Source organism: Nocardia sp. NPDC004604 (assembly GCF_040609795.1).
In the GTDB taxonomy this organism is placed as follows: Bacteria; Actinomycetota; Actinomycetes; order Mycobacteriales; family Mycobacteriaceae; genus Nocardia.
In genome coordinates this window covers 1-57,671 of sequence record NZ_JBEXLC010000023.1, presented here as the reverse complement: position 1 = coordinate 57,671, position 57,671 = coordinate 1, and the positions used below count along the sequence as shown (strand labels likewise).

The 57,671-nt window shown below is 66.4% G+C and carries 48 protein-coding genes, 3 tRNA genes and 3 pseudogenes (1 of these 54 running past the window's edge); 22 read left to right on the top strand and 32 right to left on the bottom strand.

From position 1 onward, the window contains the following. On the top strand, nucleotides 1-714 hold the 3' portion of the coding sequence (locus tag ABZW16_RS11420) for a cytochrome P450 (protein ID WP_354954728.1). Its footprint begins 489 nt before the window's first position; only the last 714 of its 1,203 coding nucleotides appear in the window; the start codon falls outside the window, past its left edge; it ends in the stop codon at nucleotides 712-714. Nucleotides 715-831: 117 nt separating this feature from the next. Here ABZW16_RS11420 and ABZW16_RS11415 read toward each other — a convergent pair whose 3' ends face one another. From ABZW16_RS11415 to ABZW16_RS11395, 5 genes are all read right to left on the bottom strand, one after another. Beyond that, complete coding sequence (locus ABZW16_RS11415) at nucleotides 832-2,196, bottom strand: WS/DGAT domain-containing protein (protein WP_354954726.1); 1,365 nt, start codon at nucleotides 2,194-2,196, stop codon at nucleotides 832-834. 126 nt (nucleotides 2,197-2,322) lie between these two features. Next, nucleotides 2,323-3,252 carry an aldo/keto reductase gene (locus tag ABZW16_RS11410; protein ID WP_354954724.1) on the bottom strand — a complete coding sequence of 310 codons (930 nt, stop codon included), beginning with the start codon at nucleotides 3,250-3,252 and terminating at the stop codon, nucleotides 2,323-2,325. A 47-nt stretch (nucleotides 3,253-3,299) separates the two neighbouring features. Beyond that, on the bottom strand, nucleotides 3,300-17,489 hold the full coding sequence (locus tag ABZW16_RS11405; protein ID WP_354954722.1) for an amino acid adenylation domain-containing protein: 14,190 nt from the start codon (nucleotides 17,487-17,489) through the stop codon (nucleotides 3,300-3,302). 454 nt (nucleotides 17,490-17,943) lie between these two features. Then, on the bottom strand, nucleotides 17,944-18,648 hold the full coding sequence (locus tag ABZW16_RS11400) for a PIG-L deacetylase family protein (RefSeq protein ID WP_354954720.1): 705 nt from the start codon (nucleotides 18,646-18,648) through the stop codon (nucleotides 17,944-17,946). Between the two features lie 155 nt (nucleotides 18,649-18,803). Further along, complete coding sequence (locus ABZW16_RS11395) at nucleotides 18,804-18,977, bottom strand: hypothetical protein (RefSeq protein WP_169810825.1); 174 nt, start codon at nucleotides 18,975-18,977, stop codon at nucleotides 18,804-18,806. 236 nt (nucleotides 18,978-19,213) lie between these two features. On the opposite strand from ABZW16_RS11395, the gene ABZW16_RS11390 reads away from it, so the two are divergent. Next, nucleotides 19,214-19,618, top strand: a complete 405-nt coding sequence (locus ABZW16_RS11390) for a hypothetical protein (protein ID WP_354954718.1) — start codon at nucleotides 19,214-19,216, stop codon at nucleotides 19,616-19,618. A 15-nt stretch (nucleotides 19,619-19,633) separates the two neighbouring features. Here the strand turns inward: ABZW16_RS11390 and ABZW16_RS11385 are convergent, their stop codons facing one another. Beyond that, nucleotides 19,634-19,858: a hypothetical protein gene (locus tag ABZW16_RS11385; RefSeq protein ID WP_354954716.1), complete on the bottom strand. Its 225-nt coding sequence runs from the start codon at nucleotides 19,856-19,858 to the stop codon at nucleotides 19,634-19,636. Between the two features lie 260 nt (nucleotides 19,859-20,118). Here ABZW16_RS11385 and ABZW16_RS11380 point away from each other — a divergent pair, with 260 nt between their 5' ends. The 3 genes from ABZW16_RS11380 to ABZW16_RS11370 are packed head-to-tail and all read left to right on the top strand — an operon-like array spanning nucleotide 20,119 to nucleotide 21,684. Continuing rightward, nucleotides 20,119-20,310, top strand: a complete 192-nt coding sequence (locus ABZW16_RS11380) for a hypothetical protein (RefSeq protein ID WP_354954714.1) — start codon at nucleotides 20,119-20,121, stop codon at nucleotides 20,308-20,310. Then, entirely contained in the window at nucleotides 20,307-20,558 is a 252-nt protein-coding gene (locus ABZW16_RS11375; protein WP_354954712.1) for a dihydrodipicolinate synthase family protein, read from the top strand. The genes ABZW16_RS11380 and ABZW16_RS11375 overlap by 4 nt, the downstream gene beginning before the upstream one ends. After that, complete coding sequence (locus ABZW16_RS11370) at nucleotides 20,545-21,684, top strand: mandelate racemase/muconate lactonizing enzyme family protein (RefSeq protein ID WP_354954710.1); 1,140 nt, start codon at nucleotides 20,545-20,547, stop codon at nucleotides 21,682-21,684. The genes ABZW16_RS11375 and ABZW16_RS11370 overlap by 14 nt, the downstream gene beginning before the upstream one ends. Before the next feature lie 427 nt (nucleotides 21,685-22,111). Here ABZW16_RS11370 and ABZW16_RS11365 read toward each other — a convergent pair whose 3' ends face one another. Together ABZW16_RS11365 and ABZW16_RS11360 are read right to left on the bottom strand one after the other, a co-directional pair. After that, nucleotides 22,112-22,834, bottom strand: coding sequence for an SDR family NAD(P)-dependent oxidoreductase (locus ABZW16_RS11365; RefSeq protein WP_354954708.1), 723 nt, complete (start codon nucleotides 22,832-22,834; stop codon nucleotides 22,112-22,114). 66 nt (nucleotides 22,835-22,900) lie between these two features. Then, nucleotides 22,901-23,407, bottom strand: a complete 507-nt coding sequence (locus tag ABZW16_RS11360; protein WP_354954706.1) for an SRPBCC domain-containing protein — start codon at nucleotides 23,405-23,407, stop codon at nucleotides 22,901-22,903. 22 nt (nucleotides 23,408-23,429) lie between these two features. On the opposite strand from ABZW16_RS11360, the gene ABZW16_RS11355 reads away from it, so the two are divergent. Both ABZW16_RS11355 and ABZW16_RS11350 read left to right on the top strand, forming a co-directional pair. Then, the gene (locus ABZW16_RS11355) at nucleotides 23,430-23,834 is read left to right on the top strand and encodes a metalloregulator ArsR/SmtB family transcription factor (RefSeq protein WP_354954704.1); all 405 of its coding nucleotides are present in this window, start codon (nucleotides 23,430-23,432) and stop codon (nucleotides 23,832-23,834) included. Beyond that, complete coding sequence (locus tag ABZW16_RS11350) at nucleotides 23,827-24,363, top strand: SRPBCC family protein (RefSeq protein WP_354954702.1); 537 nt, start codon at nucleotides 23,827-23,829, stop codon at nucleotides 24,361-24,363. Before ABZW16_RS11355 ends, ABZW16_RS11350 begins: the two co-directional genes overlap by 8 nt. A gap of 146 nt (nucleotides 24,364-24,509) precedes the next feature. Here the strand turns inward: ABZW16_RS11350 and ABZW16_RS11345 are convergent. The 6 genes and pseudogenes from ABZW16_RS11345 to pgsA form a co-directional block, all read right to left on the bottom strand. Further along, a pseudogene (locus ABZW16_RS11345) lies at nucleotides 24,510-24,605 on the bottom strand (transposase); the annotation flags it as partial. Nucleotides 24,606-24,891: 286 nt separating this feature from the next. Then, a complete protein-coding gene (locus ABZW16_RS11340) occupies nucleotides 24,892-25,788 on the bottom strand; it encodes a hypothetical protein (protein WP_354954700.1) in 897 nt (298 codons plus the stop codon). A gap of 156 nt (nucleotides 25,789-25,944) precedes the next feature. Beyond that, nucleotides 25,945-26,781 carry a PspA/IM30 family protein gene (locus tag ABZW16_RS11335; RefSeq protein WP_354954698.1) on the bottom strand — a complete coding sequence of 279 codons (837 nt, stop codon included), beginning with the start codon at nucleotides 26,779-26,781 and terminating at the stop codon, nucleotides 25,945-25,947. Between the two features lie 202 nt (nucleotides 26,782-26,983). Continuing rightward, nucleotides 26,984-27,424 (bottom strand): helix-turn-helix transcriptional regulator, encoded by a 441-nt coding sequence (locus ABZW16_RS11330; RefSeq protein ID WP_354954697.1) that lies wholly within the window; start codon nucleotides 27,422-27,424, stop codon nucleotides 26,984-26,986. A 141-nt stretch (nucleotides 27,425-27,565) separates the two neighbouring features. Beyond that, nucleotides 27,566-28,060 (bottom strand): CinA family protein, encoded by a 495-nt coding sequence (locus tag ABZW16_RS11325; protein ID WP_354954695.1) that lies wholly within the window; start codon nucleotides 28,058-28,060, stop codon nucleotides 27,566-27,568. After that, nucleotides 28,057-28,713, bottom strand: a complete 657-nt coding sequence (pgsA, locus tag ABZW16_RS11320) for a CDP-diacylglycerol--glycerol-3-phosphate 3-phosphatidyltransferase (RefSeq protein ID WP_354954693.1) — start codon at nucleotides 28,711-28,713, stop codon at nucleotides 28,057-28,059. The genes ABZW16_RS11325 and pgsA overlap by 4 nt, the downstream gene beginning before the upstream one ends. Before the next feature lie 290 nt (nucleotides 28,714-29,003). Here pgsA and ABZW16_RS11315 point away from each other — a divergent pair, with 290 nt between their 5' ends. The 3 genes from ABZW16_RS11315 (at nucleotide 29,004) to ABZW16_RS11305 (ending at nucleotide 30,542) form a co-directional block, all read left to right on the top strand. Beyond that, nucleotides 29,004-29,570, top strand: coding sequence for an amino-acid N-acetyltransferase (locus ABZW16_RS11315; RefSeq protein ID WP_354954691.1), 567 nt, complete (start codon nucleotides 29,004-29,006; stop codon nucleotides 29,568-29,570). 16 nt (nucleotides 29,571-29,586) lie between these two features. After that, nucleotides 29,587-29,871: a YciI family protein gene (locus ABZW16_RS11310; RefSeq protein WP_354954689.1), complete on the top strand. Its 285-nt coding sequence runs from the start codon at nucleotides 29,587-29,589 to the stop codon at nucleotides 29,869-29,871. A 116-nt stretch (nucleotides 29,872-29,987) separates the two neighbouring features. Beyond that, the gene (locus ABZW16_RS11305; RefSeq protein WP_354954687.1) at nucleotides 29,988-30,542 is read left to right on the top strand and encodes a hypothetical protein; all 555 of its coding nucleotides are present in this window, start codon (nucleotides 29,988-29,990) and stop codon (nucleotides 30,540-30,542) included. Here ABZW16_RS11305 and ABZW16_RS11300 read toward each other — a convergent pair. Further along, nucleotides 30,539-31,543, bottom strand: coding sequence for a TerC family protein (locus ABZW16_RS11300; protein ID WP_354954685.1), 1,005 nt, complete (start codon nucleotides 31,541-31,543; stop codon nucleotides 30,539-30,541). The genes ABZW16_RS11305 and ABZW16_RS11300 overlap by 4 nt on opposite strands. A gap of 133 nt (nucleotides 31,544-31,676) precedes the next feature. On the opposite strand from ABZW16_RS11300, the gene ABZW16_RS11295 reads away from it, so the two are divergent. The 7 genes and pseudogenes from ABZW16_RS11295 (at nucleotide 31,677) to ABZW16_RS11265 (ending at nucleotide 34,468) form a co-directional block, all read left to right on the top strand. Beyond that, nucleotides 31,677-32,516 (top strand): class I SAM-dependent methyltransferase, encoded by an 840-nt coding sequence (locus ABZW16_RS11295; RefSeq protein ID WP_354954683.1) that lies wholly within the window; start codon nucleotides 31,677-31,679, stop codon nucleotides 32,514-32,516. An 84-nt stretch (nucleotides 32,517-32,600) separates the two neighbouring features. Beyond that, the gene (locus ABZW16_RS11290; protein WP_354954681.1) at nucleotides 32,601-32,747 is read left to right on the top strand and encodes a hypothetical protein; all 147 of its coding nucleotides are present in this window, start codon (nucleotides 32,601-32,603) and stop codon (nucleotides 32,745-32,747) included. Between the two features lie 78 nt (nucleotides 32,748-32,825). Continuing rightward, nucleotides 32,826-32,901 (top strand) — tRNA-Trp (locus ABZW16_RS11285). 79 nt (nucleotides 32,902-32,980) lie between these two features. After that, nucleotides 32,981-33,091 (top strand): annotated as a pseudogene (locus ABZW16_RS11280). A gap of 7 nt (nucleotides 33,092-33,098) precedes the next feature. Beyond that, nucleotides 33,099-33,172: transfer RNA gene (locus tag ABZW16_RS11275), tRNA-Leu, on the top strand. Nucleotides 33,173-33,196: 24 nt separating this feature from the next. Continuing rightward, a tRNA-Arg gene (locus tag ABZW16_RS11270) sits at nucleotides 33,197-33,269 on the top strand. A gap of 272 nt (nucleotides 33,270-33,541) precedes the next feature. Beyond that, nucleotides 33,542-34,468 (top strand): LysR family transcriptional regulator, encoded by a 927-nt coding sequence (locus ABZW16_RS11265; RefSeq protein ID WP_354954679.1) that lies wholly within the window; start codon nucleotides 33,542-33,544, stop codon nucleotides 34,466-34,468. On the opposite strand, the gene ABZW16_RS11260 is transcribed toward ABZW16_RS11265, so the two are convergent. Both ABZW16_RS11260 and ABZW16_RS11255 read right to left on the bottom strand, forming a co-directional pair. Next, entirely contained in the window at nucleotides 34,417-34,830 is a 414-nt protein-coding gene (locus ABZW16_RS11260) for an SDR family oxidoreductase (protein ID WP_354954677.1), read from the bottom strand. The genes ABZW16_RS11265 and ABZW16_RS11260 overlap by 52 nt on opposite strands. Before the next feature lie 34 nt (nucleotides 34,831-34,864). Further along, the gene (locus ABZW16_RS11255; protein WP_354954676.1) at nucleotides 34,865-35,635 is read right to left on the bottom strand and encodes an oxidoreductase; all 771 of its coding nucleotides are present in this window, start codon (nucleotides 35,633-35,635) and stop codon (nucleotides 34,865-34,867) included. A gap of 436 nt (nucleotides 35,636-36,071) precedes the next feature. Here ABZW16_RS11255 and ABZW16_RS11250 point away from each other — a divergent pair, with 436 nt between their 5' ends. From ABZW16_RS11250 to ABZW16_RS11240, 3 genes are all read left to right on the top strand, one after another. Next, entirely contained in the window at nucleotides 36,072-37,028 is a 957-nt protein-coding gene (locus ABZW16_RS11250) for an NAD-dependent epimerase/dehydratase family protein (RefSeq protein ID WP_354954674.1), read from the top strand. Nucleotides 37,029-37,037: 9 nt separating this feature from the next. Next, a complete protein-coding gene (locus tag ABZW16_RS11245; RefSeq protein ID WP_354954672.1) occupies nucleotides 37,038-37,622 on the top strand; it encodes a hypothetical protein in 585 nt (194 codons plus the stop codon). A 165-nt stretch (nucleotides 37,623-37,787) separates the two neighbouring features. Further along, nucleotides 37,788-38,147, top strand: a complete 360-nt coding sequence (locus ABZW16_RS11240; RefSeq protein WP_354954670.1) for a hypothetical protein — start codon at nucleotides 37,788-37,790, stop codon at nucleotides 38,145-38,147. A 292-nt stretch (nucleotides 38,148-38,439) separates the two neighbouring features. On the opposite strand, the gene ABZW16_RS11235 is transcribed toward ABZW16_RS11240, so the two are convergent. The 6 genes from ABZW16_RS11235 to dapA form a co-directional block, all read right to left on the bottom strand. Continuing rightward, nucleotides 38,440-40,134 (bottom strand): carbamoyltransferase N-terminal domain-containing protein, encoded by a 1,695-nt coding sequence (locus ABZW16_RS11235; protein WP_354954668.1) that lies wholly within the window; start codon nucleotides 40,132-40,134, stop codon nucleotides 38,440-38,442. Between the two features lie 72 nt (nucleotides 40,135-40,206). Then, on the bottom strand, nucleotides 40,207-42,783 hold the full coding sequence (locus ABZW16_RS11230) for a DNA translocase FtsK (protein ID WP_354954666.1): 2,577 nt from the start codon (nucleotides 42,781-42,783) through the stop codon (nucleotides 40,207-40,209). Nucleotides 42,784-42,807: 24 nt separating this feature from the next. Continuing rightward, nucleotides 42,808-44,277 carry an RNA-guided endonuclease TnpB family protein gene (locus ABZW16_RS11225; protein WP_354954664.1) on the bottom strand — a complete coding sequence of 490 codons (1,470 nt, stop codon included), beginning with the start codon at nucleotides 44,275-44,277 and terminating at the stop codon, nucleotides 42,808-42,810. Between the two features lie 69 nt (nucleotides 44,278-44,346). Further along, nucleotides 44,347-44,973 carry a TIGR03085 family metal-binding protein gene (locus ABZW16_RS11220; RefSeq protein WP_354954662.1) on the bottom strand — a complete coding sequence of 209 codons (627 nt, stop codon included), beginning with the start codon at nucleotides 44,971-44,973 and terminating at the stop codon, nucleotides 44,347-44,349. A 308-nt stretch (nucleotides 44,974-45,281) separates the two neighbouring features. Next, nucleotides 45,282-47,318: a ribonuclease J gene (locus tag ABZW16_RS11215; protein ID WP_354954660.1), complete on the bottom strand. Its 2,037-nt coding sequence runs from the start codon at nucleotides 47,316-47,318 to the stop codon at nucleotides 45,282-45,284. Nucleotides 47,319-47,385: 67 nt separating this feature from the next. Then, complete coding sequence (gene dapA / locus ABZW16_RS11210) at nucleotides 47,386-48,294, bottom strand: 4-hydroxy-tetrahydrodipicolinate synthase (protein ID WP_354954658.1); 909 nt, start codon at nucleotides 48,292-48,294, stop codon at nucleotides 47,386-47,388. Nucleotides 48,295-48,441: 147 nt separating this feature from the next. Between dapA and ABZW16_RS11205 the strand changes: the two genes are divergently transcribed. After that, entirely contained in the window at nucleotides 48,442-48,888 is a 447-nt protein-coding gene (locus ABZW16_RS11205; RefSeq protein WP_354954656.1) for a toxin-antitoxin system HicB family antitoxin, read from the top strand. A 302-nt stretch (nucleotides 48,889-49,190) separates the two neighbouring features. Here ABZW16_RS11205 and ABZW16_RS11200 read toward each other — a convergent pair whose 3' ends face one another. The 8 genes from ABZW16_RS11200 to ABZW16_RS11165 form a co-directional block, all read right to left on the bottom strand. Next, the gene (locus ABZW16_RS11200) at nucleotides 49,191-50,390 is read right to left on the bottom strand and encodes a crosslink repair DNA glycosylase YcaQ family protein (protein ID WP_354954654.1); all 1,200 of its coding nucleotides are present in this window, start codon (nucleotides 50,388-50,390) and stop codon (nucleotides 49,191-49,193) included. A gap of 31 nt (nucleotides 50,391-50,421) precedes the next feature. Next, nucleotides 50,422-51,435, bottom strand: coding sequence for a hypothetical protein (locus ABZW16_RS11195; RefSeq protein ID WP_354954652.1), 1,014 nt, complete (start codon nucleotides 51,433-51,435; stop codon nucleotides 50,422-50,424). Further along, nucleotides 51,428-52,621: an ATP-binding protein gene (locus ABZW16_RS11190; RefSeq protein ID WP_354954650.1), complete on the bottom strand. Its 1,194-nt coding sequence runs from the start codon at nucleotides 52,619-52,621 to the stop codon at nucleotides 51,428-51,430. The genes ABZW16_RS11195 and ABZW16_RS11190 overlap by 8 nt, the downstream gene beginning before the upstream one ends. A gap of 95 nt (nucleotides 52,622-52,716) precedes the next feature. Next, nucleotides 52,717-53,400 carry a response regulator transcription factor gene (locus ABZW16_RS11185; RefSeq protein ID WP_354954754.1) on the bottom strand — a complete coding sequence of 228 codons (684 nt, stop codon included), beginning with the start codon at nucleotides 53,398-53,400 and terminating at the stop codon, nucleotides 52,717-52,719. A 114-nt stretch (nucleotides 53,401-53,514) separates the two neighbouring features. Beyond that, nucleotides 53,515-53,967, bottom strand: a complete 453-nt coding sequence (locus ABZW16_RS11180; RefSeq protein WP_354954648.1) for a flavodoxin family protein — start codon at nucleotides 53,965-53,967, stop codon at nucleotides 53,515-53,517. Between the two features lie 322 nt (nucleotides 53,968-54,289). Continuing rightward, nucleotides 54,290-54,796 (bottom strand): hypothetical protein, encoded by a 507-nt coding sequence (locus tag ABZW16_RS11175; protein WP_354954646.1) that lies wholly within the window; start codon nucleotides 54,794-54,796, stop codon nucleotides 54,290-54,292. 76 nt (nucleotides 54,797-54,872) lie between these two features. Beyond that, entirely contained in the window at nucleotides 54,873-55,619 is a 747-nt protein-coding gene (dapB, locus tag ABZW16_RS11170) for a 4-hydroxy-tetrahydrodipicolinate reductase (RefSeq protein WP_354954644.1), read from the bottom strand. Between the two features lie 94 nt (nucleotides 55,620-55,713). Next, a complete protein-coding gene (locus ABZW16_RS11165) occupies nucleotides 55,714-56,127 on the bottom strand; it encodes a MarR family transcriptional regulator (protein WP_354954642.1) in 414 nt (137 codons plus the stop codon). 59 nt (nucleotides 56,128-56,186) lie between these two features. On the opposite strand from ABZW16_RS11165, the gene ABZW16_RS11160 reads away from it, so the two are divergent. Further along, a complete protein-coding gene (locus ABZW16_RS11160) occupies nucleotides 56,187-56,624 on the top strand; it encodes a MarR family winged helix-turn-helix transcriptional regulator (RefSeq protein ID WP_354954640.1) in 438 nt (145 codons plus the stop codon). A 72-nt stretch (nucleotides 56,625-56,696) separates the two neighbouring features. On the opposite strand, the pseudogene ABZW16_RS11155 reads toward ABZW16_RS11160, so the two are convergent. Next, nucleotides 56,697-57,617, bottom strand: a pseudogene (locus ABZW16_RS11155) (zinc-binding dehydrogenase); the annotation flags it as partial. Nucleotides 57,618-57,671 lie beyond the last annotated feature (54 nt).

Here is a 57,671-nt window from a genome sequence, read left to right as displayed (position 1 = left end):
TTCCGTGACTTCTCCGATACGGTGCTGTCCACCACGGCGCACACCCGTGAGCAGATCGGCGCCGCACGGGCGGGCCTGGAGGCGTACCTGGCCGAATTGGTGACACAGCGCCGAGAGCAGCCCACCGACGATCTGCTCGGCGCATTGGTCGCCGCGCGCGATGATGAGGACCGGCTGAGCGAGGCGGAGCTGGTCAACCTGGGTATCGGCCTGCTCATCGCGGGCCACGAGACCACGGCCAACCAGATCGCCAACTTCACCTATATGCTGCTCACCGAGCCCGGGCACTGGGAATTGCTCTGTGGCAGACCGGAACTCGTTCCGAGCGCGGTGGAGGAGCTGCTGCGCCACGTCCCATTGGGTTCGGGCGGTTCATTTCCCAGAATCGCCACCCAGGACCTCGAACTGGGCGGCGTCACCATCCGGGCCGGGGAGGCGGTATTCGTCAATACCCAGGCCGCCAACCGGGATGCGGCCGTCTTCGACGATCCCGAGGAATTGGACCTCACCCGAGAACGCAACCCGCACATGGCCTTCGGGCACGGCGCGCACCACTGTCTCGGTGCCCAACTGGCCAGGGTCGAGCTGCAAGTTGCGCTCGACTCGCTGCTGCGACGGTTCCCTTCCCTGCGCCTAGCGGTACCGATCGACGAGGTGCGGTGGAAGTCCGGTCTACTGGTTCGCGGCCCGAAAGCCCTACCGGTGACCTGGTAGGCGTCGAACTCTGCCCCGCTACTGGCAGTTCAGTTCGTCGAGCTGAGTCATATGGTCGCCCAAAACCCCCATCCACAACGACCATTTGACTCGCCTCGACGAACTGAACTGCCTCGGTTACTCCGACTCGCCGAGAGCAGCGGCGACGTCGCGCAGCGATTCCAACAGGATGTCGCGGTAGGCGTCGAGGTCGGGGACTATCTCCGGATCGCAGGCCACGGATACGGTGAAGCTATCGCCCACGCCGACGAACGAATGCGCCAGACCGATGTCCGGGTACACCGGCGGCAGCATGCCCGCGAAGCGAAACGGCTTGCCCAGCAAGGACCATTCGGCGGTCGGCTCGCACCTGATGCTGGTCAGGATCGTATGTGCGAGCGCGGGCGCGTTCGGATCCGCGGGCGGCAGCGTACCGAACCTGGCCCGGTAGACGCGGCTCGGCAGCCGGTCGACCAGTGCGAGTCGGCCCAGTTCCCGGCGGCTCGATGGCGAACGGCGGCGCTCGCGCAAGGTGGCCTCGACGGTTCGCGCGCGATCGGCGAGGTCGGGCTCACCCGCGGCCAGGGCGACCGCGTCGGCACCCACGCGATTGACACCCATGACCTTGGCGTCGGGCACCGCGATGGTCACCAATGCGGCGAGATCGTCGGGGCATGTGCCATCGCGTTTTTCGAGATAGCGCTGCACGGCGCGCGAGATCGCGGTCAGCCCCAGTGCCGTCACGGTAATCCCCGGCACCCGCACGTCCTGCAGGTCCAAGGGGATGGTGCGCACGGCGCGTCCCGCACCGATTCGCCGGTTGAGCACGGTCGGGCCGACCGGTGGTGTACTCGGCCCGCCGTCATCGCCCTCGCGGGCGATCCGGCGCATTTCGCCCCGGAAGCGGAGGTTGAAACCCAGCACCTGCAGCGGCCAGCGCAGCGCCCCGCCAACGGCGGTGAGCGCCAGGCGCGGACGTGTCGCGGCAGGACCGAGCCCATCGATCCGCAACGGTGCCGAGGCGAACAGGGCCTCCGACAACGAGGTCATGGCCGGACCCGCCATCAGGGCATGGCTGATATGCATCAGCACCACGGTGCCCGCGCCGCTCGGCGTGGCGATACCGACCACATTCGGAAATACGTGCAGCTGCCAGGCGCTGACCCGTGCGTCCAGCGGTTGCTCGAGAACGCGTCCCATCTCGTCCAGGCACTGGGCCCAATCCAGTTGTGCCGCATCATGAGTGACGATGTGCGCAGCGATCGGACTGTCGTCTGCCACCCAGTACGGATGCCCGAACCCGCCCGGCACCTCGCGAATGCGGCGGCGCAGCGGTGCGAGCAGTTCGGCCCGCTCGCCGAAGTGGGCGACGATGTCCGCGGCGGTCGGCGGCGCGCCGGTCTCGTTCTCGAACGCCCACCACATCGGCCAGTCGGTGACCCGACCCGAGCGGGCCAGATAGTAGTAGGCGGCGTCATTGGCCACCAGCTGTGATTCATGCATGATGTTGCTCTCGTCGATCCGATTTGCTGCACTCTGCCATCACGTTGAGCGGAACTGAAATCGGCTGTCGGCCTTGGCGGTCCACTGACGGGATCCCCAGCCGTGTTCGACTGGGGACCGCGTTCGTCAGCCGCGGGACAATTTCGGCAGCAGCGAACGCCAACCACCGGTGCCGCCCGGTGCGGCAGTGCTCACCGCCGACAGTGCGGCGAATTCGTCATCGGTGAGCGTGATGGTGGCGGCGGCGGTGTTCTCCTCCAGATGCGCTACACGCGAGGTGCCCGGAATGGGCAGGATGACCGGCGAGCGCCGCAGCAGCCAGGCCAGCGCGAGCTGGGACGGGCTGGCGTCGGTGCGCGCGAGGCTGTCCAGTGGACCGCCGGGCCGTGCAAGCTCGCCGGTGGCCATGGGGAACCATGGGATGAAGGCGATGTTGTTCGCCTCGGCGTATTCGAGTACGTCCTCCGCGCTGCGGTTGACGAGGTTGTACTGATTCTGTACCGAGACGATATCGGCGATCTTGCGGGCCTGCTTCAGCCCTGCGACGGACACCTCGGAGACGCCGATATGCCGGATCTTGCCCTCTTGCTGCAGCAATGCCAGCTCGCCGATTTGGTCGGCGAGGGGCACCTTCGGGTCGATCCGGTGCAGCTGAAACAGATCGATGCGATCGACGCCGAGATGGCGCAGGCTCAGTTCGAGCTGTTGGCGTAGATATTCGGGCCGTCCAACCGAACGCCAGTCGCCGGGACCCGGCCGGGTCAGCCCGGCTTTGGTGGCGATCACCAGATCGTCGGGATACGGGTGCAGCGCCTGGCGGATGAGGGATTCGCTGACGAACGGACCATAGGAATCCGCGGTGTCGATGAAGGTGATGCCGAGTTCAACGGCGCGGCGCAGCACGCGTACGGCCTCATCCGGATCCTTCGGCTCGCCCCAGACGCCGGGGCCGGTGATCTGCATGGCGCCGTAGCCCAGGCGCTGGACCGGTAGGTCACCGCCGAGGGCGAAGGTGCCCGAGGCGGCGGCGGGACGGGACTGTGCTTCGGCGGTCATGCTTTTCCTTTCGGACTGAGATGAATGATGCTGCGTCACACACTGCCTCATCGGGATTCGACGAGGTCCTCCGGTAGGCCGTCATCGCTCGGAACCGGGAAGAAGCCCGAGTCGATGAAGGATCTGACGTAGGCGTCGAGCGCGGCAGCATCGATGGTCGGGCAGTGGATGTGCTGTTTGGCGAGTTCGGTACGGGTATGGGTGTCGTCGACCGGGGCCGAAACCCCGCCGTAGTTACCGCTGACCAATGCGGCGCGCACCAGGGAGTCATCGCCCGCCGCATCACGCGCCGCGGCTTGTTCGGCCAGCTTCGTCGCGATCTCCTCGATCGAGGCGATCGCGATCGGAATCCCATGTCTGCGAATGGCTTCGAAGATGTCGCGAACTACCACCGGCCGCGAGTTCACCAGGTGGTACGCCGCGCCGATCGCGGGTCGGTCGGCCAGCGTCACAATGGCCGACACCACGTAATTGACCGGTACCAGCGACATCGCGGCGTCGGCGGTGTCGGGGGCGAGCCCGAGGATGGCGGCCGCCCGGATCATATTCCAGAACGAGTCGTCGACGCTGTTCACACCCAGCCGCGGATCGCCGCATACGATGCCGGGACGGTAGATGCTCACCGGCACACCGCGTGAGCCCGCCTGCCGAACCAATTGCTCGGCAACCCATTTGCTGGCCACATATCCGTTCTCGGACACCTCGCCGATGCTCAGCTCCGCATTCTCCCGGCCGATGAAATCCGGTGCGGTGGCGGCCGGAATCACGGTATTGATGGTAGAGACGAAATGCACGGGCTTGATCCGGCCGGTGGTCGCCAGGCCGAGCACCTCGCGGGTACCCGAGACGTTCGCCGCGCGCAGTCGCACATAGGGCTCGATATGGTTGACGCGAGCTCCGTTGTGGTAGATCGCATCGATCCGTTCGGCCAGCCGCGCGTAACCGGCCTGGTCGAGCCCGAGGCGGGGCGCGGCCAGATCGCCTGCGACAGCGACGATTCGGGACTGATAGGAGTCATCCCAGATCCGGTACTTCTGCAAGGCGTCGCAGATCCGCTTGTATGCCCGCTCGTCATCGTCGCCGCGCACCAGGCACCAGACGCGTACCGGCGTGCTGGCCAGCAACTCCCGCAGCAGGTGTGCGCCGACGAATCCGGTCGCACCGGTGAGCAGCAGGTCCCGTGGGGCCGCCGCGAGCATGGGTGCGACACCCTCGGCACTGATCTCCGGTCCGAGCACGATATCGGTGTCGATCGTCGCGCCGTCATCGGGTGTGAGCACGGCCGCGGGCTCGTCCGGATTGTCGATGCGGGCGGCCAAGCCGCGCACCGTCGGCGTGGTGAACAGCGCCGCCATCGGCACGTCGATGCCGAGCCGGGCGGCCAGCGCGCGCTGCAGTGTGAAGGCCAGCAGCGAGGTGCCGCCGAGTTCGAAGAAATCGTCCTCGGCACCGATCCGGGCCACACCGAGCACCTCGGCGTATGCCGCGGCGACGGCCCGCTCGGTGCTGGTCTCCGGTGCGAGGTAATCGCGGGCTCGGAAGACCGGCCGCGGCAGCGCGGCACGATCGAGCTTCCCGCTGGCGTTCATCGGGAAGGATTCCAGCCCCATGATCACCGAGGGCACCATATAGGACGGCAGCACCTGTGCCAGCGCCTCGCGCAGGGCATCGGCCGCGAGTTCGGTCGCCGGTACCACGTAGGCGACCAGCTGATCCCCGATATCCGATGCCGCCACCACGACCACGGCCTGGGCGACGGACGGCTCGGCCAGCAACGCGGCCTCGATCTCCCCCAGCTCGATCCGGTGTCCGCGAATCTTCGCCTGGAAGTCGGTGCGGCCCAGGTACTCCAGTACGCCGTCGGCGCGGCGGCGCACCAGATCACCGGTCCGGTACATCCGGGCGCCCGACGGCCCGTACGGATCGGCGACGAACCGGTCCGCGGTCAAATCCGCGCGCCGCAGGTAGCCGCGCGCCAATTGGGTTCCCGCCAAATACAATTCGCCGACCACACCGGCTGGCGTCAGATGCAACCGGGAATCCAGGACGTAGGTGCGGGTATTCCACAGCGCCACGCCGATCGGCACCGTCGTCCGGTCGCTGGTGGACGCGGGCCGATATGTCACCGAGACCGCCGCCTCGGTGGGGCCGTACAGGTTGTGCAGCCCGGCATCCGACAGCGCGGCGAAATCGGCGACGGTGCCCGGTGGCAGGGCCTCACCGATGACGAATACCTCGCGCAGCGACGCCAACTGCTCGGTCCCGGCCGCGGCCAGGAATACCTGCAGCACGGACGGAACGAAATCGGTGACCGTCACCCGATGGGTGCTGATCAGGTCGGCGATATACCCCGGATCGCGCTGGCCGTCCGGCGCGGCGAGCACCAGCCGCGCGCCCACCCACAGCGGTACGAAGAAACCCCACAGCGATACATCGAACGTGGTCGCGGTCTTCTGCAGGTAGACGTCGTCGGGCCGGAACGCGTACTCCGCCACCATCCATTCGATCTGGTTGGTGATCGCGCGGTGGGACACCAGCACGCCCTTGGGTCTACCGGTCGACCCCGAGGTGAACAGCACATACGCCGGGTGGTCCGGGTGCAGCGGCGCGCGCAGTTCACCGGCGGTGACCGGGTCGGCCGAATATGCCGACAGCTCGAGGGCATCGATATCGATGACCGGCGGCCCGGAAACCGGCACCGGATGGTCGGTCATCGTCAGCACGCACACGGGCTCGGCCGTGCGCAGCACATACGCGATCCGGTCGGCCGGATGGTCACGGTCCAGCGGCAGATACGCGCCGCCCGCGCTCAGCACTGCGTACATCGCGACCACCAGTTCCGGCGAACGCGGCATCGCAAGCGCCACTACGGATTCGGGACCGATGCCCTGCCCGATCAGATACCGGGCCAGGCGGTTGACGCGCTCATCGAATTCCCGATAGGTCCACGCCGTCGCGTCGTGCACGATGGCAACCGCCTCCGGTGCCGCGGTGACGGCGTGGCGGTAGCCGCTCAGCAGGACATCGCCCGATACCGGATGCATGGTCTCGACCGCATCCGACAGCAACTGTGCGCGTTCGGCCGTATCGATCACTTCGATATCACCGAGGACGGCACGCCGATCACGCGCGATCACCGACAGCAGACGGGTGAACCGGTCCACGAAATCCTGCACGGTGGGCTGGTCGAACATATCGGTGGCGTAGGTGACCACGCCGCCGATCCCGGTCGGTGTGCCCGCGGCGTCGTAGGTGTCGCCGATCATCCAGTGCAGATCGAACTGCGATATCTCGCTGCCGATATCCAGGGTCGTGATCGCGAGTCCCGGCAACTCCAGTGCCACCAATTCCATATTCTGGAACGACAGCGCCACCTGATACAGCGGGTGCCGGGTGCTCGACCGCACCGGATTCAACACATTGACCAGCCGTTCGAACGGCACGTCCGCGTTCGTGAAGGCCTGCAGATCGGTTTCGCGCTGACGCGCGAGCAGTTCGGTGAAGGTCGCGCCCACGTCGTATCGGGTGCGGAACACCACGGTGTTGATGAACATGCCGATCAGGTCGTCGAGCACCGCATCGCCACGCCCGGCGACCGGCGAGCCGATGGCGATATCGTCGGTCGCCGACAATCGCGCCAGCAGCACCGCGAGTGCCGTGTGCACGACCATGAACAATGTCGCGCCCTCGGCCCGTGCCAATTCGGCCAGCGCACTATGGGTTTCGGCGTCGATGCGGACCGACACCTGGCCACCGGCGACGGACCGGATCAGCGGACGCGGCCGATCCGATGGCAGGTCGAGCTGATCGGGCAGACCAGCCAACTCCTGTCGCCAGTGGGCGATCTGCTGGGCCGCCACCGAATCCGGATCATCCTCGGTGCCGAGCACCTCGCGCTGCCAGATGCTGTAGTCGGCGTACTGCACCGCCAGCGGCGCCCACGCCGGTGCCACCGCGGCGGAGCGTGCCACATACGCGGTCATCAGATCCCGGACCAGCGGGCCGAGTGACGAGCCGTCGGCGGCGATGTGATGCACCACCATCGCCAGCACGTACTCGCGCCCTCGCGAGGAGTCCGGCGCATCGAGGGAATCCGGGTGCGCCGCATCGCCGAGATCGAACAGGGCGAGTCGGATGGGCACCTCGGTGGTGAGGTCGAAGACCGTCCTCGCCAGATCCGCAACCGCGTTCGCCACCTCGGCGGGGTCGACGGCCTCGATCCGCACCCGCGGTATCGCCTGCATTGCGGGCAGGATCACCTGCACCGGAACCGGGTTGGCGTCCTCCGGGCCCGCCTCGGTGTACGGGTACACCGTGCGCAGGATCTCGTGGCGGGTGACCAGATCCCCGACCGCCTCCTGCAGTGCCGCGATATCGAGGGCGCCGGTCAAACGCACCGCCATCGGCACGTTGTAGGCCACCGAGGCGGTATCGAGGCGGTTGAGGAACCACATGCCCTGCTGGGCCAGTGACAACGGGATCCGCTCCGGCCGTGGACCGGCGGTCGGCGCGGGACGGCCGCCCCCGGCCGAATTCTCGTGCAGTCGGGCCGCGAGCGCGGCCACTGTCGATGCCTCGAACAGCAGCCGCACCGGGACTCGGGTATCGATCGCGGCGCCCAACCGCGCCACCAGCCGGGTGGCGGTCAGCGAGCTGCCGCCCAGTTCGAAGAAGTCGTCATCTGCGCCGACCGGTGTTGCGGGACGGAGCAATTCGGTGAAGATGCCCGCGACCAACTCCTCCAGCGGTCCGGATGGCGCGCGATATTCCCGCGCCCGCAGTATCGGCGCGGGCAAGGCGGCGCGGTCGAGTTTGCCGACCGGGGTCAGCGGGATCTCGTCGAGCACCATGACGGTGGTGGGCACCATATGCGCGGGCAGGCTATCGGCGGCAAACGCGGTGAGTTCGTCGGCATCGGCCACCGCACCGCTGGCGGCGTGCACATAGGAGACGAGAATGGTTGCACCGCTGGCGATTTCGTGACCGATGGTGACCGCGAAATCGACGGTGTCGTGAGCCGTCAGCACGGCATCGATCTCGCCGAGTTCGATCCGGAAACCGCGGACCTTGACCTGGAAATCATTGCGGCCCAGATACTCCAGCGCACCGTCGGCCGTCCGCCGAACCAGATCGCCGGTCCGGTACAGCCTGGCTCCGCCGAGATAGAACGGATTCGCCACGAACCGGGCCGCGGTCAGCGCGGGACGCTCGTGATATCCGCGGGCCAGCTGCGCCCCGGTGATGTAGAGCTCGCCGACGGCGCGGTCCGGCACCGGAGACAAACGCTCATCCAGCACGTACTCGGTAATCGCGCGGATCGGCCCGCCGATGGTGACGGTCTGCCCCGGTACCAGCGGCGCGCTGATATTGGTCATGATCGTGGTCTCGGTCGGCCCGTACCCGTTGTAGAACTCGCGGGTGCGCCGCCCGGCGATCGCAATGGTCCAGCGCCGCACCAACTCCGGCGGACATGCCTCGCCACCGGCGATCACCACGCGAAGTTTGTCCAGGCCGGTCGGGTCGACCGACGCCAGCGCCGCGGGAGTGATGAAGGCATGCGTCACCCGCTCCCGGCGCAGCAGCGCGGCCAATTCCGCACCGCCGTAGACGCTCGGCGATACCACCACCATGGTCGCGCCCCCGCCGATCGCCAGCAGCAGCTCCAACACCGAAGCGTCGAACGATGGCGAGGCGAAATGCAGTGTGCGCGAACTGGACGTGACCCGGTAGCGCTCGCGCTGTTCGTCGCAGAAGCTCGACAGTCCGGCCTGTGTGACGACCACGCCCTTGGGCTTGCCGGTCGATCCGGAGGTGTAGATGACATAGGCCGGATGTTCGGCGCGCAACGGGCGCGCTCGATCCGCGTCGGTGATCGGTTCGGCGCAGTAGTTGTCGAGGCGCGCATCGATATCATCGGCATCGATGGCGAGCCAGGCCACCTCGGCGGGTAGCTCGGCGCCGACCGCCGCGACCGTAAGTCCGAGCACTGCACGCGAATCCGTGACCATGTGCCGGACCCGCTCGGCGGGATAGTTGGGGTCGACCGGCACGAATCCGGCTCCGGTCTTGGCGACCGCCCATACCGCGAGCACCGACTCCGGTGACCGCGGAATGCCGACCGCGACCAGATCCTCCGGGCCGATACCGCGCTCGATCAGCAGCCGGGCCAGCCGGGTCGAGCGCTCGTCGAGGTCGACATAGTCCACTTCGGCCAGCCGCTCGACGGCATCGGCGAAGACGACCGCGACACCGTCCGGATTGCTTTCCACGGCCTCGGTCAACAGCTGCGGCAGCAATGTGACAGGTGCCTGCTCGGCCGTGTCCGTCCCGACGGATCGGACCGGCGCGGTCAATGCCCGTTCGCGTTCGCCGTCGTCGAGGAGGTCGATATCACCGATGATCGCGCGCGGATCGGCGGCGACCGCGGCGAGCATCCGCTCGAACCGCCGAACGAGCCCCTGAATCGTCGCTTCGTCGAAAAGGTCTGTCGCATAGGTGAATACGACAGCCAGCTCGTCCGGCACCCCATCGGCGCGGCGGCGCGGCTCGACGATCACCTGCAGGTCGAATTTCGCGACGACCTCGCCGATCTCCAGTGCGGAGACCGTCAGTCCGGGCAGTTCGAGCGCTGGCTGCTCGGTGTTCTGGAACGACAGCATCACCTGGAACAGCGGATTGTGCGCGCCGTCGCGCGCGGGTGCCACCACCTCGACCACCCGCTCGAAGGGGATATCGGCGTTGGCGAAGGCGGACAGGTCGGTCTCGCGGACCTGTTCGACCAGGGACGCGAAGGTGGCGGCACGGTCGATATCGGTGCGCAGCGTCAGGGTATTGACGAACATGCCGACCAGATCGTCCAGGGCGGCCGCACCACGACCGGCGATCGGCGTGCCGATCGCGATATCGGCACCGCCGGAGAGCCGGGCCAGCAGCGTGGCCAATGCGGCATGGACGACCATGAACAGTGATGAATTGCGCTCGCGCGCAATTCGATCCAGCCCCGCGTGAATATCTGGGGACACGACCGTACTGCTCGACGCGCCGCGCATCGACGGCCGCGCCGGACGCGGGTGATCCGGCGGCAGCTGCGCCGCCTCCGAGACACCGGCCAGCTGCCCGCGCCAGTACGCCAATTGCTGTGCGGCGATGGAGTTCTCATCGTCGTCGGTGCCGACAACCGTGTGCTGCCAGAGCGCGAAGTCGGCGTACTGCACCGCCAGCGGCGCCCAGCCGGGCGCGGTGCCCGCGGCGCGCGCCAGATAGGCGGTCGCCAGATCCCGCGCCAGCGGCGCCAGCGATACGCCGTCCGCCGAAATGTGGTGCACGACCAGGACCAGCAGATGTTCGTCTGCGCTCGGGTCGGAGAACAGCTGGATCCGCACGGGCGGATGTTCGGTGACGTCGAATCCCGCGGACAACAGCTCGGCGACCCGCTGGTGATCGCCGGCGGTGGCCGCCTCGACCGGCAGCCCACCGGGCAGCGTTTCGGTCACCGACAGGATCTCCTGGCGCGGCAGCCCGTCCGGAGCGTGTACCGGGAACCTCGTACGCAGCGCCTCGTGGCGCTCCAGCACATCCGCGACGGCCTGCCCCAGTGCGGGTACGTCGAGGTCACCGGTCAGCCGGATCGCGAATGGCAGGTTGTAGGAAGGGGATTCGGTGTCGACCTGGTTGAGCACCCACATGCGGTACTGCGCCAGCGACAGCGGCAGCACCTCCGGTCGGGTGGTCCGAGTCAACGGCGGGCGATCCGCACCGGCACCGGAGCCCGGCGCGATGGCCGCGGCCAGTGCCGCGACCACCGGTGCGTCGAACAGCACCCGCACCGGCACCCGCGCATCCAGCGCCGCACTCAGCCGGGCCACCACCTGGGTGGCGATCAGTGAGTTGCCACCGAGGGCGAAGAAGTCGTCATCGGCACCCACCCGCTCCAAGCCGAGTACGTCGGCGAACACCCCGGCCACGACCTGCTCGATCGGGGTGGACGGTGCACGGAAGTCCCGGCTGGCAAAGCTCGGCCGCGGCAATGCCTTGCGGTCCAGCTTGCCGCTGGTATTGAGCGGGAACTCGGCCAACTCCACGACCGTGGCCGGAACCATATACCCGGGCAGCGTTTCCGCCAGCGCCGAGCGCAACCGCGCCGTATCGATCGAGGCGCCCGGCGCGGGCACCGCATAGGCCACCAGCTGATCACCGGGCTCCGACGGCAGCACCAGCACCGCGGACTGACTAACCGAAGGCTGGGCGAGCAACGCCGATTCGATATCGCCGAGTTCGATGCGCAGACCCCGGAATTTGACCTGGAAGTCGCTGCGGCCCCGGTACTCGAGTGCACCGCCCTGCTGACCGTCGAGCGCACGCCACACCACCAGGTCACCGGTCCGGTACATCCGCTCGCCGGATCCGAACGGGTTGGCCACGAACCGCTCCGCGGTCAGGTCGGGACGCGCAACATAGCCGCGGGCCAGCTGGTCACCGGCCAGATAGAGTTCGCCGGTAACACCGGCTGGCACCGGCCGCAATCGCGAATCCAGCACGTAGACACGGGTGTTCCACGCCGGTGCGCCGATCGGCACACCCGTGCGCTCGGTACCAGAGGCAGGCCAGCTGGTAACCGAGACCGCGGCCTCGGTCGGTCCGTAGAGATTGTGCACCGCGGCATCGGAGACCGCCCGCAGCGCGAGCACGGTCTCCGGCGGCAGCGCTTCACCGGCGACGAACAGCGTCTGCAGCGTCGAGATGGCGCCCGCACGCGTGTGCGCCGCGAATACCGATAGCATCGATGGGACGAAGTCGGTGACGGTAACTCGCTGTGCCGCAATGGTTTCCGCGAGGTAGACCGGGTCCCGGTGGCCGTCGTGGGTGGCTATCACGAGTTTGGCACCCACCCGCAGCGGGAGGTAATAGCCCCACAGCGAGACATCGAAGGTGGCGGCGGTCTTCTGGAAGTAGACGTCGTCGCTGCCCAATCGGTACTCGGTGCGCATCCAGGTGATCTGGTTGTGGATCGCGCCGTGCGACACCGCGACCCCCTTCGGGCGTCCGGTGGAGCCCGAGGTGAAGATCACGTACGCCGCGTTGTCCGGATGGACCGGTCGCAGCAGTTCCTCGGCACGCACCGGGGCACCGTCGAATCCGTCCAGCTCCTCGGTGTCGAGGTTCAGCACCGCGAGCCCGTCCGGCACCGGTACGGCATCCGCGGTCGTGGTGACCACGCAGGCCAGCTCGGCGCTGCTCAGGATGTGCCCGATGCGCTCGGCCGGATGATCCGGATCCAGCGGTACGTACGCGGCACCGACAGTGCCGATCGCATAGATACCGATGACCGATTCCAGCGAACGCCGGACCGCGAGCCCGACCAGCGACTCGGCACCGACACCGCGCGAAATCAGCAGGCGCGCAAGTCTATTGACGTGCTCATCGAGGTCCCGGTACGTCAGCTCGCGGCCCTCGTAGACCACGGCGACCCGATCCGGATGCGCCCGCACCGCACGGCGGTAGCCGTCCAGGAGCGGCTCCGGTTCGACCGGATGCCGGGTATCGTTCCAGTCCAGCAGGATTCGATCCCGTTCGGCGCCGGTCAGCATGATGTCGATATCGCCGGTCCGAGCAGCGGAATCGCCGAGCAGCGCCTCGAGCACCCGGATCAGTCGTGCGGCAAGGGATTCCACCTCGTCGGCGGTGAACCGATCGCCCAAATACTTCCACGTCAGTTCGAGCGTCGAGGCCGCGGTCACCAGCAGTGTCAACGGATAATGCGTATCGTCCTGCAAACCGACACCGGTCACCGACATACCGTCGACGGAATCGGCGGCGGCGATCGCGTCCCGGTCGATCGGGTACGACTCGAATACCAAGAGGGTGTCGAATTGCGCTCCGGCCCCGGCGATCCGCTGGATGTCGGTGAGACCCACATGGTGGTGGTCGAGCAGACCGGCCTGCTCGCGCTGCACGGACCGCAGGAACTCGCCGACCGCCAGCCCGCCATCGACCCGTACGCGCACCGGCAGCGTGTTGATGAACAAGCCGACCATCGACTCCACGCCGGACAGTTCGGCCGGACGGCCGGAGACCGTGGTGCCGAACACCACATCGTCGCGGCCGGTGAGCCGCCCGAGCAGAATGCCCAACGCCGCCTGCATCAGGGTGTTCACGGTGACGCCGAGTTCGGCGGCCTGCTCGGCGATCCGGCGGGTGCGCTCGGCGTCGATCTCGGTGATCACCTTGCCGATCTCGTGGCGTTCGGTCGCGCGCGGGGGTGGCGCCAGCCGAGTCGGCTCGTCCACGCCGGACAGCGCCTGCGCCCACGCCCGCAGCGACGCCTCCCGATCCCGACCGGCCAGCCAGCTCAGGAAGGTGCGGTAGGAGGGCACCCGCGGCAGCGCGGACTGGTCCCCCCGAGTCGCATAGAGCACCAGCACATCTCGCATCAGCAGCGGCATCGACCAGCCGTCGAGCAGGATGTGGTGGGTGGTGATCACCAGATGCCACTGCTCGGTGCGGTACAGGGTGAACCGCAGCAGTGGTGCCACCGACATGTCGAAGCGGGTTTCACGCTCCTGCACGACCAGCCGCCGCAGCTCCGGCAGCCGCTCGGACTCGGGCAGGTGCGTCAGATCCACCGCACGCCATGGCACCTCGACCCGGTCCAGCACCACCTGCACGGGGTGACCGTCGACGCCGGTGACGAATGCGGTCCGCAGGTTCGGATAGCGGTCCAAGATGCCCTGCGCCGCGGCCCGCAGCCGCTCGACGTCCAACGTGCCGCCCAGGTCCACGGTCGCCTGAGTGGTGTAGACATCGACACTCGACTCGGCCAGTAGCGCGTGGAAAAGCAGGCCCGACTGCAGCGGCGACAGCGGCCACACATCCGTCAGCGCCGGGTAATCTCGTTCCCACCCTTCGATATCCGACTGGCCGACGCTCACCAGCGCCAGATCCGACGGCGTCAGGCCACCGGCCTCCGGGCGCCGCACATGCTCGGCCAGTGCGTGCAGCGCGGCGACCCACAGATCGGCGAGTTCTTGTGCCCGTTCCCGCGACAACAGCCCGCTCGGGAAGGCGAACGACGCACTGAGCTGCGGACCGTCCGGCCCGTCGGTGACGATCGCATTGATATCGATCACGCCGTTCGCTGGCATGTCCGGATCCATCTCGGCATCCAGCTGCCCCAGATCTGCGACCGGCACCCAGCCCAGATCACTGAGCTGGGCCGGGATCTCCCCCGTCGACATCCGACCCAAATAGTTGAAGCTGATCTGACCGGCGTCGCCCAACTCAGCGGCGGTCTGTGGGTTCAGGTAGCGCAGCAGACCGTAGCCGATTCCCTTGTCGGGGATCGCCAGCAGCTGCTCCTTCACCGATTTCACGATGTCGCCCATGGCTTTTCCGCCCGTGAACGCCGCCGCGACATCCGCGCCCGCGAGATCCAGCCGCACCGGATAGGCGCTGGTGAACCAGCCGAGCGTGCGGGACAGATCCGCGCCCGCGACGACACCCTCTTCGCGACCGTGGCCTTCCAACTTGACCAGTACGGCGCCACTGGAGGTTTCGCCACGCCATTTGCGCACTGCCAGCGCCAGCGCGGACAGCAGGCCGTCGTTGACACCACCGCGATACCGGCTCGGAATCGCGGTCAGCACCGCATCGGTCACCCCTGCGGGCAATGTCACCTGGACGCGGTCGACAGTGGCGAAGGTGTCCACCGCCGGATCGAAGGCGCGCGCACCGAGCAGCGGCTCTGCGGTAGCCGAAACCTGTTGCCAGAATGGCAGTTCCGCGACGCGCGTCGGATCCTGCGCCGCGTCGAGCAGGGCGTGCGCCCACCGCCGCATCGAGGTTCCGTTGGCGGGCAACGCCACCGGCTGCCCGGCCGCCAGCTGCGACCACGCCACTGCCAGATCCGGAATCAGAATCCGCCAGGACACACCGTCGACCACGAAATGGTGCGCGATGACCAGCAATACATCCCGACGGCCCCCGGACTCCGGGAAGGCGAACCAGACGAACCGCACCATCACCGCATTTGCGGGATCGAGCCGACCCAGCGCCGCGTCGTATTCGATATTCGCCCGCCGCGACAGCTCCGCATCGGAGATATCGGCGGGCATCTCGATCCGGTCCACCAGCGCATCGACGTCCAGGGCGCCACGCTCGAGCGCCTCGAAGACCCACGAGGTGCCGGCCGCAGCCGAGGCGTTACCGCGCAACCGTGCGCGCAGCACGTCATGGTGATCGAACATCGCCCCGATGGTCGCGACCAAGGTTTCGCGATCGATGCCGTCGGGCAGCGCGAGCGCCATCGACTGCGAGAACCGTTGGTGCGACGCGCCATTCGACAGCGTCGCCGCCAGCAACGGGGTCAACGGGATCTCGCCGACCCCGCCGCCCGGCAGTTCGGCCAACCGCTGCTGCTGCGAATCACCCTCGAACGTGGCGATCTCGGCCAATGCCTCGACGGTGCGATGATCGAAGACATCCCGTGCGGTGAATACGACACCGCGCGCTTTGGCCCGCGACACCAGTTGAATCGACAGGATCGAATCGCCGCCCAGCGCGAAGAACGAGTCGTCCAGACCGACCCGCTCGACACCGAGCACCGCCGCGAATATCTCGGCGATGATCGTTTCGATTTCACGCACGGGAGCACGGAATTCGCTCGCCGCGAAGACCGGCTCCGGCAGCGCCTTTCGGTCCAGCTTGCCGATCGGGGTGAGCGGCAGGTGGTCGAGCACCACGATCGCCGCCGGAACCATGTACTCCGGCAACCGCTCCCCGACGAAGGTCGCGAGTTCGCCGGTGTCCACACTGCTCCCAGCGTGCGGCAGCACGTACGCCACCAGGACCTTCGCACCGGAGGGCAGCGTCTTGCCGACGGTCACGGCATAGTCGATATCGGGATGGGCGCTCAGCGCATTGTCGATCTCACCCAGCTCGATACGGAAACCACGGATCTTGACCTGGAAGTCCGTCCGGCCCAAGTACTCGAGGGTGCCGTCGGTTCCGTTGCGTCGCACCAGGTCGCCGGTGCGATACAAACGCCCCCCGGGATTACCGGTGTCCAATTCGAGCGGGCTGGCCACGAACCGTTCCGCGGTCAGTCCCGGCCGCCCGAGATATCCCTCGGCCAGCGCCGCTCCCGACAGGTACAACTCGCCGGTTACGCCGGCGGGCACCGGCCGCAACCGGGCGTCCAGCACGAATGCACCCACTCCTGCGAGCGCGGTACCGATCGTGATCGGCTCGTCCGGCAGCAGCTCCCCCAGGGTCGCCCATACCGTCACTTCCGTCGGGCCGTATACGTTGACGAACCGGCGCCCGTCGCGCGCCCAACGTCCCACCAGTTCCGGGCCGCACGCCTCGCCGCCGACCGCCACCATCTCGAGATGGTCGAGCCCGGCCGGATCCACCGACTCCAGCGCACCCGGCGTGATGATCACGTGGGTGACCCGCTCACGCCGCAGCAGCTCCGTCAACTCGGGGCCACCCGATGCGTGCGGCGGCGCCACCACCAGCGTCGCTCCCGACGAGAAGGCCAGCAGCAGTTCGAGCACCGAGGGGTCGAAATTCGGCGAGCACACGTGCAGGAGCCGCGAACCCTCACACACCCCGGAGACTTCCCGCGCCGCGGCCAACAGCCCACCGAGACCGGCATGGGTGACCACCACGCCCTTCGGCTTTCCGGTCGATCCCGAGGTGTAGATGACATATGCGGGGTGCCGGTGATCGACCGGACGCACCCGGTCGGCATAGGAGATCGGGTGGCCCGGCCGCTCACCAATTCGCCCGGCCAGCATCGGATCATCGAGTTCGAGCCAGTCCACACTCGCGCCGAGTACCGGCCGGTGTGCCGTCGTGGTCAACCCGAGCACCGCACCCGAATCCGCGAGGATGTGCGCGATCCGCTCGGACGGATATCCGGGATCCACCGGCACATACGCCGCGCCGGTCTTCGCGATCGCCCATACGGCCAGCACCGATTCGACGCTGCGGGTGATCCCGATCGCCACCACGTCGCCCGCGCCGACCCCGCGTGCGATCAGCTCGCGCGCCAACCGCGAGGACAGTTCGTCGAGTTCCCGGTACGTCAGCTGCCGATCATCGGCTGGATCGCCCGATGGATCGAACCGGATGGCGACGGCATCGGCCGCGGATTCCACAGCGGCCGCGAGTAGGTTCCCGAAGAGCAGACCTACTCGGCGACGACTACCACGTGCGGAACGACGATCCCTAGCCACTCGGTACTACACCTTTCAACTATGCCGAAACCTGCCCACGGTGATACAACACCCGAATAAGTGGAAACGCGATTCACGAACCGACGATTGATCGCCACAGGCGGAGCCCGTCATCATACGATCGAATATCTCCAACGAGGGGAGCGCACCCGAACGAATCGCGATAGCCGTCCCGGCGCGGGACGACACCACCCATAAGTCATGCAATCTAGCTATCGTGACACTGGGGTGCAAACCCCCTGTCGCACTCCAGTTTCAACGCGATCTCCGCTGACCGATCGGTACGCCCACATATCGGTATTCTCACCACCACGGCAGACAACCAGCTGACACCCAGCAACGCAATTCATCGGGCTGCCCACCCAACGACCGGGCTGGTCACCGCTGGGAAACGTGATAACCGCCACATATTAGCGCAGCGGATCCGACATTGACTTCGGTCACAGGGAGCCGATCAGCCGAAGTAGTAGAGCTCGAAGCAGACGGCACGGGCGGCGGGGAAGCCCGGCTTCGGCGCGGTTGCCATATCGATCACCGCACGGACCTGGTCGGCGACCGGCTCGGGGCTGAGCACCTCGAGGTAGCGGCGGTGTTCGGCCAGTGAGGCAGCGGCCTGTTCGAGGGTGCCGGTGACATCGACGGCATGCGTGCCATTGGAGCCGACCACGGCGGCCAAGCGGGCCGACCACGGGGTTTCGGTGAGTTCGGGAAAGATCCACTCGTTGCCCGCATCGGAGATCGCATCGAGTGCGGCGCGGCCGACGGCGCGATGGTCGGCACTATTGGCGTAGCCGGGCGCCCAGGTGTCACCGAAGTTGAACAGCACCACCAACTCCGGTTGATGGCGCCGGATCGCGGCGGCCAGATCGCGACGCAGGGCCAGGGATTCCTCGACACGGCCGTCCGGATAGCCGAGGAATTCCACCTCGCGTACGCCGACCACCTTGGCGGCGGCGATCTCCTCGGCCTCGCGCAGGGGTCCGGCCTCGGCGGGGGGCACGCCCGCGATCCCGGCCTCACCGGAGGTGACCAGAACGTAGCGAATGTCCTTGCCCTGCCCCGTCCAACGCGCGACGGCGGCCGCCGCGCCGTATTCGATATCGTCGGGGTGGGCCACGATCACGAGGCCACGCTGCCAGTCTTCGGGAAGCTGCTCCACGCGAATCATTCAAGCAGACGCCCCAACTCATACCGCGCCACCACCCGAAACGCGGATAGGCCGGGCGCCGCCCGCATCGGACGGCGCCCGGCCTACCTCTCGACACCGCGCCACCCGTAAGTCCCGGCGGGCGTGCGGCTTTGCTCCGGCGGACGCTACAGCTTGCTCACGGTGGAGTTGTCCGAGCCTGAAACCGCCTTGTACAGCAGGTAAAGCCCGAAGACGACCGCGCTGATCACCAGGATCGGAAACAGCCCCTTGATCAACGCACCGATGATGGCGAGCGCGATCCAGACGACCGCTACGACACCGATGATTTTCCACAACATGCCAGCCTCCAGAAGGTCTCGGGCGAACCGCCATCCGACGATCCGACCTCTCCATGCTGACAGCCCGAAAGCGATAAATCACCAGCTCAGCACCGATATCCTGGTGAAGATCAGGGTTAACCCTGAGGGCAGTTCGACAATCTTGTCATTGACAAGATGCGCCAGAATGTGGAACATTTGAGCGCAGTCGCCGCCCAGGCGCGACCAGCCCGTCGCTTCAGTCGAAAGAGCAGCCCATGCCCACCCTTCCGTGGATGACCGTCAATGCCCCCACCGCACCCGAGGCGCAGTGCATGGCCTCCCGCCTCGAGGTCAAGTCCGTTTGGCACGCACCGGCATTCCTGCTGGCTTCACTGACACTGTGGCGTCAGGCCCGTCGCTCCCCCGGCGCGCTCGGTGTCGCTTTGAAGGCGGAAATGTGGAAGGGCACCTTCTGGACCTACTCCGCCTGGACCGATAAAGCGGCGATCTATGCCTACGCGGGCACCGAACCGCATAAGTCGACCGTGCAGCGCAAGCGAAAGGTCATGCGCGAGGCCACCTTCGTCTTCTTCACCGCGCCCGTCGACGAATTGCCGATGTCGTGGGATGAGATCCGGCGCCGCATCGCCGAGCAGCGCGATTCGTCGAAGTCCGAATAACACTGCCGCCGCTGGTCACTCGGCCCGCTTGGCATGGCGGCCGACCGAGATCCGGCGCACGACGGTCAGCACCGTGACCACCATGACCGTCACCAGCTCCAGCAGGTTCCAGGCAATCGGATCCGGGGTGGATTCGACCACCGTGTCCGGTGGCCGGCGTGGCGCGGCGACGATCGGCACTTCCGGCACGATCGCGGGCGCCGGTGCGGCGGCGGTGAATTCCGACGGGACGACCGGCACCGCGGGTATCGATGGTGGCTGTGGGCCGGGTACCGGCGGGCCGAGTTGGAGGGGGAGGCCGGGCTCCGGCGGTTCCGGGGCCGGAAGTGCCGAGCTGTTCGCAGGCGTCCTGGAAGGTGGTGGCACTCAAGGCATATCGAAGCAGTCGCACTCCGATGCCTTTGGAGTATCAGTCGATTTCCAAACAGTGTTGGACCGCATCAGGACCGCGACCTAATCTCCGGATCAGGTCGCAAATATTCATTGTCAGGAGGACATTCGTGTCACAGCTATCCGCCGAGGAATTGAGACCCGCGCTCGGCCGCGGGCTGCTCTCCTTCCCGGTCACCCATTTCGACGACGAACTCGAGTTCGACGAGCGGGCCTACCGGGATCATGTCGGATGGCTGTCCGAATACGATGTCGCGGGCATATTCGCGCGGCGGGTGGCACGGGCGAAGGCTTCGTCTTGACCAGCGCGGAGATCGACCGCGTCGTGCGGGCGGCGGTGGTCGAGACGGCCGGATGGGTTCCGGTGATCGCACCGGCGACCGCGGGCACCAGAATGGCGATCGAACAGGCGCGGGCGGCCGAAGCGGCGGGGGCGGACGGCATCCTGCTGCTGCCGCCGTATCTGGTTGAGGCCGCGCCGGAGGGAATCATCGAGCACGTGACCCGGGTCTGTGCGGCGACCTCCAGGAAGCAGCATGACCACAACTGATTCACCCGTTCTCGACCGGATCGACAGCGTCAGGATTTCCTCGGTCACGTTGCCATTGCCCACCGGGATCAGTGATGCCAAGGTCCTGACCGGCAGGCAGAAACCGATGACCGAAGTCGCGGTGCTGTTCGCGGAGATCACCACCGAGGCAGGCCTGGGAAGCATCGGCATCAGCTACTCCAAACGCGCGGGCGGACCGGGTCAATTCGCCCACGCCCGCGAGGTGGCCCCGGCGCTACTCGGCGAGGACCCCAGCGATATCGCCAAGATCTGGGACAAACTCATGTGGGCCGGAGCCTCGGTCGGCCGCAGCGGACTATCCGTGCAGGCGATCGCCGCCTTCGATATTGCGCTGTGGGATCTGAAGGCCAAGCGGGCCGGACTGCCACTGGCGAAACTGCTCGGCGCACATCGCGATTCGGTGCGTTGCTACAACACCTCCGGCGGCTTCCTGCACGCACCGATCGAAGACGTCCTCGACCGCGCGACCGAATCGCTCGACCGCGGCATCGGCGGTATCAAAATCAAGGTCGGACACCCCGACAATGCGGTCGACCTGGTCCGGGTCACGGCGGTGCGGGAGAAGATCGGTGATCGGGTGCCGCTGATGGTCGATGTCAATCAGCAGTGGGATCGCAGCACCGCACGCCGCATGTGCCGCGCCTTCGATCCGCTGCGCCTGGTATGGATCGAAGAACCGCTCGACGCCTACGATTTCGACGGCCACGCCCAACTCGCGACTACCTTCGACACCTCGATCGCCACCGGCGAAATGCTCACCAGCGTCGCCGAGCATGCCCAACTGATCCGCGCCGGAATCGATATCGTGCAGCCGGACGCGCCCCGCGTCGGCGGCATCACCCGATTCCTCGAGATCATGGCAATGGCCGACCGCGAACATCTGCAACTCGCACCACATTTCGTCATGGAGGTGCACGTCCACCTCGCCGCCGCCTACCCGCGCGAACCCTGGGTGGAGCATTTCGAATGGTTCGATCCACTGTTCAATGAACGCCTCGAGATCGCCGACGGCCGCATGCACCTGTCATCCCGCCCGGGCCTCGGTGTAACCATCAGCGACCAGGCCCGCGCCTGGACAGTCGCGGAACACACCATCCGATCCTGAAAAGGCCGGTGCCACAACAGTTCAGCAGCGATCAGGTAAACGTCGAGAGTGCAGCGGGCCGCTCGCGTTCAGCACAGGCAACGCGAGCGGTGGCTCAGACTTTGAGTCCGTGCTTGGTGACGTAGAAGTTCTGGAACGCGATCAGGGCGCCGAGGACGGTAGCCGCCGAGCGGAAGTACCAGTTCCACGATCAGCTGGCGTACGAGGTGGCGGCGCAGGGCGGCACGTTTCTGCTGTGGCGTGCGCTCGACCGCAATCGTCTGCTGTTGGTTCATGATTAGGCTCCGGTCGTGATCGCAATTGGTTGCGGATATCACCAAAGGCTGCCGCCGACAGCGTTTTTCGGGGCGGGAACGCGTCTTTCCAGGTGTGCCGAGACCGTTCCCGGCCCAGCCGGCGGGGTTACTCCCGCCGGCTGCCGAGGTGGTTACATGCTCTGGGGCAGGGTGGCGAATTGCTGCTCGAGTCCTTTTGTCACGCCCTTGCGCCAGGCATCGGCCAGCTCTGCCGACACCGGGTCGGGGAAGATGTCCTCGTCACCGGCCTCGACCCCGTCGAAGATCGCGTGCGCGACAGACTCTGGAGATGCCATCGGAATCGGAATGTCGAGGTTCGCGTTCATGTCGGTTGCGACGGGCCCGGGCAGGACGCCGTGGACGGTGATGCCTTCTCCGGCCAGGCGCGTCCGCAGAGCTTGGGTCGCAGAGAATGCAGCGGCCTTGGAAATCGCGTAGGACGGACTGAACGGCGGAGGGGCGAGGCTCGCCAATGACAGCGTGTTGACGATTGCTCCGCCAGCGCGGGTCAGCGCAGGCAGCAAGGCCTGAGTCACGGCGAGGAGGCCGAAGAGGTTGACCGCGAGCTGCTGTTCGAGGACGGACTGATCGCTGAGATCATCGTAGGTAGTGACGCCAGCGTTGTTGATCAGGATATCTAGTGATTCGATCGCGCCGACCGCCTGCTGAATCCCCGTCCGGTCGGTCACATCCAGAGTCAGTGGTGTGACACGCTCGTCGGTGTGCGTGAAGAGCTTCCGCGTCCCCACGTAGACGCGTCGCGCATCCCTTTTCAGAGCCTCCTCGACCAGAGCGCGCCCGATACCGCGATTACCTCCGGTGATCAGCACCGCGCTGCCTGCGATTTTCGCCATGTTGACGATCCCTTTCGTGACTTATCCAGAAATGGTGTTGCTTCGCATGGAAACTCGAGAGTCGATTCAGTCGACGATGATTCCGCCGGTGAGGTTCGTGATCTTCTCCTTCGAGAGGGCGAGGGCTTGGGGGTCTTCGTCGGGTTGACCGGTGCCGGTGGCGATCAAGTCGTGGAGGCTCTTGTCAATGTAGAAGGTCCAGCCTTTGCGGCAGGCTTCGAAGCATTCGAATTCGGGGGTGAGCCCGACGTGGGTGAAGTGGAGTTCGGTGGTGTCGGTGGATCGAGTGATCTCGAAGCGGATTTCGGTGTTGTTCCATTCGGTTTGGTCGTCGACGAGAGTGATCTGGGCGTCGAGGACGCGCCAGACGACGTGGTCGTGGGGGACCACCTCGGTGACCTCGATGGTGGATCGGTGCACGCCCGGAACCTCGTAAGTGAAGACGTCTCCGGGCTTTTCGCTGCGTCCGACAAGTGCCTTCGACCACCAACCGGGGACGTCGAGCACGGCGTTGAAGACGGTTTCGGGGGTCTGGTCCACGGCGAACGTCGTCGTGAAGCTCTGCACGGTCATGGGTTTCTCCCTGAAGGGGTAGATGAATCGGCTGCAACATTCAACCGATGGGTTGACAATAAGCTCGAAAGACGGGATAGTCAACCATGTGGTTGAGGATTCTTCGGAACAGCTCGACGTGGTGTTCCATGCGCTGTCGGACTCCACGCGCCGCTCGATGCTGCACACCCTGGCGCGCCGCCAATGCAGCGTCGGCGAGTTGGCGGCGCCGTTCGACATCTCGCTCGCGGCCGCGTCGAAGCACATCAAGGTGCTCGAGCGGGCCGGGCTGGTGCGGCGCACCGTGCACGGGCGCACGCACCTGTGCCGACTCGATCCGCGCCCGCTCCGAGATTGCGCCGAATGGATGGACTTCTACGAACGCTTCTGGAACCAGAGCCTGGACGCTCTGGAAACCGCACTGCTGCAGGAGGATCGAGATGAGTGAATACGGCGAGGTCGTCGAACCGGGCACAGTCCGCATCGAACGGCTGCTGCCCGGACCGATCGAACGAGTCTGGGCATACCTGACCGACATCGACAAGCGCGCGACCTGGCTGGCCGGCGGGCTGCTCGAACAGGCCACCGGCGGCCGGATCCAACACGTGTTCCGGATCCACGAACTCACCGGCGAGGGCGATCCAGCCGAGGTGGCCGACCGCAAGCACGGCGAGGTGCTCGAATGGGATCCCCCGCACCTGCTCCGCCACACCTGGAGCACCGGCGGCGGCCTCGCCGACTCTGAAGTGACCTTCGCGCTCGAGCAGGCCGGCGACAAGGTCTGCCTGACGGTCATCCACCGCAGGTTGCCGACGCGCGGCGAGATGCTCAATATCGCCGCAGGCTGGCACACCCACCTGGACATCCTGCGAGCCAGGCTCGCAGCATGCCCGCCCGACATGTACTGGCCGAAGTTCAATTCCCTTCGCGCAGAATACGAACCGATGCTCCCCACCGGCTGGGCTGGTCGCAGCTGATCTTGGTGACCGCCGACGCCTACCACACGTTGCCCGATCAGATCACCGCCGAATTCGGCGTTACCCGCCCCACCAGCTACCGGCACCTCAATAGGGCGAACCCGTAGCCTCGCCACCCTGATTACCTGCGGCTACGCCATATCCAGTTTGGCCAGCCAGCCGAACGACCGCTCTACCACCCACCGGCGCGGCAGGACCTCGAATCCGGTAGCGGTATCGCTGCGTTCGACAATCTGAACTGTCAGGGCCAGAACGGATTTCCTGGTTTGCAGAGGGGCTCGCGGTAGGACTGGAGTTACCACACCGCTACTGGCCGCGCCGACGGTTCGGCACCGACACGAGGTGCGCACAGGTCTGCTCGCGGCCAGATTGCCGCGACTCCGCCGGACCGCCGGACCGGTCCGCACTGGCCCACCATGGAATGCCGCCCCGAAATCGTCGGCTCCCCGCACAGCTCTCGACAAATATCGATGCCCTCGATGCATCGCCCGAATCACTGCCCACGTTGCACGGCAACGAAATAGCCGACTAACTCCCCTGCTGCGGAAGAGTTGGCGCGTGCTGATCGGCCACCTCGGTGAGCGCCTGCGCCCAGCCGTCCAACCGGTCGGCGGCATCCCGCAGATCCGCCACAATGGCATCGAAATTGTGTCGCAGGACAGCGCTTTCGGGGACCGCAAGAATGCGTCCGGCGGCCGCGACAACCTGTTCGTATTCGGTGGCACCGCTGTCGAGGCGACCGAGCGTGAATTGAATATTCTCGGTAAGACCAACGGCCGCAACGGATTTGGTGCGCCCCATAGCGCCGAGCGCCTGCTCCATCGCGGTGATGTCGGCGGCCAGCGCGTGCAGCGCTGCCGCACCCGATGCCGCGGTTTCGAGCATGTCGGCGAGTTCGTCCTCGGGCAGCCGGTTCGAGCGGGCGATCTGGGTCCCGAGGCCGTGCAGCGCCTTCTCCGCGCGAACCAGGCGGGCGATCGGCCCGCGTGCCGATGACCACGGCGGCGGCTGCTTGCGCGGTACGAAGGTCGCCTGCGGCAGTGGGGCGCTGCGCAACTGAAGATAGCGGCGAGCGCTCAGTGCGGTACCGGTGACCAATGCCACTGCTCCCCCGCCGACCACCACCACGGCCCACACCGGAGCCGAAATCACCATGAGCCCAACGGTTCCCGCCGTCGTGAGACCGCCAACGGTGCCGAGTTGGAAACTGCGTCGACGGGCCCGGCGGCGCTTGCGCAACTCCCGCTCCCGCGGGTCCGCCCAGCGCCGCACCGCGACCAGCGCGTGCTCACCCACCTCACGCAGACTGTCGGGCAGGCTCCCGGGCTGCGGGGCCAGCGCCGACTGCGCACGCACGATGGCCGCACTACGGCGGCGGCCGGTACGACCGCGGTTGAGCTTTTCGCTATGCCCCTGCGAGTTCATCGGTTCCTCCCAGGAGCGCGAACCCGCTCAGCGCGACCGGCGGTGTCCGGACAGGGCAGGGCCCGAGCAAAACCGACGGCCGATCCGCCAGGTACCCGTGCCATATCCTTCACCGAACCAGTCCTCGCCGAGCTGTATCTCTGTGGAAATTGCCCGCTACTGCTGCGCGGTCTGGCCCTTGTTCATCTGCGGCTGCGGCTGCGCCGGATTCACCTGCGCGGCACCCGGATTGATCGCGGGCGCGGGCGCACCACCCGCGGGCAGCGCATCGCCGCGCATCGAGGCGCGGATCTGCTCCAGCTTGCTGTGTCCGGCCATCTGGATGCTGGCCTGCTGCACCTCGAGCATGCGGCCCTGTACCGAATTGCCCGCGAGTTCGGCGGCGCCCAGCGCATTCGCGTAGCGGCGCTCGATCTTCTCGCGCACCGCATCCAGGCTCGGCGTGGTGCCGGGCGCGGACAGCGTCGAATCCATCCGCTGCAGCGATGCCGAGACCTGCTCCTGCATCTTGGCCTGCTCCAGCTGGCTGAGCAGTTTGGTGCGCTCGGCGACCTTCTGCTGCAGCAGCATCGCGTTCTGCTCGACCGCCTTCTTGGCCTGCGCGGCCGCCTGCAGCGACTGGTCGTGCAGCACCTTGAGGTCCTCGACGGACTGCTCGGCGGTGACCAGCTGTGCGGCGAACGCCTCGGCGGCGTTGGTGTACTGGATCGCCTTCTCGGTATCGCCCGCCGCCGCGGCCTGGTCGGCCAGCAGAACGGCTTGGCGCGCATTGGCATTGAGCTTTTCGACATCGTCGAGCTGACGGTTGAGCTTCATCTCCAGCTGACGCTGGTTGCCGATGACCGATGCGGCCTGCTGCGAGAGGGCCTGATGCTGACGCTGAGCTTCCTCGATAGCCTGCTGAATCTGGACCTTCGGATCCGCATGCTCTTCGATCTTCGAATCGAAGAGGGCCATCATGTACTTCCAGGCCTTGACGAACGGATTAGCCATCGATTGATCCCGCCTCCATAAGATGCGCCGCGCTTTACCGCGACTGTAGTGCGCGACCGTCACGCACCCGATATGTGCCTATCCTCCACCATCTGGCACCCGGGCCGGGCGAACCCGGCCCAACCGACGCCTATTACAGAATCTATCCGCTTTCGGCGCCGGTCCGCAGCGCCGGTCACGGACGTCACCTCTTGTCGTCTGATCAGTTGCTCTTCACCAGAACCAGCATGTCCGCCCTGGGGGCCGGAATGACGATCCGGGTGTCCTCGGCGATCTTGGTACGGGCACCGGCCGCCGACATGCTGGCGGTCGCAGGTTCCGGCGCGGCCTCGGCGGCGGGCTCGGCCGCGGCGGTCCGATCCGACTCGGGTGCGTCGGCGGTCTGCGCGGGCGCCTCGACGGGCAGCCCGTCGGCACCGGCCATGATCGTGCTCACATCCCAGAGCACCCGCGACAGCGGCACATCAAGGGCCGCGCAGATGGCGGCGAGCAGTTCACTGGAGGCCTCTTTGCGGCCCCGCTCTACCTCCGACAGATACCCCAGGCTCACGCGCGCCGAGGTGGAGACCTCACGCAGGGTCCGGCTCTGGGCGAGACGAGCACGCCGCAGACTGTCCCCGATTGCCTCTCGCAGCAGCGTCATGTCGTTCTCCTTCAGCTCCCAGTAACCGGGTCCGCGGGCGCCTGCCAGCGCTGCGCACGCCGTCCTTTCTGGCACAACGTCGAACGCGGGTCGGTTGGTTCCCACGGGGGCAAACTCGATGCCGCCAGCATGTCGCCAGCGTCAGCGGTCGTCTCCCACGATACGACGCAACTCCCGAACCGCGCTGTGCGTAGCGCCGATTCTGATCGCCCACCGGTCACCGCGCAGTTTCCACCGCATGACCTCGGTATGCCCCGGACCCGCCAGACCGAGGAAGACTGTGCCGACGGCATGCCCGTCCTGGGAATCGGGTCCGGCGACACCGGTCAGCCCGATCCCCCAGTCCGCGCCGCAGCGCAGACGCGCCCCGACCGCCAACTGTTCGGCGGTACTCGCGGCCACCGGGCCCTCCGTCGCCAGCACTTCGTCGTCGACACCGGCCAGGCTGTGTTTGAGGTCGGTCGCGTAGACGACCAGTCCGCCGCGCAGCACCGCACTGGCCCCCGGCACCCCGGCAATGGTCGCCGCGAGCAGGCCAGCGGTCAGTGATTCCGCGGTTGCCACGGTCTGTCCGGCCGCGCTCAGCGCATGCACCAACTCGACGACCGGAGCTCCAGTTGTCAGCGGATCGGTCATGCGCCGCGGGCCCGGCCCGGACCTCCCGCGAGCCACACCCGCGCCGCCTGCCCCAGATAGTCGAGCCCGGTGCCGACCGTCAGCGCGACGGCCACATACATCAAAGTCATTCCCGCGGTGGCCAGTCCCCCGTGCAGCGGCAACAGCAGCACGGCGATCGCGACCGACTGCACCAGCGTCTTCAATTTGCCGCCGCGACCGGCCGGAATCACCCCGCGCCGCACCACCGCCAAGCGCAAGAGCGTGATCCCGATCTCACGACCACAGATGACCAGGGTGATCCACCACGCCAGATCGCCGAGCATGGACAGTCCGATCACCGCCGAACCGATCAGCGCCTTATCCGCGATCGGATCGGCGAGTTTGCCGAAATCGGTGACGAGTCCGTATTTGCGCGCCAGTTGTCCGTCGAAGCGATCGGTGATCGCGGCGATGCCGAACAGCGCGGCGGCCGCGATCCGCCAGCCGCTCTGATGTCCGCCGCCCGCGAACAACGCGAGCACGAACAGCGGAACCAGCGCGATCCGCAGCATGGTGAGCACGTTCGCGATATTCATCAGCGGAACGACGGGTTCGGCCTGCGTCGGCACGAATCCGGTGCGCACCGCCGGCTCACCCCAGCGTCGATCGATCTCTTCTGGCTGCACGCTCATGCCTCCGCCTCGCTGGCGCTCGACTGCGCCATACGCGTGAACGGCTGTGACACGATTCGCTCGCTACGCTCCCGAATGGCCTCCGCCTCGCTGGCGCTCGACTGCGCCATACGCGTGAACGGCTGTGACACGATTCGCTCGCTACGCTCCCGATTCGCCTCCGCCTCGACCAGAGCTATACCCCCCGTGACGCCGCTGCAACGCATGCCGACGCGATGCGGTGAGCGGAGCGGGTGGATGTGCGGCACACGTTCAGAGTATCGGTAACCGGGCGGACTACTGTGCACCCCATGACCTCTCGGGGACCACTAGGTGGTTCGACTAGCGACGCGTATCCGGGCGCGGCACCTGCCGCGAACAAATCTGCCCCCATCGTGCGCCGCGCCCGAACCTCCGATGTGCCCCAGATCAAGAGCCTGGTCGATGTCTACGCCGGTCGGATCCTGCTGGAAAAGAACCTGGTCACACTGTATGAAGCGGTGCAGGAATTCTGGCTGGCCGAACTCGACGGCCGGGTGGTCGGCTGTGGTGCGCTGCATGTGCTCTGGGCCGATCTCGGCGAGGTCCGCACCGTCGCGGTGCATCCCGACGTCAAGGGACACGGGGTCGGACGGCTGATCGTGGAACGGCTGGTCGCGGTGGCCAGGGAACTGGAGTTGGGGCGGCTGTTCGTGTTGACCTTCGAGGTGGAGTTCTTCAGCAGGCACGGATTCGTCGAGATCGACGGCACGCCGGTGACCGCCGAGGTGTACGCGGAGATGTGCCGGACCTTCGATCCCGGTGTCGCGGAATTCCTCGACCTCAGCTATGTGAAACCGAACACCCTCGGCAATACTCGAATGCTGCTCAACCTCTGATCAGAACGGATCGATCGTGCCCATTTTCGCCGTGCACTACACCTACTCCGATGCCACCATCGAGGCTCGCGACACCTTCCGGCCCGAACACCGGGCCTGGCTGAACGGCCTGGTCGAGGCGGGTTCGCTACTCACAAGCGGCCCTTACGCGGACGGATCCGGCGCGCTGTTGCTGTTCCAGGTCGCGGACGAGGCGGCGATCAAGGAACTGCTGCCGCAGGATCCGTTCGCTCGCGAGAACCTGATCGATGCGGTTCGCGCGGTGCAGTGGCTGCCGGTGATGGGCACCTTCGCTTCCTGACGAAACCGCCTGACCGCCGCGTGTCACGGTTCGACACCCGGCGGTCAGCAAACTTTTGGCGACACACCGATGCGGGTTGTCGGCGAACCCACCTCCGGGGCCGCAGACTCCCCAATATGCGCATATCCGCCGCGATTTTCGCGTCGATGTCGGCTGCGGCCCTTTCGCTGACCGCATGCTCATGGCCCGAGCTGGGTACCGATTCCAGCGAACCGGTAAAACCCGTCGTCGCGGGTCACCCCGTGCCGCACTCCGGCATTGCCGACGAGCGGGACTACCGCGCCGATAACGGCTACTACTTCCGAACCGCCGATCGCACCATCGCCTGCGGCCTACTCGATGAGCCGTTCGGACAGCCGAGACGGTCGGTGGGCTGTCAGGGTGTGACGGGTCCAGCACCGCGGGAGATGCAGGCGTGTTGGAGTAGCGACCCGAGCGCGGCGGTCCTCGCCGTCGGCGATAGCGCCGGCTATCTCTGCGTGAACCGGGGCTTCTTCGACGGACCGCCGATGGCCGGCGGACAAGCCAGCGGCGGACCGGTGCTGCCGGTCGGCTCGAGCCTGAGCGTGTACGGCTTCACCTGCCTGGCCCAGCCCGCCGGGGTCACCTGCCGCAACGAGGCAAACGGACACGGTTTCGAGATCGCGCCCGACCACCACCGCGTGTTCTAGTCGCCGATCCGGCCCGCGGGCGATCGGGGCCCCGCATCACGGGTTTTGAGCAGGCTCGCCACCGTCGCAATGACCAGAATGCCGAGAATGACACCCAGCGAGACCGGTGTCGAAATCTCCGGTACCTTGATGCGCTCACCACCGTTGATGAAAGGCAAGGTGTTCTCGTGCAATGCGTGCAGCACCAGTTTGACGCCGATGAACGCCAGGATCGCCGACAGTCCGTAGGACAGGTAGACCAGCCGATCCAGCAGGCCGCCGATCAGGAAGAACAGCTGTCGTAAGCCCATGAGCGCGAAGGCGTTCGCGGTGAAAACGATATAGGGCTGCTCGGTGAGACCATAGATCGCGGGGATGGAGTCCAGCGCGAACAGCAGATCGGCGAAGCCGATCGCCAATAGCGCCAATAGCAATGGAGTCACCGCGCGTCGCCCGTCGACCCGGGCGACGAGCTTGTCACCGTCGTATACGTCGGTGGTCGGGAGCACCCTTTTGGCCAGCGTCACGATCCGGCTGTCGCGCTTCTCCTCCTGCTCGACCTCGTGTCCGCTCTCCCGCAGTAGCTTGACGGCCGTGTAGACCAGGAACAGTCCGAACAGATAGAACACCCAGCTGAACGCGCTGATCGCGGCCGCGCCGACGGCGATGAACACTCCGCGCATGACCAACGCCAGCACGATGCCGATGAGCAGCACCTTCTGCTGGTAGATCCGCGGCACCGCGAATGTCGACATGATGATGAGGAAGATGAACAAGTTGTCGACCGAGAGCGCCTTCTCGGTGACGAAGCCCGCGTAGTACTCCCCCGCGAAGGTCGAATCCCAGCGCCAGGCGACGAATCCGCCGAATGCGAGGGCGATGCCGATGTAGATCGCCGACCAGGTGCCGGATTCTTTGAAGGTCGGATCGTGTGGCGTTCGAACGTGAGCGAAGAAGTCGAAGACGAACAGGCCGAGGATCACCGCGATCGTCAGCGTCCACTCGAGTGCGGTTACGTGCATGCGGGCTCCGGGGCGGCAAGGTATGTCATGACAGCAATCATGCCCGATTTGTCCGTTCTGCCGAGCTAGCGGGATAGTTGCTGACCATAATTTCACATGCGGGTCGGGCGGCCGCCGTGCCACAGTCGCGGGCATGACCGACGACTACCGCATCCTGAACAAGGCGAAGTGGGACGAGCGCGCCCCCGCGCATGCCGCATCGCCGGACTACGCCGTGGCCCGGTTCCTCGCGGATCCGGAATACCTCAGCGAGGTGGTCCGGTTCGATCTGCCGCTACTCGGCGATATCCGCGGGCTGCGCGGCGTGCACCTGCAATGCCACATCGGCACCGACACCATCTCCCTCGCCCGACTCGGGGCGCGGATGACCGGACTGGACTTCTCCTCCGCATCGCTCGCCCAGGCGCGACTGCTGGCCGAAAAGACCAGCACACCTGCTGAATTCGTCGAGTCGGATGTGTATGACGCGGTATCCGTGCTCGGCACAGCACAATTCGATCTGGTATTCACTGGAATCGGTGCGCTGTGCTGGATTCCGAGTATCGATCGCTGGGCGCGAACCGTCGCAAACCTGCTGCGACCCGGCGGACGGCTGTTTCTGCGCGAGGGCCATCCGATGCTGTCGGCGATGGACGAAACCCATACCGACCGACCGACTGTCGGGTATCCCTACTTCGAAATGCCTGAGCCCATGGTGTTTTCGTCTGGAACAACTTATGTCGAGACCGAGACCGAATTCACGCAGATCATGGCCCACGAATGGAATCACGGACTCGGCGATGTGGTGACCGCACTGCTCGACCACGGCCTGACCATCACCGGACTGGTGGAGCACCGCAGCGTTCCCTGGGAGGCATTGCCCGGACAGATGAGGCGGGATGCGAATGGCGAGTGGCGGCTGACCGAGCATCCGGAGCGGCTGCCACTGACCTACACCGTCCAAGCACGCCGAGAACTCGCCGGTGGGGAATAAATGGGTTCCTCATCGCGTCTTTCGGTGTTAGCGTTATCCAGAACGTAATCGCAGCCCGTAATCGGACCACGAAAGGCAAACGCAATGACCAGCACTCAGGACCAGGGACTACGCTCCCTCGCCGGTGCCCGGCAATTGCGTGCGGGCGCCCGGCTGTCGACGTTGCAGCTGCGCCTGACCTGGCCGCTGCTGTCGCAGCTGCGACAGGCGAACACCCGGAGCCGCCCCTGAGGTCTCGATTCGAGAAGGCCTGAGCAGGGGCCGCTCCCGGCGAAATGATCGCCACGGAGCGGCCCCTTTTCTTGTCCCGCGGATGTAGCTCAATTGGAAGAGCAACGATCTCCAAATTCGTCGGCTGGGGGTTCGAGTCCCTCCATCCGTGCCAGATAACTTCACAGTGAATATACGGCAGTAGAGTTTTCGCAATACGCGATATGAATAACCCTGCTGCAGAACGGTTTCGAGCCCGTGTATCTCAGCGGATCAGAGCTGACCCTTTCGAGCGACCTGCAAGCAGTCGCTACGGATACCTTCGACGGCGCAGGTCGGTGGTTCGATTCCACCCACGGGTACCAAAACCATTCCCTCGTAGCCCAATTGGCAGAGGCACCGGACTTAGGATCCGGTTGATGCGAGTTCGAATCTCGCCGAGGGAACGATCCGGGTCCCTACCCGGACCAGCGCTCGTAGCTCAACGGATGGAGCACCTGTTTACGGAGCAGGCGGATGAAGGTTCGAATCCTTCCGAGCGCGCTGGTGGAGTGTGGTGTAACGACAGCATTGCGGCAAGCAGCCCTGCTGCCCACTGCGGACAACCCACCCGAGTCGACCTCGTCGAGCGTTTGATCTTCCGCCGAGTCGCATTGCCGATTCGAACCGCACCGGTCGCGGTATGTGCGGATGTTCGTTCAGATGGACTGTCAGAGAGGTGCGGAGTAAACGCGCCGTCTCCGGCGTTGTGGCACTTGTTGTTATAGCCATCACAACGGGCTGGGCAGTGGTCCGCCCGGGAGGGGACGGAACCGATGAGCCTTCGTCAGTTCGAGTACGCCCTGGCCGTTGCCGAGGTGGGCTCGGTGACGGCGGCGGCGGAGCTGCTGCACGTCGCTCAACCATCGATGTCCCAGCAGATCCGCAATCTGGAGCGGGAACTCGGCGTGACACTGTTCGCCCGCACACCGACCGGATTGGTGCCCACCGTGGTGGGCCGCGCGTTCCTGCGGGAGGCGGAGGTCGCGGTGAGTGCCTCGCGGCGGGCGCGGGCAACGGCGCGGGCCGGTGCCGATGAGCTGGTGGGCGAGTTGGTGGTCGCGGCGCAGATGGGCTTCGGCACGCGGCAGCTGCCCGGCGTGCTGAGCATGCTGCGCCGCCGCTTCCCGCGGCTGGAGGTCACCGTCTTCGAGGAGCCGAGCTCCGCCGAGCTGGAGCGGCTGTGTCGGCAGGGCGTGCTGGACCTCGCCCTGATGGCGGCCTGCGAGCGTGGCCCCGCCGACGCCCACCATCTCGGCTACGAAGAGTTCGTCGTGCTGCTGGGCACCGGGCACCGTCTGCTCACCGTGGACCGGGTCGAGCTGCGTGAGTTGGCGGGGGAATCGTGGGTGCGGTTCGACCGCGACAGCGCGCTCGACGGCGTGCTGACGGGTGTGCTGCGCGACAACGAGCTGACCTCGACCACGGCCGCCCGCGTGTCCCAGACGGCGACGGCCGTGCGCTGGGCCGCCCACGGGCTGGGAGTGACGCTCGTTCCTGCCTCCGCGGTGCCTCACGGCGCGGAGCACCTCGCACGCCCGGTGGTCCCAGTCGTGTCCCAGCCCGTCGTCGCCGTGGTCCGGCAGGACGCGGGTCCGGCGGAGACGGCCCTGCTCGAACTCCTGCGTGAGCAGAGCTGGCACACGCCCGCTCAGAGCTGGGTGACACCTCCGTCCACGACGAACTCGGTGCCCGCCGCGTAAGTGGCATCGAAAGCGAGAAATGCTGCCGCCCGGGCAATTTCGCCGGGGGTACCGAAACGCCGCATGGGATTGTCCGCGACCCGTTCCGCTTTGAACTGTTCGGCGGCCGCTGCAGTCATCGTGTTTTCCAGAATTCCCGTGTCGACGGGACCGGGGCTGATCGCGTTGACACGAATTCCGCGCGGAAGCAGCTCACGGGAGAGGCTGCGGGCCATCGAGCGCAGCGCCGCCTTGCCCGCCGCATAGACACTGGCTTCCGGCAAGCCGCGAGCCCCACCTTCCACCAGTAGCTGCGCCAGCGCGAACCCCACGCCGCTGCCGCCACCGGTGATCACTACCTTCTTGTCGCTGCATTCACCCATGCCAGGATTCCTCCGCTCTTGTCTCGAAACTCGTTCAGCCCCTGGGGAATTCGCCGCCGTCGACGACGAGACTGCTTCCGGTCAGCCAGCTTGCCCGCTGGGACACGAGGAACAGCACCGCGTGGGCGATGTCGTCGGGCTGGCCATCGCGCCCCAGCGGTGGGGTGGTGTTGTCCTGGCCCGGCCCCGCGTCCAGGCGCGCCCACTGCTCGCGCGTTGCTTCGCCGCCGGGGGTGGCGGTTCTGCCGGGAGACACGGTGTTGACTCGGATTCCGAACGGGGCCAACTCCGCGGCCAATCCCCGGCTGTAGTTCTCCAGCGCCGCCTTCGCCGTGGTGTAGTGCAGGAACGGCGGTGCCACAGTGGGGACCGCGGCCGAGGAGATGTGCACGATCATCCCCGAACGCCGATCCCTCATCCCCGGTGCCAGCAACGAGTCCAGCCGCACCGAAGCCAGAAAGTTCAGGTCCAGTGCGTCCTGCCAGGCCTGGTCCGGGATCGCCAGCGCGCCTTGGTACGGTCCCGCCCCACCCGCGTTGTGGACCAGGATGTCCACCCCACCGAGCCCCTCCTGCGCGGCCGCGGCGAGCGCCTCCGTGCCCGCCCGCGTCCGCACGTCGGCCGCCACGAAGATGGCCCCCTCCGGCACCGCGCCAGTCGCCGACCGGGCGGTCGTGAGTACCTCGGCACCCGCGTCCAGAAGTTGACGCACAACGGCCGCGCCGATTCCGCGAGTACCGCCCGTCACCAGGGCCCGCTTACCCGCGAGTTCTCGCGTTCCCGAACCGTTCTCGATCGTGCTCATGCCAGCGTCCTCTCGATTGCGTGTTTGTCGGCTCGACGGAAAAAGAGATCGATGTGCCCCAGAGCGCGAATCCTCGGAAATCGCAATGAGCACCTCGTCGAGCCATTTCACGGTATGTCCGCAGAAGAACGAGAGGCAAAGACGAAAATTCAGCAGGCGCCATAGGCAATTCCTATGCCACCCCGGCCCTTTCGCTCATGGTCGACGCAGAAAATAAGCCCTTGCCGCGAACGAGCTGCTACACCGAAGAACCAGCGTGGGGTTCGCGGGGCATCCGCTCGGCGTGGTCCGGGAGGCCAAGGCATGCCAAGCGGGTGGCAAAAGGGTGCCAACGTCCCCCAGGCTGATGACGCCGAAGTTCTGGACTGACCATTTGGCCGATCCACGATGAGCTACCAGCGCACCGGCGCTTCCGCGGGCCTGGTTCGATGGTCCCGTGCGGATACTCGTCACCGGAGCGAATGGCTATCTCGGCAGTGCGGTCGCGGCGACCCTGTGCGCCGCCGGACACGACGTCGTCGGGCTGGTGCATCGCGAACGCTCCCGTGTCCCGGAGGGGATTCCGATACACAGCGCCGACCTGCGCGACCACGATGCCCTCGGCGCGGCACTGCGCGAGGTCGATCTGGTCTGCCATCTCGCCGGGCTGACTCGCGTTCGCGAATCATTTGCCGAGCCGCTCGACTACTTCGAAGTAAACGTGGCGGGGACCGTGACGCTGCTGCGGGCCATGGCGGCAGCCGGGGTGCAACGACTCGTATTCGCGTCCACCGCGTCGATCTACGGGACACCGGAGCGGCAGCCCATGTCGGAGGATCTGATGGACGATCCGCCGCACCTGTACGCGGCCAGTAAGCAGGCCGCCGAATCGGTGATCGCCGCACAGGCCGCGACCGGTCGGCTCGACGCAACGGTATTGCGGCTGTTCAACATTGCTGGTGGCCCGGATCCGGATGACACGCGCATCGTCTCGCGGATCCTCGCCGTGGCCGCTGGCGCGGATGCGACGCTGAACGTCAATGGTGATGGCACGGCGGTCCGCGACTACCTGCATCGCGACGACGCCGCACGCGCCTTCGTCGCCGCCGCGACCGGACTCCCCCGGCCTGGCCGGTGCCGTCGCTACAATATCGGCACCGGTGTCGGCACCAGCGTCAACGGCCTCGTCGCCGCGGCCGCGCGGGTGACCGGATGCCACATCCCAGTCGAATACCGTGCCGCGGCACCGGAACCGCAGCGCCTCATCAGCGACAGCCGCCGGGCGCGTGCCGAACTGGACTGGTCGCCGATGTCGTCGGATATCGACACCATCATCAAGGACGCATGGGCAGTTCGGATCGGCGCCGCCACCGGTGGGAAGGACCTGCTCCGACGCTCGCCCGGTTGTGCATAGTTTCGTGAAATGCGAATTGCCTCTTCACTTCTCACCGCAACGCTGGGTGCCTTGGTGAGTGCCTTCGGCGCTACCGCGGTGGCCGCACCGCCCTCGGGTTCGGCATTGCTGCAACCGACATGGGATCTGCCGACCGACACCGCTGCCGCCGTACACGCCGCCGGTCTGCCGCTGCTGGACAAGATGTCGACGACCTACCACTACCATGCCCATCTCGATGTCATCGTTTACGGACAGCCGGTCGTCGTCCCGGCCCTGATCGGCATCGACGACGCCCGCAGGCTGGGCGCCCCGATGCATACCCACGATGCGACCGGGATCGTGCACCTCGAGTCGGACGAGGATATCCCGTTCACGCTCGGGCAGTTCTGCACCGAATGGGGCCAACCGCTGACCGCCGAGCAGGTCGGCCCGATCCACTTGACCCCCTTCGAGACGGTGCACCTCTACGTCAACGGGGTCCGCTTTCCCGGCGATCCGGCCTCGTATCGTTTTGCCCCGTACGACGAAGTGGCGCTGGTCGTGGGCACTCGATCGATGACTCCGGTCGTGCCAACGCATTACGACTTCCCGCCCGACCTCTCGCAACACTAGGCAAAAATATTGCGGCGCAACTAGTTTCATTGGCGAAACTCCCAATCTTGGGGAGGTGTGATCGTTGACACTGCCCGGGTGAATATCGAAACTCAAAGGCCTCCAGCACTTCTGGAGCCTTGTTGGCCGACATGGTGAGTTCTCAATGAATCGAGGAACCAGGCTATGACGACTACCACCGCGTCGGTGTCGACCGAAACTGAAGTCCCCCCTGCGGAATTCGATACCACTCACCTGAAAGAGAATCTGCGCTGGGGCCACCTGTTCTGGCCCGGTTCCACCGCATTGACCGAAGAGCAGATCGATGACCGGGTCACCCGCTACCAGCGGTCGCTGGAGCGCTTCCGCGCCAGCGGTATGCAGGGCAACTACCTGCCCGATGACCTCGAGGTCGATTCGGCCTGGCATGCGCACCAGTGCGACCCCATCGGCTACGCGGAGTTCTGCAAGAGCTACTTCGGCGGCATCCTCGCGCACACCGTGACGCTGTGTGTCTGCAAATTGGTCGATCTCGACAAGAAGTAGGCATCGGACCGGGAGAAGGTAGCCCATGGACGCACTGCTGAACATGATCGCCGCGCTATTCGCGACGCAGGGACATCTGGATATTCCAGTCCCTTCGAGGAACTGCTGACCCACGCGAGGCGCGGCCCGTCGACGATGACGGAAAGGAGGTAGCTCGTGGACGCACTGCTGAACATGATCTCCGCGATGTTCGCATCGCAAGCACAGATCGACATCCCGCAGATCCCTTCGAACCATTGCTGACCCAGGCAACGGCGCGGCCCGGCCGGATACCCCGGCCGGGCCGTGCCCGTCAGGCAGTGACGGACTGATCGGTGAAGAGATACCCCTCGGACCAGATGTAGCGGGTACCACCCCACCGTGCCGCGGAGGCCACGTCCGGAAAGAACCCTCGGCCTTCGAAATTCGCGCTGGTATTGCACAACACCGGCACGCCGCTGATGGCCGCGTACCCGGTCAGGATCCGGGCGGTGGCACGGTTGGCCGATTCATCTATGGTCTGCAGTCGCGCCGTACCGTCGACATGCAGCACCGCCGGAATGCGGTCGGTCCAGTCGGGGCGGGTGCGGTGTTCGAAGAGCATGTACGGATCGCTGCCGCCGGGCTGGAAGACCTCCGCTACACGGGCGGTCAGGCAGACCGGTGCCACCGGCCGGTAGTGCGCACGGTTCTTGATGTCGTTGAGCTGGTCTTTCATCGCCGCATCCGTCGCGGGAGCCAGAATGCTGCGGTTGCCCAGCGCCCGCGGTCCCAGCTCCGCCCGACCCGACAGCACAACCACCGGCTCGCCCACCCGGTGCAGCAAGCGCGCGACTCCCAACTCGTCGCAGGGCTGTCTGCGCCAGTTCTCCGGCACCCCACTGACACCGACCCGCGGACCGGAGTACACATCCCACCGCAATGCCGGACTCCGCCCGTACCGGAACATTTCACAGCATGCGGCGCCGATCGCGGCACCGGAGTCATTGGGAAAGGGCGGAATCCAGATCTCCTCGACAATGCCCTGCGTGCGCAGCAATGAGTTCCATTTGATATTCAAGGCGCAGCCGCCGGTCACCACCAGCTTCGATGGCAACGAAGAGTCCTGACGCAGCAGCGAACTCAGCGCCCGCGCCAACCGATCCCCCAGATATGCCTGGAAGGTGGCGATGAGGTCGGCATCGGACAATCCCGGAAAGAGCTCGTCCCTATTCGCCGATGTCTTCGCACCGACCAAACGGGCCGCATCCTGCGACGGATTCGGTTGCGCCGCAAGGATTTCATCGAACACCGGGTACGCCGACTCTGCCACGGTGCCCAGCCCGGCGTAGGCCATGGCCTTCCCCGGAATGGCCAAGTGCTGCCGCAGGATCTGATCCCGGGACAGACCTTCGGTTTTCGGGATGAACGGCTCGAAGTGTGAACTGAAGTAGGTGAAGATATTGCCGACGATCGGCAGCACGGTGGCCACCGCCCGGACGGTTCGGGCCGCCGCCGCGACATGGTAGACCCGTGCTGCCGTGCCGCCGTCCCAGACCAGCACGAGCGCATCCTCCCCGCGCGCCGCGAACGGGCTGGTGCAGTAGCCACCCAGGATGTGCTGATCGATATGGTGATAGCTGACGTACTCCTCCGCGGCGGAACCGAATCCGTGACCGCGAAAGCGATGGCGCGCGATCGGCAGCGTGCGCCCGGGGCGATCCTGGTACGGCGCGACCGCGAGTTCGATCGGGCGGCCACCGGCCAGCGTCGAGATACTCGACGGTTCCGTCGAATCAGTATCCGGCACCGCACCGTTCGCGAACCAGCCGTCGACCACGAACCGGTCGATATCGGTGGGCGTCAGCCCCTCCGAACGCAGAATTTCGGCGACCCGGTCGAGATCACCCAGCGCGCTGTACCGGAGTCCGTTGCCGAGCTTTTCCATCTCGATGCTGAACACCAACCGGTCGTCCTCGACAACCGCGACACCGCCATCGTGCGACACCTTGATTCCGCAGATCACCATGTCGGGCCACTGTACCCACGCCGCAGTGGCCCACCGACGGTGAGAATAGTTGTCGCCGAAGCATTTTCGGCGCTATGCCTCCGAACTCTCGGGCTCCTCGGCACCGCCGCCGCGGATCGTCCACAGCAGACCCTCTAGCTCGTCGGGCTTGATGAGCACATCGCGCGCCTTGGAACCCTCACTCGGGCCGACGACGCCCCGGGTTTCCATCAGGTCCATCAGGCGGCCCGCCTTGGCGAAGCCGACACGCAGCTTGCGCTGCAGCATCGAGGTCGAGCCGAATTGTGAAGTCACGACCAACTCCACGGCCTGAACGAAGACCTCGAGGTCATCGCCGATATCGGGATCGACGTCCTTCTTCTCGCCCGCCTTAGCGGCGGTGACGCCTTCCTGGTACTCGGGTTCGGCCTGGTTCTTGGTGAAGTCGACGATCGCGTGGATCTCCTCATCGGAGATGAACGCGCCCTGCAGGCGGGTGGGCTTATTCGCGCCCATCGGCAGGAACAGACCGTCGCCCATACCGATCAGCTTCTCGGCGCCCGGCTGGTCCAGGATGACGCGCGAATCCGTCAATGACGAAGTGGCGAAGGCCAATCGGGACGGCACATTGGTCTTGATCAGACCGGTGACCACGTCCACCGAAGGCCGCTGTGTCGCGAGCACCAGGTGAATGCCCGCGGCGCGCGCCTTCTGGGTAATGCGCACGATCGCTTCCTCGACATCGCGCGGCGCGGTCATCATCAGGTCGGCGAGTTCATCGACGATGGCCAGGATGTACGGGTATGGCCGGTACACGCGCTCGCTGCCCAGCGGCGCGGTGATCGCACCCGACTTGACCTTCTTGTTGAAGTCGTCGATGTGGCGCACCTTATTGGCCTGCATATCCTGGTAGCGCTGCTCCATCTCCTCGACCAGCCAGGCCAGCGCGGCGGCGGCCTTCTTGGGCTGGGTGATGATGGGCGTGATGAGGTGCGGAATGCCCTCGTAAGGGGTGAGTTCCACCATCTTCGGGTCGATGAGGATCATCCGGACCTCGTCCGGGGTCGACCGCGCGAGCAGCGATACCAGCATCGAGTTCACAAAACTCGACTTACCGGAACCGGTAGAACCGGCGACCAGCAGATGCGGCATCTTGGCCAGATTCGCCGAGACGAAATCGCCCTCGATATTCTTGCCGAGTCCGATCACCAAGGGGTGGTGGTCATTTCGAGTCGAGGGCGCCTTCAGCACATCGGACAGGCGCACCAGCTCCCGATCGGAATTGGGCACCTCGATGCCGACGGCGGATTTACCCGGAATCGGGGCGAGCAACCGAACATTCTCGGTGGCAACGGCATAGGCGATATTGCGGGCCAGCGCGGTGATCTTCTCGACCTTCACACCCGGGCCGAGCTCCACCTCGTAGCGGGTCACCGTCGGGCCGCGCACGAAGCCGGTGACCGCCGCATCGATCTTGAACTGCACCAGCACCTCGGTGATGGCCTCGATCATCGATTCATTGGCGGCACTGCGCTTCTTGGGTGGCTCACCATCGGTCAGCAGCGTCAGCGGCGGCAGCGTGTAATCGCCCTCGACCTCGCGGTCGGTGACGAACTCCAATTGCTTCGATGGTGGCGGCGTCTGGTCCTCGACCTTGGCCGGGGCACGCTTTTTCGGCTTGGGCTTCTCCGCTGGGACCTCCGCCACCGCAATCGGTTTCGCATCGCGCAGCGGCGGCTCACCGATGACCTCGGTGGCCGCATCCGAGCCGCCGAATTCATCGGGCGGGTAGTTCTCCTCCGGTGTGCGACCGCGTCGCTTGGACTTCGTATTTCGATGCAGCGGAAATCCGTCGGCGTCGTAGTTGGCCGGATCGAACTCGGATTCGCCGTCGAAGTCACCGTATTCGTCGCCGCCGCTGCCGGTGCCGAAATACTCGCGCAGCCGTTGCGGCACCTCGCGCACGGTGGTTCCGGTCACCAGCAGCAACCCGAAGACGATGGCCAGCAATAGAATCGGTACCGACAGCCAGGCGGTGAGTCCATTGGTGAGCGGCCCGCCCACCACGAAACCGACGAAGCCCGCTGCACGGGAACGTCCGTGCGCATCGGTCGGCGCCCCGGCCGCGATATGCCACAGTCCCAGGATCGGCAACCCGATCAGCAGTCCGCCGAGTACGAGCCGCGGCCGGATCTCCGGATGCGCCTCGGTCCGCATCAGGATGATGGCGATGCCCGTGGCGACGAAGGGCAGTCCGGCCGATGCCGATCCCGAGACGGCGCGAATCGCCGCTTCGACCCAATGCCCGATCGGCCCGCCCGCGGACAGCCACACCGCGGCCGCGATCACCGCGCTGAGCGCGATGAGGGCCAATGCGGTGCCGTCGCGACGATGGCCGTGTTCGATCTCGCCCGCCCGGCTCACCGCCCGGGTGGTGGCGCCGAGTCCGCGCGCGAGCATATTCCAGCCGCGGCTGAGCACCGCGAGCGGTGCGGTATCGGACTTGCGGGGGACCGGGCGGCGCGCCGGGGCGGTTCGGGCGCGCGGCGCGGGCGACCGGCGTTGACCAACGGAGCGAGCCTGACCCGAACGAGATGCCGCGGTGGTCCTCCCCCGGGCCGATCCCGCCCGCGCACGAGTGTTCGTGGAGCTGCGGGACTTACCTGCCATAGGCTCAGGCTACAGCGTGGATCCCTACAGACGAGGTAGGGAAGCACCGTCCTTCTCGGACGTCCTCGACTCATGCTGAGTGTCGGTTTCCGCTTCATCCGGGCCGGTTTCACCCACACGGGCGTGTGGGCCAGCGCCTTCCCGTCGGCGGACATTGATCATCGGGGCTCGCGCTTCGGGCTCCCGAGCCTGGGAGAAATCATGGTGACGTTGTTCGCCCCAGGCGGCGAGGTTGACCGCGGCATTGCGGTCGCGGTCGAGTCGATGACCACACCCACAGACAAAGTTCCGGTCGGCCAAGGTCAGCTCGGTGTTGCGAATACCACAGCGCGAGCAGATCTGACTCGACGGAAACCAGCGATCAGCGAGCACCACGGTGCCGCCGCGCCAGTTTTGCTTATACGTGACCATGCGGCCGAACTCGGCCCATCCAGCATCGCTGATCGCACGCGCCAAACGGCGATTGCACAGCATGCCAGCGATATTCAGGTCCTCCAAGACGAGCCGATCGTGGATTTTGACCAAACCTGTAGTGACCTCGTGCAGAAAATGACGACGAATATTGGCAACACAGGCGTGGTGGCGCCCCAGTCGCGCGGCCGCCTTCCGCCTATTGTTGGAACCTCTCAGCTTTCGTGCAACCGACTTGGCAAGGCGACGTTGCTTGCGCATTCCGCCAACCAGTGGTTTGGGAGGATCGCTGACGCGAGCGACTTCGGCACCGTCACTGGTAGCTGCGACAAGGAACGCAGACAAGCCACGATCTACACCTACCCAACCGCTGCTGTCGGCAGTATCTCGCGGTTGGTGTCGGTGGCGTCCATCCAGGTCGGAGGCTTCCACATTCAGCGTGATCCACCACCGACCGCCCTTCTGGCTGATGGTTGCGAACAGGATCTTCGCGGCACCCGAGGACAGCATCCGCCGCAGTCGCCGTGTGTCGTCATGAACCGTTACTGTCCCGATCCGCGGCAACGTCACCGACCTCGGTCGATCGTTGTCACCAACCCGGATCAGGCAGCGACCGTTGTGTGAGCGCTTGTTACGCAACCGGAACGACTGCACGTCGGTGGCTTTTTTCTTGAATCGGGGAAAGCCGACCCGCCGACCATTAAGGGTGCCGCCGCGTGCTTCGGCCCAGGCCGCCAACGCACGCCCACAATCCACCCCGGCTTCTTCGAATACCTGCTGACACACCTGATCACGCCATCGCAACCCGGTCACCGTCACGGTGGCAGTGCCTTTGGTATCGACAGCGAATACCCGCCCGGCCCGCTCGGACTTCTTCCACCTGTTGAAATCGTTGATCAGATCGAATCCTGACCACGGCACCCTTACCGATCGATCGATTCGGCGGGCGGTCAACGCCGTCTTCACCGCGTGCAAACACTGATTGAATGCGAACCGCGCAGCACCTACGTGGCGTGACAGCACCGTTCGCTGCTCGACCGTGGGGTCCAAGCAATAGCGGAATGATGTGTGCCGCACCACCATTGGAGCATGCCACAAGCCTCCGACAACAAACCGTGATCACTGCATCAGCACAAGAGACGCCGCGACCTGTCAGACCGAGCGATCGAGGCCAAGGACAGTCCGTACCGCCTCCGGATCACCCGTCGCTTCGACACACACCGCATCGCGGCCGAAGGCGTGCAGCAGCAATTCGGAGGGCTTGCCGGTCAGCGTCACCTTCGCGGTTCCGGATTTCGTATGTACGACGGCGTTCTTTCCATCCGGTGTGGCCAGCTCGACGGTGACCGGCGATTTCCGGTAGGCCATCTTGCCCATGCGGCGCAGCGCCGCCCACAGCTTGGCCTCATCGGCGGCGGGCAGCGCACGCGGCTCCCAACCGGGCGCGGCGCGGCGCACATCCTCGTGATGGACGAACATCTCGGTCAGGTTGGCGACCGCATCGACCGGCTTGAGCGGCGACCACCACGGCGGACCGGTCCGCACGTCTTCCAGCAGTTCGGGGAAGGGCCGCCGTGCCGCCTTGGTCTGTACCGACTCCAGGTATCCGGCGAGCGGCTTCAGCATGATTCCCGGGGACGCGTCCGGGCGGCGTTCACGAACGACCAAGTGCGCGGCCAGATCTCGCACGGTCCACTCGCCGCAGAGGGTCGACGCATCCGGTCCGACGGCGGACATCGTGTCGACCAGCGCCCGGCGTTCCCGCTGTGCCATGTTCACACTGCCGAACATAGCCGACCAGCTCCGGCAATTCGACGCCCGTCAGCTCCGGTTCTGCCGCCATAGCCCCGAATCCGGCGGGCGCACCACATATCCCCGCCCGAGAAAGTCATGATGTGCAGCTCCGACAACGGCCCGGCGAGCTCGGGTTCATGCGTGACGAGCGCGCCAAGTCGAGCGACGGCTTCGAAAGCAGCACCAGCCATGACAGGGCCCGGCGCCGACCGCGACCACGCGACTCGATCTGTCCGAGCCGGAACGTGAAAACCGCCGGGCGACAATGCCATCCGGCGGTTTCACAGCAGCTGTCAGACCCCGATAACCGTCGGAACGATCATCGGGCGGCGGCGGTAGGTATCGGCCACCCACCGGCCGACCACGCGCCGCACGCTCTGCGCGATCCGATGGGTATCGGTGACACCCTCACCGGCCAGTCGCAGCAGTTCGGCCTCGACCAACTCCGCGGCGTCCAGCAGTGCGGTCGGATCATCGGAGAATCCGCGCCCACTGATCTCGGGGGTGCTGACCGCCTTGCCCGTGGTCGAGTCGACCGCGAGGGTGATCGAGATGAACCCGCCCTCGCCCAGGACCAGACGATCCGACAGCGTTGACTCGCCGACATCGCCGACGGACAGACCGTCGACATACACATGCCCGACCGGAACCCGGCCCACGATCGAGGCGATCCCGTCGACCAGGTCGACCACCACGCCGTCCTCGGCGAGCACCACCCGATCCTCCGGCACACCGGTCGCCACGGCCAGCGCGGCATTGGCGCGCAGATGCCGCCATTCGCCGTGCACCGGCATGGCATTGGTGGGCCGCACCGCGTTGTACAGATACAGCAGCTCACCCGCCGAGGCGTGCCCGGAGACGTGCACCTTCGCGTTCTGCTGGGTGATCACCGTGGCGCCGAGCCGGGCCAGCCCGTTGACCACCGCGAACACCGAATTCTCATTGCCGGGGATCAGCGATGAGGCCAGCACCACGAGATCGTCGGCGCGGATATTGATCTGGCGGTGTTCACCGCGCGCCATCCGCGACAAGGCCGAAAGCGGTTCGCCCTGCGATCCGGTGGAGATCAGCACCAGCCGATCGCCCGGCAGGGTGGCGGCGACATCGAGATCGACGACCACACCGTCGGGCACCGTCAGATAGCCCAGTTCCTGTGCGATCTCCATATTGCGCGTCATCGACCGGCCGACGAAGCACACACGGCGCCCGTACTTTTGGGCCACATCGACCACCTGCTGAATGCGGTGCACGTGGCTGGCGAACGATGCGACGATCACCCGGTTGCGGGCCTTGCCGATCACCGTATCCAGTACGCCGCCGATCTCGCGTTCGGGCGTGACGAAGCCGGGCACCTCGGCATTGGTGGAGTCCACCAGGAACAGGTCGACGCCCTCGTCACCGAGGCGGGAGAATCCGGCCAGGTCGGTGAGGCGACCGTCCAGGGGCAGCTGATCGAGTTTGATATCGCCGGTGTGCAGCGCGACGCCCGCCGGGGTGCGAATGGCGACGGCGACGGCGTCCGGAATCGAGTGGTTGACGGCGAAGTATTCGCAGCCGAACGGGCCGTGCGTGGTGTGCTGGCCCTCGATCACCTCGACGAGTTTCGGGCGCTGCCGGTGTTCGCGGCATTTCGCGGCCACCAGCGCGAGGGTGAATTTCGATCCGATAACCGGGATATCGCCGCGCAGCCGCAGCAGGAACGGCACCGCGCCGATGTGATCCTCGTGGCCGTGAGTGAGCACGATGGCTTCGACATCGTCCATCCGGTCCTCGATGGGCCGGAAGTCGGGCAGGATCAGGTCGACGCCGGGCTGCTGATCCTCCGGGAACAGCACACCGCAGTCGACGATGAGCAGTTTGCCGCCGTATTCGAAAACGGTCATATTGCGGCCGATTTCGCCGATGCCGCCCAGGGCGAAGATACGCAGGCCATGCTTGGGGAGCTTCGGCGGTGCGCCGAGCCGGTCGGTGGCGGCGCGTTCGGCGGGGGCCGGAGGCTGCTCACCGCGTCCGCGGCCACCCTGCTGACGGCCGCGGCCCTGTCTGCGGGACTGCTCGGCCCTGGCGGCCGGAGCCTTCGCGGCCGGAGCCTTCGCGGCCGGAGCCTTCGCGGCCGGAGCCTTCGCGGCCGGAGCCTTCGCGGCCGGAGCCTTCGCGGCGGGAGCCTGCTGGGCGGGCGCCGATTCGGGGGATCGCGATAGCTCGCCAGCTTCGGATTGCGCTGCCCGATCGGACTTTTCCGAGGCGGCCGGACGCTTCGCCGCGGGTTCGGGCGCGCCCGCGGCTCGGGTCGCGCTCCGCCGGGGTCTGCGGCCTACTGATTCAGTCATGACTGCACCTCACCTCTAGTTGGTTCGATCATGTCTGACAGTGCGGTGTCGTTGATTCGCTTACTCCTCATGAAAGCACCCCTGCCAGCCGAAGGTCGGCGGCCAGGGCGTCGAGTTGTTCGGTGGTCGGCATCAGTTGCGGCAGACGCGGTTCGCCGACCTCGACGCCGAGCAGGCGCAGACCGCCCTTGCTCATCGCAACGCCGCCCAGGCGCGACATCGCGGCATTCAATGGCAGCAGGCTCGCATTGATCTCACGGGCGCGCGCCACGTCACCGGCGGTGTACGCGTCGAGCAGGGCGCGCAGCCGCTCGGGCACGAGATGTCCGATGACGCTGATGAATCCGGTCGCGCCGACCGAGAGCCAGGGCAGATTCAGCGCGTCGTCGCCGGAGTAGAAGGCCAGATCGGTATTCGCGATGAGGTCGGCACCGGCGTTCAGATCGCCCTTGGCGTCCTTGACCGCCACGATGCGCGGATGTTCGGCGAGCTTGCGAATGGTGTCGCTGGCGATGGGAACCACTGAGCGCGGCGGAATGTCGTACAGGGTGACCGGCAGGTCGGTGGCGTCGGCGACGGCGGTGAAGTGCGCGAGCAGGCCGTCCTGGGTCGGGCGGGAGTAATACGGAGTCACCACGAGCAGGCCGTGCGCGCCCGCGCGCTGGGCATTGCGGGCGAGTTCGATGGAGTGCGCGGTGTCGTAGGTGCCCGCACCGGCGATCACGGTGGCACGGTCGCCGACGGCGTCGACGACGGCGCGCAGCAGGTCCGCCTTCTCCGATTCGGTGGTGGTCGGCGATTCCCCGGTGGTCCCGGAAATCGCCAGCAAATCGACGCCGCGGTCGACCAAGCGTGCCGCGAGCGCGACCCCGGCATCGACATTGAGCTTGCCGTCGGCACCGAAGGGGGTCACCATCGCGACACCTACTGTGCCGGACGCGCGCAACTCCGTTGGCGTCGATTCACCGTTCTTCATGGTCAGAAAGGCTACCCGCTCCAGGGAACGCCCTCGACACCCCGACCGCCGATCGGCTTGCCCGGGCAAGTGATTCGCCTCCCACTCTATGATCATGGTGTCAAAAACTTCCTTGAATGACATCACAAATGGCGTCACACTGATGTCATGGATTTGAATAAATACACCGCCCGGCTACGCGAGGACCTGATCGCGGCCGCCGCACTCGGTGATGAAAAGACCCAGGCCACTGCCGCCGCACTGGCGGCGGCGACGGAGAGTTCGGCGCGACTGGCGCTGCTGGCGGCACTGTCGGATCTCGCCGCCGAGGTCAGCACCGAACTCGGCGACCGAACGGTACATGTCTCGGTGGACGGCACCGATGCGACCGTGGACGTCCGCAAGAACCCGCGCGCGGAGAGCGAACATCCGAGCTTCGAGGAAATGACCGGCGATATCAGCCGGGTCACCCTGCGGTTGGTCGAGCAGATGAAGGCCAAGGCGGAGGAGGCGGCCGCGGCGAGCGGGGTTTCGCTGAACTCGTGGCTATCGAACGCCGTCAGCGGGGCACTGCGCGATCAGATGCGCGGATACGGGCCCAAGCGCGATATCTGACCGGGGCGATATCCGATCGAGAGCGGTCTCCGCCCGCCAACGTGGCGGTTAGTTCGGGTACCGCTAACTATTGCAAGCGGCGTTGCGTTACAGGCGGACGCCGCCGAGGTATTGGTGGCCGCTGCCGCAGCGTATTGCGCGGCACTGCGCGCGGCGACTGCGAGGTTCAGCTGTGGCGGGGCAGGTTCCACATGTTCCCGCTGCTGCCCGAAGCCAGGGACGCGCTCGATCAGGTCGAGCGGTTCGTGGCACGGGTGGAACGCGCAGCCATGCGACCCCGAAATCGGCCTGAGTGCGACGGTTCACAACAGCGGCGCGAGATCGCCGCGTTCGCCGATCACCACCTCATCGAGTTCGAGCCAGTCGGCCATCTCTCGCAGCACGTCGGTGAGCACTTGGGCCGTCTCCGGAGTGCGGTGGCCGGGCTCGGCGAACGCACCGGGCACCAGCAGCCGTCCGGCCGCACGCTCGGCCCGCAGGTCGACGCGACCCACCAACTCCCCGTTCAACAGGAATGGAAAGACGTAATAGCCGTGCACCCGTTTGGCTTCCGGCGTGTAGATCTCGATCCGGTAGTGAAAGTCGAAGATCCGCTCGGTGCGGGCGCGGAAGAAGATGAGCGGATCGAACGGGCACAGCAGCGCCGCACCCTCGATCCGGCGCGGCGTCGACGCACCGGCACGCAGATAGGCGGGTTTATCCCACCCTGTCACCTCGACCGGCTCCAACTCCCCCGCATCGACCAGATCGGCGATCGCCGGTTCGGTTTGTGATCGGTGCAGCCGGTAGTAGTCGCGCAGGTCGGTTTCCGTCGCGACGCCGAGTGCGGTCCCAGCGCGCAATACCAACTCCCGCACCGCGTCGGTCTCCGAGACATCGCGGCCCAGGATCTCCGGCGGGATCACCCGCTCGGCCAGGTCGTAGTGCCTGGCGAAACCGACCCGCTTGTCGACCGAGAGTTCACCGGCGGCGAAGAGCTGTTCGCAGATCATCTTGGTATCGCTGAGATTCCACCAGGACCCTTTGGGGCGCGGCTTGTCCAGTTCGAGATGACGCTCCACCTCACCGGCGGTAGCCGCGCCGACCTCGGTGATCACATCGAGAATGTCCTTGCCGAGGGTGGGGTTGCGCTCCTTCGCCCGGCGCACGCCATCCCAGCGACCGTGCTCGTATCTGCGCATTCGCCATCGCATCAGCGGCCAGTCCTCGACGGGGATCAGCGCGGCCTCGTGCGCCCAGTATTCGACCAGTCGCCGGGGGCGCCGCACACCATTGCTCCAGGCGGCGTCGTCCAGCAGCGTGCGGTCGTATCCGCCGATCCGGCTGAAAACCGGCGCATAGTGCGCGCGCACCACCGCCGATACCGAATCCAGTTGCAGCAGCTGTGTTCTCGCCACCGCACCCAGAACCGACTTCCGCGTTGTCGTGCTGGGCCGCCGCGCCGCGAACCCCTGCGCGGCCAGCGCCGTCCGACGCGCCGCGGCCGCACTCATCTTCCGCATGCTCACGACAATGCCATGGGGGTCCGACAGATCACGTCGAGACCGAGACCTCACCCGCGGTATCGATCTCGGTGCGCCGATCACAGTCCGGTGCGTTCGCGAGCACCGTGGCGAGCACCCGCCGTCCCATCGGCAGCACCCGCACGGTGACCGAACCGACATTGGCCGCGTCCAATTCGCGGGTCGCGGATTCGATCACCTGCTGGCGCACCCACTTCGGGACCCCGGCGAAACCACCGTCATCCAGCAGCACCACCTCGACCCCGCGTGAGCGCGCGCCGCGGGCGGCACTGCTCAGCTCGTCGGTCACCAGCTGGGGCGCGCGCAATCCGTCGCGCAGTTCGGCCTCGAGCAGTCGGCACTCCTCCCGCTCACATGCGGTGAGTTCCGCGCCGTCGGCAATGCGTTCCAGAATCGGGCGGGCCACCTTGTCGAGCCGGGCCAGTTGCCGATCGCGCTCACCGTTCTGCGCGGCCATGGTCGCCTCAGCGGCCGCGCGCATGGTCGACTCCTCCCGCAGCAGCCGCAGCGAACGCTGCATCGGCCGCATGACCGCCGCGCCGATCGAGACCCCGGCCACCGTGGCGATCGGCACGATGGATCCGACCACCACGCGCAGTCCGGTCGTCGCGCCGACCACCGCGATCACCGCCGCGATCCCGGCCACACCCCACCACGCCGCGCCCAAACGGCCGCGCAACACCAGCACCGCGAGCACATAGGACGAGGCGAATGCGCTCCAGACCTGTTTGGACACGCCGGGATCGATATCGACAGTGGTCAGCGCGGTCGCGAGCGGTCCGGCCGCGGCCACCGCGATCGCTGCGGGCAGTGGCAGCGGGTCGACCGGAATCACCAGGACAACCACCCCCGCCCCGACCAGCAGCACCAGCGCGATCAGGGCCAGAATCAGCGGCGATTCGGCGAAGTTGCGCGTCATGTAGAGCAGGATCGTCGCCTCGAAGATGACCAGGAACAGCCATGCCGACCGGTCCCGCAGACCGAGCAGGTCGCGCAGACCGAATTCGTTACCGGTGTCAGCCATCGCCACCCCAGACCAGGGTCACCGTGGTGCCCTCCCCCGGTTGGGATTCCACGAATCCGGCCCCACCGGCCAGTTGGCGCATCCGGCCGAGGATGCTCACCGAGACACCGAGCCGATCGGCGGGCACCCGATCCATATCGAATCCCGCTCCGTCGTCACGGAATACGACCCGGATACCGCCCGCACTGATCGTCACCGTGACGGTGCGCTGCACATCGCGGCCCGCAACGGTGGCGTGGCGCAGACTATTTCGCGCCGACTCGGCGAGCGCGGCTGCGATGGTGCCAGCGGCTTGCACGGGCAGTCGCAGATCATCGAGTCCGGCCCAGCGCCGCGCGGTGAAGCGGATTGCCGGATTCACCTCGTACACTGCTGCGCGCAGGAAGCCGATCGCCGATTGCGCGTCCAAACGGTCGGGTTCGGTATTGGCGCCGCGACATTCGTCGAGTTGTTCGAGCGTGCGTTCGGCCTGACGGCGCAGTACCGGCGATTCGGCACCGGCGCGCGAGGCATCGAGCAGCGTCGACAGCACCGCGTCGTGGATGAGCGCGGCGAATCGGGCGCGCTCCCGATCCCGGGCCGCCGCACCGGCCACCGCCGCCGCACGCCGACTCGCGATAACCGATTCACGGTCCACCCGCGCGGCCGCCGCCAGCGCGTATATACAGCACCAGAGGAAAAGCGCGCACAGGCCAGCGGCCCTGGCGAAGTCGTCGATCAGTGACCACACCGTCGCGTCGGGCACCACATACCGGTTCGCCAGCGCCGCGGCCGCGGCGGCAACCAGCAGATAGGCCACGGCCAGCGCCGGACGCCAGGCCAGCACCGCGGCCAGCACACCGAGCGCGAGCACTCGATACATCCACACCGATGCGGTATCGGTCAGCGGTGCGGCGTAGATGAACGGCATGGTCGCAAGCGCCGCAAGGTAACTCACCGCGGCCGCGCCCGCCACCACGCGGATCACCCTGGTGCCCATCGCGATGGATACGACCGCGAGCACCGGGAACCATCCCAGCGCCACGCCGACCACTACGCTCGCCCACGGGCTGGAGACGAATTTGACCTGGTCGGCGATATCGGGCAGTTCGACGATCGCGACGATCACTCCGGCAATGCCGACGGCCAGACCCATGCGGCGCAGAATGCGATCCGAGGCCGCCTCGACAATCTTCTGTCTGGACACCGCGGCCCGCCCACGGCGCCATCGACTCGCCCGGAGTGGGTCGAGCGCGGCCGAACTCGCGGTTGGTGATGAGGTGTCCAGCATGCTGGACGCGGTCATCCCCGGGTCTGCCGCTCGGGAACTGGTAGCCATCCGTCCTCGACCGCCCGCTTGTAGAGGTCGGTTTTGGTGGGAGCCGGACGCCCCGCATCGGCGTACTTCTGCCGGATGCGCCCAAGATAGTCGTTGACGGTCTGTTCGGAGAGTCCGGTCAGCCGCGCGACGCGGGAGGCCTTCTCACCCGAGGCGTAGAGCGTGAGCACCTCTTCCTGGCGCGGGCTCAGACCCACGTCGGACAGCTGCGGATCACCATCGATGGCGGCAGCCCAGTCGGTGGTCACCACCTGCTCACCCGAGGCGGCGCGACGCACCGCCGCGACCACGGTCGGCACATCCTCGGACTTGCGCACCACGCCGAGTACACCGGCCTTTGCGGCGGCACGCACCAGGAACGCGTTATCCGCGCCGGTGAATACCAGGACCTCCACGCCGCGGTTGCGCAGCGCGCGCACATTGTCTTCCGGCGAGGATCCATCGGCCAGTCGCAAATCGAGGACGACCAGATCCAGCGGCGCGCTATTCGCCGCCGCCGCAAGCAGTTCCGGTACGGTCCCCGCTGTCAGCACCAGATCTAGATCGGGTTCCGGCGCCAGCATCGCGGCCAGCCCGATCGCCACCGATTCGTGGTCCTCGACCAACCCAATTCGGCGCGGTGTTGTTTCGCCCCCTTCGGCCCACATCACCTCGACACTCCGTTCCCGAGCAAACTCGTCCACATCCCCACCGCTACAACGTCACCTCGTAGTATGCCCGGCTGCCGCAGGGACCTGTCAGACACCAAAATTCGGGGGCCGTCACGCCATGAGGTGCGCCGCGACCGTCGCCCCGAGCTCCCAGCAGCGCTGAAGATCGTCCTTGGAGGGCGGGCCCATCACGATAACCGGCGCCGCGACCTTCTCCCAGCCGAGCCCATTGGTCACGCTGACCACTCCGCGTTCGGCCCCTTCGGTGCCCTCATTGCCGTGCAGGTAGAAGCCGAACGGCCGACCACGCGTCGAGTCCAGACACGGGTAGTAGAAGGTATCGAACGCATGCTTGAGCGCACCGGACATATAGCCCAGATTCGCCGGGCTACCGAGCAGATAACCATCCGCGCCCAACACATCGCTGGCGGTAACCGCCAGCGCCGCCCGGCGTTGCACCTCGACACCCTCGATCTCCGGATCTGTCGCACCGGACACCACGGCCTCGAACATCGCCTGCATATGCGGTGACGGAGTGTGATGAATGATCAGCAGCCGAGACACATCCAGCAGCGTACTGCGGCACTCGAGTTAAGGGTGGGACGCCAGCACACCATTGAGCCAAAAATCGGGCATATTCCAGGGCATCTAGCTATTGACTGGCGACAAAAGTAGAGGAAAATTAAGGGTTACACCGGAATACCGGAAAGTGCCGAACTGTCGGACGAAGACGTTCGTAGACATCGGAGACACCTTCCAGGATCTGGCCAGGCCCCCGGCAAGTCAGTCGAATATCGGAGTAATCAACGACGGTTGAGACTCACGAATTCGATGGAGACTACCGGGGACTGATCTGTTCGGGGGTCTTCGTTCGGCAGGCGCGTGATCAATCCGCGCGCTGCTCGCTTTCGATCTTCTCCAGCGCGACTGCGCGCCGCATGGTTTCCCGGGCGCGACTGCGGTCACCGGCGTAGTCGTAGGCGCGGGCGAGGCGGTAGGAGACGCGCCAGTTGTCGGGATCGGCCTCCCACTCCTGTTCGACCTGGTTGAACAGTTGGTCGGCGGCTTCACGTTCGATGCGGCCGGAGGGGCGGCGGGGTAGTTCGGAGGTGTCGAGTTCCAGGCCCTCCTCGTGGATGCGACGGGCCAGATGCTGGTGGGCCAGGGCGGCGCGGACGGTGGCCACGACGATCCAGACGCCGAGCAGCGGCAGGATCAGCACACCGATGCCGATGATCACTGCGGGCGCGTCACCGGAACCGATCAGGCTGATCGCGATGCGGCCGAGCAGCACAAAATAGAAGCCCAGCACGACGACCAGGACCGCGATGAACAAGACGACCTTGCGGACCTCGGTGCCGCGGCCCGCCTCGACCGGTTCCTGGGCGTTCATGACTCCACCTCGCTGGCGCTCGGTTCCGCCATGACCGCCCGGGCGGCCGTGGCCATGGTTCCCTCGCCGCGCTTGCTCACAGATCCAGGAACGGGTCGAGCCCGACGGTCAGGCCGGGGCGGTTCGCGATCTGGCGCACGCCGAGCAGCACACCGGGGGCGAAGGAGGAGCGGTCGATGGAATCGTGCCGGATGGTGAGGGTTTCGCCCTGGGTGCCGAACAGCACCTCTTGGTGCGCGACGAGTCCGGCCAGGCGCACCGAATGCACCCGGACGCCGTCGACGTCGGCACCGCGCGCACCGTCGAGTTCCTGGGTGGTGGCGTCGGGGCTGCGGCCGACTCCGGCCTTGTCCCGGGCCGCGGCGATCAGGCCTGCGGTGCGGTAGGCAGTACCCGAGGGGGCGTCGAGCTTATTCGGGTGGTGCAGTTCGATGACCTCGACCGAATCGAAGAATCGGGCCGCCTGTTCGGCGAAGCGCATGGACAGCACCGCGCCGATGGCGAAGTTCGGGGCGATCAGCACACCGGTCTCCGGTTGCCCGGCCAGCCAGCCGCGCACCTCGTCCAGGCGCGCCGCGTCGAATCCGGTGGTGCCGACGACCGCGTGAATCCCGCGTTCCACCAGGAACTTCAGATTCCCCATCACCACATCGGGATTGGTGAAGTCGACGACCACCTGCGTCCCGGATTCGGTGAACACCTCCAGCGAATCGTCCTTATCGACGGTAGCGACCAACTCCAGATCGCCCGCCGCCTGCACCGCCTCGCAGATGGCCTGCCCGACTTTTCCGCGCGCACCGAGCACTCCGACCCGAATGGTCACCGCACCTCCTCATTCGCCTGCTGTCCCCGCAAGCCTATCGACCCTGCTCACATCCCCCTCCGCTGACCTCCCGCCGGGTACGCATGGCTACGTTTCACTGCTGGGCGGCCATATTTTCGGCCATCCTTTCGAGCAGGCGGACCGTCTCGCCGTACTGCTCATCGGTAATGCCGTCGAGCATGGCGCGGCGGCGCTTGCCGATCAGGGCGAAGGCTTCCTGATGGGTGGTGCGGCCTGCTGTGGTGAGGGCCAGGGTGCCCGAATCGTCGGTGATGTCGCCGCGATCTACCAGATACGCGAGTTGAATGTCCCACTCCGACAGGTCGTTCCAGAATGGCGCAAGACCGTCGCGGACATCGGCGGCGGGGCGGGGGCCTTCGGCCAGCGAGTTGAGCATCTGCCAGTGCCGACGAGTCAGCCCGGCGGCGGCCAGGTCGTCCTCGAAGCGGGCATTGATCAGGCGATCGAGTTCCTTGAGCCAGTAACCGATCGGGCGTTGTGCTGCCACGATTCCTCCGATACATGTAGAATTACAACTACATGTAATATGACATGAAAATGGAGAGAATGGAAGAGCACGATGTAGTCACCGAGGCTGTCGAGGCGGCAATGGTCCGGATTCGGCGGCGTCAGACGCGGGGGGCACTCGGCAAGGATTCGCCGGTGCCCATCGCGGTCTTCCGGGTGCTGGACGCGGTGGCCGGTACCAGCGCAGCTAGCGTCGGAGCCCTCGCCCCCGCGCTGGGCGTCGATCAGCCGCGCGCGAGTCGCCTTGTCGCCCAAGCGGTTTCATCCGGACATCTCGAACGGGTCGCGGATCAGCAGGATGGCAGGCGAGCCGTCCTGCGGCTGACCCCCACCGGGCACGCCGTCGTGACCGCGGCCCGCGATGGCCGCCGCGCCGCCATGGCGGCCGCGATGTCGGACTGGACCGATCGCGAGCGCACCGAATTCGCCCGCCTGCTGGGACAATTCGTCGACGCACTGGACAGGCGGGAAACCTGAGCATCTCGATCGCCGCCGTAATCCAGCACACAGGCCAGGTAGCGGGTGTCCCGAAAGGGCACCGCGGGCGGACTACTCGAACACGATCACTTGCCGCAGCGCATGCCCTGCGGCCAATTCGTCCATGGCATGGTTGATTTCGTCCAACCCGACATGGGAGGACACCAGCTTCTCGACGGGCAGGCGACCCGCGCGCCACATGCGGACGTATTCGGGGATGTCACGCGATGGGACTGCCGAGCCGAGATAGCTGCCGATGATGGTGCGCCCCTGGGCGACCAGGGCGAGAGGTGAAATGCTCGCGCGGGCATCGGGGGCGGGCAGGCCGACGGTGACCGTCGTACCGCCGGGTCCCGTTGCGGCGATGGCGGTTTCGAAGGCACGGACATTGCCCGCGGCCTCGACAACGACATCGGCCACGATGCCCTGTTCCGCGATTTCGGCCGGTGTGTAGGCGGCGGTTGCGCCGAGTTCCTTTGCAAGAGCGAGCTTTTCCGCGACGGTATCGACGGCGATCACCTCGTGCTCGCCCAGCGACACCGCGACGAGCACCGCCGCCATCCCGACGCCACCGAGCCCGACCACCATGATCCGGTCGGCCGGACCGGGCTTCACGGAATTGAGCAGCGCCCCGCCACCCGTCAGTACCGCGCAACCCAACACCGCCGCGACCTCCGGCGGCACATCGGCATCGACCGGCACCACCGATCGGCGATCGACGACGGCATGCGTGGCGAAGGCGGACACCCCGAGATGATGGTGTACCTCAGTACCCGCGCGGTGCAGCCGCCGCCCACCATTCAATAGCTCACCTGCATTATTGGCCGCACTGCCCGGCCCACATGGCGTGCGGCCCTCGCTGGCGCAGCCCGCGCACTCCCCGCAGCGCGGCAGGAAGGTCATCACCACGCGCTGCCCAACCGCGAGATCACTGCCGCCGGGTCCCACCGCCTCGACAATGCCCGCCGCCTCGTGTCCGAGCAGCATCGGCACTTATACCTTGGTTGGGTTTACTAGCATGTGCTGTTTTCCCATAAATAGTTGTAT

Excerpts from the sequence above, each read along its gene's own strand:
- ABZW16_RS11415 (WP_354954726.1), bottom strand. The coding sequence starts at position 2,196 with ATGCATGAATCACAGCTGGTGGCCAATGACGCCGCCTACTACTATCTG.
- ABZW16_RS11410 (WP_354954724.1), bottom strand. The coding sequence starts at position 3,252 with ATGACCGCCGAAGCACAGTCCCGTCCCGCCGCCGCCTCGGGCACCTTC.
- ABZW16_RS11395 (WP_169810825.1), bottom strand. The coding sequence starts at position 18,977 with ATGTTGTGGAAAATCATCGGTGTCGTAGCGGTCGTCTGGATCGCGCTC.
- ABZW16_RS11390 (WP_354954718.1), top strand. The coding sequence starts at position 19,214 with ATGCCCACCCTTCCGTGGATGACCGTCAATGCCCCCACCGCACCCGAG.
- ABZW16_RS11370 (WP_354954710.1), top strand. The coding sequence starts at position 20,545 with ATGACCACAACTGATTCACCCGTTCTCGACCGGATCGACAGCGTCAGG.
- ABZW16_RS11365 (WP_354954708.1), bottom strand. The coding sequence starts at position 22,834 with ATGGCGAAAATCGCAGGCAGCGCGGTGCTGATCACCGGAGGTAATCGC.
- ABZW16_RS11360 (WP_354954706.1), bottom strand. The coding sequence starts at position 23,407 with ATGACCGTGCAGAGCTTCACGACGACGTTCGCCGTGGACCAGACCCCC.
- ABZW16_RS11355 (WP_354954704.1), top strand. The coding sequence starts at position 23,430 with ATGAATCGGCTGCAACATTCAACCGATGGGTTGACAATAAGCTCGAAA.
- ABZW16_RS11350 (WP_354954702.1), top strand. The coding sequence starts at position 23,827 with ATGAGTGAATACGGCGAGGTCGTCGAACCGGGCACAGTCCGCATCGAA.
- ABZW16_RS11340 (WP_354954700.1), bottom strand. The coding sequence starts at position 25,788 with ATGAACTCGCAGGGGCATAGCGAAAAGCTCAACCGCGGTCGTACCGGC.
- ABZW16_RS11335 (WP_354954698.1), bottom strand. The coding sequence starts at position 26,781 with ATGGCTAATCCGTTCGTCAAGGCCTGGAAGTACATGATGGCCCTCTTC.
- ABZW16_RS11330 (WP_354954697.1), bottom strand. The coding sequence starts at position 27,424 with ATGACGCTGCTGCGAGAGGCAATCGGGGACAGTCTGCGGCGTGCTCGT.
- ABZW16_RS11325 (WP_354954695.1), bottom strand. The coding sequence starts at position 28,060 with ATGACCGATCCGCTGACAACTGGAGCTCCGGTCGTCGAGTTGGTGCAT.
- pgsA (WP_354954693.1), bottom strand. The coding sequence starts at position 28,713 with ATGAGCGTGCAGCCAGAAGAGATCGATCGACGCTGGGGTGAGCCGGCG.
- ABZW16_RS11315 (WP_354954691.1), top strand. The coding sequence starts at position 29,004 with ATGACCTCTCGGGGACCACTAGGTGGTTCGACTAGCGACGCGTATCCG.
- ABZW16_RS11305 (WP_354954687.1), top strand. The coding sequence starts at position 29,988 with ATGCGCATATCCGCCGCGATTTTCGCGTCGATGTCGGCTGCGGCCCTT.
- ABZW16_RS11300 (WP_354954685.1), bottom strand. The coding sequence starts at position 31,543 with ATGCACGTAACCGCACTCGAGTGGACGCTGACGATCGCGGTGATCCTC.
- ABZW16_RS11295 (WP_354954683.1), top strand. The coding sequence starts at position 31,677 with ATGACCGACGACTACCGCATCCTGAACAAGGCGAAGTGGGACGAGCGC.
- ABZW16_RS11290 (WP_354954681.1), top strand. The coding sequence starts at position 32,601 with ATGACCAGCACTCAGGACCAGGGACTACGCTCCCTCGCCGGTGCCCGG.
- ABZW16_RS11265 (WP_354954679.1), top strand. The coding sequence starts at position 33,542 with ATGAGCCTTCGTCAGTTCGAGTACGCCCTGGCCGTTGCCGAGGTGGGC.
- ABZW16_RS11260 (WP_354954677.1), bottom strand. The coding sequence starts at position 34,830 with ATGGGTGAATGCAGCGACAAGAAGGTAGTGATCACCGGTGGCGGCAGC.
- ABZW16_RS11255 (WP_354954676.1), bottom strand. The coding sequence starts at position 35,635 with ATGAGCACGATCGAGAACGGTTCGGGAACGCGAGAACTCGCGGGTAAG.
- ABZW16_RS11245 (WP_354954672.1), top strand. The coding sequence starts at position 37,038 with ATGCGAATTGCCTCTTCACTTCTCACCGCAACGCTGGGTGCCTTGGTG.
- ABZW16_RS11240 (WP_354954670.1), top strand. The coding sequence starts at position 37,788 with ATGACGACTACCACCGCGTCGGTGTCGACCGAAACTGAAGTCCCCCCT.
- ABZW16_RS11235 (WP_354954668.1), bottom strand. The coding sequence starts at position 40,134 with ATGGTGATCTGCGGAATCAAGGTGTCGCACGATGGCGGTGTCGCGGTT.
- ABZW16_RS11230 (WP_354954666.1), bottom strand. The coding sequence starts at position 42,783 with ATGGCAGGTAAGTCCCGCAGCTCCACGAACACTCGTGCGCGGGCGGGA.
- ABZW16_RS11225 (WP_354954664.1), bottom strand. The coding sequence starts at position 44,277 with ATGGTGGTGCGGCACACATCATTCCGCTATTGCTTGGACCCCACGGTC.
- ABZW16_RS11215 (WP_354954660.1), bottom strand. The coding sequence starts at position 47,318 with ATGACTGAATCAGTAGGCCGCAGACCCCGGCGGAGCGCGACCCGAGCC.
- dapA (WP_354954658.1), bottom strand. The coding sequence starts at position 48,294 with ATGAAGAACGGTGAATCGACGCCAACGGAGTTGCGCGCGTCCGGCACA.
- ABZW16_RS11205 (WP_354954656.1), top strand. The coding sequence starts at position 48,442 with ATGGATTTGAATAAATACACCGCCCGGCTACGCGAGGACCTGATCGCG.
- ABZW16_RS11200 (WP_354954654.1), bottom strand. The coding sequence starts at position 50,390 with ATGCGGAAGATGAGTGCGGCCGCGGCGCGTCGGACGGCGCTGGCCGCG.
- ABZW16_RS11195 (WP_354954652.1), bottom strand. The coding sequence starts at position 51,435 with ATGGCTGACACCGGTAACGAATTCGGTCTGCGCGACCTGCTCGGTCTG.
- ABZW16_RS11185 (WP_354954754.1), bottom strand. The coding sequence starts at position 53,400 with ATGTGGGCCGAAGGGGGCGAAACAACACCGCGCCGAATTGGGTTGGTC.
- ABZW16_RS11175 (WP_354954646.1), bottom strand. The coding sequence starts at position 54,796 with ATGAACGCCCAGGAACCGGTCGAGGCGGGCCGCGGCACCGAGGTCCGC.
- ABZW16_RS11160 (WP_354954640.1), top strand. The coding sequence starts at position 56,187 with ATGGAAGAGCACGATGTAGTCACCGAGGCTGTCGAGGCGGCAATGGTC.